General features: G+C 74.5%; 49 protein-coding genes, 3 tRNA genes, 3 rRNA genes, 1 other RNA gene and 1 riboswitch. Of the genes, 42 read left to right on the forward strand and 14 right to left on the reverse strand.

The features are described 5' to 3' along the window. Positions 1-316: 316 nt before the first annotated feature. The 5 genes from ACYQBY_RS19830 to ACYQBY_RS19850 all read left to right on the forward strand — a co-directional run bounded on the left by ACYQBY_RS19830 (position 317) and on the right by ACYQBY_RS19850 (position 7,821). Positions 317-1,835, forward strand: a 16S ribosomal RNA gene (locus ACYQBY_RS19830). Positions 1,836-2,242: 407 nt separating this feature from the next. Beyond that, positions 2,243-5,378: ribosomal RNA gene (locus tag ACYQBY_RS19835) — 23S ribosomal RNA — on the forward strand. Positions 5,379-5,507: 129 nt separating this feature from the next. Next, positions 5,508-5,624: ribosomal RNA gene (gene rrf, locus ACYQBY_RS19840) — 5S ribosomal RNA — on the forward strand. Together the 16S, 23S and 5S rRNA genes form the textbook arrangement of a ribosomal RNA operon. A gap of 830 nt (positions 5,625-6,454) precedes the next feature. After that, complete coding sequence (locus ACYQBY_RS19845) at positions 6,455-7,255, forward strand: hypothetical protein (protein WP_459645626.1); 801 nt, start codon at positions 6,455-6,457, stop codon at positions 7,253-7,255. A gap of 8 nt (positions 7,256-7,263) precedes the next feature. Continuing rightward, on the forward strand, positions 7,264-7,821 hold the full coding sequence (locus ACYQBY_RS19850) for a DUF6912 family protein (protein WP_459645627.1): 558 nt from the start codon (positions 7,264-7,266) through the stop codon (positions 7,819-7,821). A 34-nt stretch (positions 7,822-7,855) separates the two neighbouring features. On the opposite strand, the gene ACYQBY_RS19855 is transcribed toward ACYQBY_RS19850, so the two are convergent. Continuing rightward, positions 7,856-8,359, reverse strand: coding sequence for a DUF2505 domain-containing protein (locus ACYQBY_RS19855; protein WP_459645628.1), 504 nt, complete (start codon positions 8,357-8,359; stop codon positions 7,856-7,858). A 178-nt stretch (positions 8,360-8,537) separates the two neighbouring features. Here ACYQBY_RS19855 and ACYQBY_RS19860 point away from each other — a divergent pair, with 178 nt between their 5' ends. Together ACYQBY_RS19860 and ACYQBY_RS19865 are read left to right on the forward strand one after the other, a co-directional pair. Continuing rightward, positions 8,538-13,451 carry an NAD-glutamate dehydrogenase gene (locus ACYQBY_RS19860; protein ID WP_459645629.1) on the forward strand — a complete coding sequence of 1,638 codons (4,914 nt, stop codon included), beginning with the start codon at positions 8,538-8,540 and terminating at the stop codon, positions 13,449-13,451. An 83-nt stretch (positions 13,452-13,534) separates the two neighbouring features. After that, the gene (locus ACYQBY_RS19865; protein ID WP_459645630.1) at positions 13,535-15,055 is read left to right on the forward strand and encodes a sensor histidine kinase; all 1,521 of its coding nucleotides are present in this window, start codon (positions 13,535-13,537) and stop codon (positions 15,053-15,055) included. Between the two features lie 33 nt (positions 15,056-15,088). Here the strand turns inward: ACYQBY_RS19865 and ACYQBY_RS19870 are convergent, their stop codons facing one another. Next, complete coding sequence (locus ACYQBY_RS19870) at positions 15,089-15,337, reverse strand: WhiB family transcriptional regulator (protein ID WP_459645631.1); 249 nt, start codon at positions 15,335-15,337, stop codon at positions 15,089-15,091. A gap of 345 nt (positions 15,338-15,682) precedes the next feature. On the opposite strand from ACYQBY_RS19870, the gene ACYQBY_RS19875 reads away from it, so the two are divergent. Further along, on the forward strand, positions 15,683-16,096 hold the full coding sequence (locus tag ACYQBY_RS19875; protein ID WP_459645632.1) for a hypothetical protein: 414 nt from the start codon (positions 15,683-15,685) through the stop codon (positions 16,094-16,096). Between the two features lie 30 nt (positions 16,097-16,126). Here the strand turns inward: ACYQBY_RS19875 and ACYQBY_RS19880 are convergent, their stop codons facing one another. The 3 genes from ACYQBY_RS19880 to ACYQBY_RS19890 form a co-directional block, all read right to left on the reverse strand. After that, on the reverse strand, positions 16,127-17,101 hold the full coding sequence (locus ACYQBY_RS19880; protein WP_459645633.1) for an RNA polymerase sigma factor SigF: 975 nt from the start codon (positions 17,099-17,101) through the stop codon (positions 16,127-16,129). Between the two features lie 40 nt (positions 17,102-17,141). Beyond that, positions 17,142-17,543, reverse strand: coding sequence for an ATP-binding protein (locus ACYQBY_RS19885; protein ID WP_459645634.1), 402 nt, complete (start codon positions 17,541-17,543; stop codon positions 17,142-17,144). Between the two features lie 152 nt (positions 17,544-17,695). Next, positions 17,696-22,186: an FtsK/SpoIIIE domain-containing protein gene (locus ACYQBY_RS19890; RefSeq protein WP_459645635.1), complete on the reverse strand. Its 4,491-nt coding sequence runs from the start codon at positions 22,184-22,186 to the stop codon at positions 17,696-17,698. 170 nt (positions 22,187-22,356) lie between these two features. On the opposite strand from ACYQBY_RS19890, the gene ACYQBY_RS19895 reads away from it, so the two are divergent. From ACYQBY_RS19895 to ACYQBY_RS19985, 19 genes are all read left to right on the forward strand, one after another. After that, positions 22,357-23,646 (forward strand): CpaF family protein, encoded by a 1,290-nt coding sequence (locus ACYQBY_RS19895; protein ID WP_459645636.1) that lies wholly within the window; start codon positions 22,357-22,359, stop codon positions 23,644-23,646. Further along, entirely contained in the window at positions 23,643-24,506 is an 864-nt protein-coding gene (locus ACYQBY_RS19900) for a type II secretion system F family protein (RefSeq protein WP_459645637.1), read from the forward strand. Before ACYQBY_RS19895 ends, ACYQBY_RS19900 begins: the two co-directional genes overlap by 4 nt. Beyond that, positions 24,503-25,429 carry a type II secretion system F family protein gene (locus ACYQBY_RS19905; protein WP_459645638.1) on the forward strand — a complete coding sequence of 309 codons (927 nt, stop codon included), beginning with the start codon at positions 24,503-24,505 and terminating at the stop codon, positions 25,427-25,429. The genes ACYQBY_RS19900 and ACYQBY_RS19905 overlap by 4 nt, the downstream gene beginning before the upstream one ends. Positions 25,430-25,503: 74 nt before the next feature. After that, positions 25,504-25,824 carry a hypothetical protein gene (locus ACYQBY_RS19910; protein ID WP_459645639.1) on the forward strand — a complete coding sequence of 107 codons (321 nt, stop codon included), beginning with the start codon at positions 25,504-25,506 and terminating at the stop codon, positions 25,822-25,824. Further along, positions 25,821-26,213, forward strand: a complete 393-nt coding sequence (locus tag ACYQBY_RS19915; protein WP_459645640.1) for a TadE/TadG family type IV pilus assembly protein — start codon at positions 25,821-25,823, stop codon at positions 26,211-26,213. The genes ACYQBY_RS19910 and ACYQBY_RS19915 overlap by 4 nt, the downstream gene beginning before the upstream one ends. Next, positions 26,210-26,668 carry a pilus assembly protein gene (locus tag ACYQBY_RS19920; protein ID WP_459645641.1) on the forward strand — a complete coding sequence of 153 codons (459 nt, stop codon included), beginning with the start codon at positions 26,210-26,212 and terminating at the stop codon, positions 26,666-26,668. Before ACYQBY_RS19915 ends, ACYQBY_RS19920 begins: the two co-directional genes overlap by 4 nt. Before the next feature lie 11 nt (positions 26,669-26,679). After that, positions 26,680-27,156, forward strand: a complete 477-nt coding sequence (locus tag ACYQBY_RS19925; RefSeq protein ID WP_459645642.1) for a pilus assembly protein TadG-related protein — start codon at positions 26,680-26,682, stop codon at positions 27,154-27,156. Positions 27,157-27,206: 50 nt separating this feature from the next. Beyond that, positions 27,207-28,037 (forward strand): alpha/beta hydrolase, encoded by an 831-nt coding sequence (locus tag ACYQBY_RS19930; protein ID WP_459645643.1) that lies wholly within the window; start codon positions 27,207-27,209, stop codon positions 28,035-28,037. A gap of 125 nt (positions 28,038-28,162) precedes the next feature. After that, positions 28,163-29,287 carry a peptide chain release factor 2 gene (gene prfB, locus ACYQBY_RS19935; RefSeq protein ID WP_459645644.1) on the forward strand — a complete coding sequence of 375 codons (1,125 nt, stop codon included), beginning with the start codon at positions 28,163-28,165 and terminating at the stop codon, positions 29,285-29,287. A gap of 136 nt (positions 29,288-29,423) precedes the next feature. Next, positions 29,424-30,113: a cell division ATP-binding protein FtsE gene (gene ftsE, locus ACYQBY_RS19940; protein WP_459645645.1), complete on the forward strand. Its 690-nt coding sequence runs from the start codon at positions 29,424-29,426 to the stop codon at positions 30,111-30,113. Positions 30,114-30,153: 40 nt separating this feature from the next. Continuing rightward, entirely contained in the window at positions 30,154-31,068 is a 915-nt protein-coding gene (ftsX, locus tag ACYQBY_RS19945) for a permease-like cell division protein FtsX (protein WP_459645646.1), read from the forward strand. 163 nt (positions 31,069-31,231) lie between these two features. Next, complete coding sequence (smpB, locus tag ACYQBY_RS19950; protein WP_459645647.1) at positions 31,232-31,705, forward strand: SsrA-binding protein SmpB; 474 nt, start codon at positions 31,232-31,234, stop codon at positions 31,703-31,705. A 71-nt stretch (positions 31,706-31,776) separates the two neighbouring features. After that, positions 31,777-32,141, forward strand: a transfer-messenger RNA (tmRNA) gene (gene ssrA / locus ACYQBY_RS19955). Positions 32,142-32,256: 115 nt separating this feature from the next. Continuing rightward, the gene (locus ACYQBY_RS19960) at positions 32,257-33,363 is read left to right on the forward strand and encodes an NADH:flavin oxidoreductase/NADH oxidase (protein ID WP_459645648.1); all 1,107 of its coding nucleotides are present in this window, start codon (positions 32,257-32,259) and stop codon (positions 33,361-33,363) included. A 52-nt stretch (positions 33,364-33,415) separates the two neighbouring features. After that, positions 33,416-33,988 (forward strand): YqgE/AlgH family protein, encoded by a 573-nt coding sequence (locus tag ACYQBY_RS19965; RefSeq protein ID WP_459645649.1) that lies wholly within the window; start codon positions 33,416-33,418, stop codon positions 33,986-33,988. Between the two features lie 68 nt (positions 33,989-34,056). Then, positions 34,057-34,359 carry a DUF3039 domain-containing protein gene (locus ACYQBY_RS19970; RefSeq protein ID WP_459645650.1) on the forward strand — a complete coding sequence of 101 codons (303 nt, stop codon included), beginning with the start codon at positions 34,057-34,059 and terminating at the stop codon, positions 34,357-34,359. An 89-nt stretch (positions 34,360-34,448) separates the two neighbouring features. Continuing rightward, positions 34,449-36,230 (forward strand): DEAD/DEAH box helicase, encoded by a 1,782-nt coding sequence (locus ACYQBY_RS19975; protein WP_459645651.1) that lies wholly within the window; start codon positions 34,449-34,451, stop codon positions 36,228-36,230. An 8-nt stretch (positions 36,231-36,238) separates the two neighbouring features. After that, on the forward strand, positions 36,239-36,700 hold the full coding sequence (locus tag ACYQBY_RS19980) for an SRPBCC family protein (RefSeq protein WP_459645652.1): 462 nt from the start codon (positions 36,239-36,241) through the stop codon (positions 36,698-36,700). A 67-nt stretch (positions 36,701-36,767) separates the two neighbouring features. After that, the gene (locus ACYQBY_RS19985) at positions 36,768-37,520 is read left to right on the forward strand and encodes an RDD family protein (RefSeq protein ID WP_459645653.1); all 753 of its coding nucleotides are present in this window, start codon (positions 36,768-36,770) and stop codon (positions 37,518-37,520) included. On the opposite strand, the gene ACYQBY_RS19990 is transcribed toward ACYQBY_RS19985, so the two are convergent. Together ACYQBY_RS19990 and ACYQBY_RS19995 are read right to left on the reverse strand one after the other, a co-directional pair. Beyond that, on the reverse strand, positions 37,517-38,107 hold the full coding sequence (locus tag ACYQBY_RS19990; protein WP_459645654.1) for an isochorismatase family protein: 591 nt from the start codon (positions 38,105-38,107) through the stop codon (positions 37,517-37,519). The two genes, ACYQBY_RS19985 and ACYQBY_RS19990, sit on opposite strands and share 4 nt — an antisense overlap. Next, positions 38,104-39,372 carry a nicotinate phosphoribosyltransferase gene (locus tag ACYQBY_RS19995; RefSeq protein WP_459645685.1) on the reverse strand — a complete coding sequence of 423 codons (1,269 nt, stop codon included), beginning with the start codon at positions 39,370-39,372 and terminating at the stop codon, positions 38,104-38,106. The genes ACYQBY_RS19990 and ACYQBY_RS19995 overlap by 4 nt, the downstream gene beginning before the upstream one ends. 181 nt (positions 39,373-39,553) lie before the next feature. Here ACYQBY_RS19995 and clpS point away from each other — a divergent pair, with 181 nt between their 5' ends. The 8 genes from clpS (at position 39,554) to ACYQBY_RS20035 (ending at position 46,233) form a co-directional block, all read left to right on the forward strand. Next, positions 39,554-39,853, forward strand: coding sequence for an ATP-dependent Clp protease adapter ClpS (clpS, locus tag ACYQBY_RS20000; protein ID WP_459645655.1), 300 nt, complete (start codon positions 39,554-39,556; stop codon positions 39,851-39,853). 2 nt (positions 39,854-39,855) lie between these two features. Beyond that, positions 39,856-40,467 (forward strand): DUF2017 domain-containing protein, encoded by a 612-nt coding sequence (locus ACYQBY_RS20005; protein ID WP_459645656.1) that lies wholly within the window; start codon positions 39,856-39,858, stop codon positions 40,465-40,467. Between the two features lie 60 nt (positions 40,468-40,527). Continuing rightward, positions 40,528-41,352 (forward strand): glutamate racemase, encoded by an 825-nt coding sequence (murI, locus tag ACYQBY_RS20010; RefSeq protein WP_459645686.1) that lies wholly within the window; start codon positions 40,528-40,530, stop codon positions 41,350-41,352. Between the two features lie 4 nt (positions 41,353-41,356). Further along, positions 41,357-42,124: an MBL fold metallo-hydrolase gene (locus ACYQBY_RS20015; RefSeq protein ID WP_459645657.1), complete on the forward strand. Its 768-nt coding sequence runs from the start codon at positions 41,357-41,359 to the stop codon at positions 42,122-42,124. Between the two features lie 57 nt (positions 42,125-42,181). After that, positions 42,182-42,937 (forward strand): ribonuclease PH, encoded by a 756-nt coding sequence (gene rph / locus ACYQBY_RS20020; protein ID WP_459645658.1) that lies wholly within the window; start codon positions 42,182-42,184, stop codon positions 42,935-42,937. Beyond that, positions 42,934-43,572 carry a non-canonical purine NTP pyrophosphatase gene (locus tag ACYQBY_RS20025; RefSeq protein ID WP_459645659.1) on the forward strand — a complete coding sequence of 213 codons (639 nt, stop codon included), beginning with the start codon at positions 42,934-42,936 and terminating at the stop codon, positions 43,570-43,572. Before rph ends, ACYQBY_RS20025 begins: the two co-directional genes overlap by 4 nt. A gap of 124 nt (positions 43,573-43,696) precedes the next feature. Further along, the gene (locus ACYQBY_RS20030) at positions 43,697-45,292 is read left to right on the forward strand and encodes a molybdopterin-dependent oxidoreductase (RefSeq protein ID WP_459645687.1); all 1,596 of its coding nucleotides are present in this window, start codon (positions 43,697-43,699) and stop codon (positions 45,290-45,292) included. A gap of 260 nt (positions 45,293-45,552) precedes the next feature. Then, positions 45,553-46,233: a fasciclin domain-containing protein gene (locus ACYQBY_RS20035; protein ID WP_459645660.1), complete on the forward strand. Its 681-nt coding sequence runs from the start codon at positions 45,553-45,555 to the stop codon at positions 46,231-46,233. 59 nt (positions 46,234-46,292) lie between these two features. Here ACYQBY_RS20035 and ACYQBY_RS20040 read toward each other — a convergent pair. Together ACYQBY_RS20040 and bcp are read right to left on the reverse strand one after the other, a co-directional pair. After that, positions 46,293-46,374, reverse strand: a tRNA-Leu gene (locus ACYQBY_RS20040). A 42-nt stretch (positions 46,375-46,416) separates the two neighbouring features. Next, positions 46,417-46,887 (reverse strand): thioredoxin-dependent thiol peroxidase, encoded by a 471-nt coding sequence (gene bcp, locus ACYQBY_RS20045; RefSeq protein WP_459645661.1) that lies wholly within the window; start codon positions 46,885-46,887, stop codon positions 46,417-46,419. A gap of 165 nt (positions 46,888-47,052) precedes the next feature. On the opposite strand from bcp, the gene ACYQBY_RS20050 reads away from it, so the two are divergent. From ACYQBY_RS20050 to ACYQBY_RS20060, 3 genes are all read left to right on the forward strand, one after another. Continuing rightward, complete coding sequence (locus ACYQBY_RS20050; protein ID WP_459645662.1) at positions 47,053-47,361, forward strand: DUF3618 domain-containing protein; 309 nt, start codon at positions 47,053-47,055, stop codon at positions 47,359-47,361. 82 nt (positions 47,362-47,443) lie between these two features. After that, positions 47,444-47,737, forward strand: a complete 294-nt coding sequence (locus tag ACYQBY_RS20055; protein ID WP_459645688.1) for a GroES family chaperonin — start codon at positions 47,444-47,446, stop codon at positions 47,735-47,737. Between the two features lie 13 nt (positions 47,738-47,750). Next, positions 47,751-49,154 carry a cytochrome P450 gene (locus ACYQBY_RS20060; protein WP_459645663.1) on the forward strand — a complete coding sequence of 468 codons (1,404 nt, stop codon included), beginning with the start codon at positions 47,751-47,753 and terminating at the stop codon, positions 49,152-49,154. Positions 49,155-49,226: 72 nt separating this feature from the next. On the opposite strand, the gene ACYQBY_RS20065 is transcribed toward ACYQBY_RS20060, so the two are convergent. Further along, positions 49,227-49,994 carry a M15 family metallopeptidase gene (locus ACYQBY_RS20065; protein ID WP_459645664.1) on the reverse strand — a complete coding sequence of 256 codons (768 nt, stop codon included), beginning with the start codon at positions 49,992-49,994 and terminating at the stop codon, positions 49,227-49,229. 5 nt (positions 49,995-49,999) lie between these two features. Next, a riboswitch (cyclic di-AMP (ydaO/yuaA leader) is annotated at positions 50,000-50,128 on the reverse strand. A 485-nt stretch (positions 50,129-50,613) separates the two neighbouring features. On the opposite strand from ACYQBY_RS20065, the gene ACYQBY_RS20070 reads away from it, so the two are divergent. Further along, entirely contained in the window at positions 50,614-52,536 is a 1,923-nt protein-coding gene (locus ACYQBY_RS20070; RefSeq protein ID WP_459645665.1) for a hypothetical protein, read from the forward strand. Positions 52,537-52,698: 162 nt separating this feature from the next. Here the strand turns inward: ACYQBY_RS20070 and ACYQBY_RS20075 are convergent. Next, positions 52,699-52,771 (reverse strand) — tRNA-Lys (locus tag ACYQBY_RS20075). Positions 52,772-52,819: 48 nt separating this feature from the next. Next, complete coding sequence (locus ACYQBY_RS20080) at positions 52,820-52,987, reverse strand: hypothetical protein (RefSeq protein WP_459645666.1); 168 nt, start codon at positions 52,985-52,987, stop codon at positions 52,820-52,822. Between the two features lie 438 nt (positions 52,988-53,425). On the opposite strand from ACYQBY_RS20080, the gene ACYQBY_RS20085 reads away from it, so the two are divergent. Further along, positions 53,426-54,049, forward strand: a complete 624-nt coding sequence (locus ACYQBY_RS20085) for a hypothetical protein (protein WP_459645667.1) — start codon at positions 53,426-53,428, stop codon at positions 54,047-54,049. A gap of 98 nt (positions 54,050-54,147) precedes the next feature. Here ACYQBY_RS20085 and ACYQBY_RS20090 read toward each other — a convergent pair. Together ACYQBY_RS20090 and orn are read right to left on the reverse strand one after the other, a co-directional pair. Continuing rightward, a tRNA-His gene (locus tag ACYQBY_RS20090) sits at positions 54,148-54,220 on the reverse strand. Between the two features lie 108 nt (positions 54,221-54,328). Then, the gene (gene orn / locus ACYQBY_RS20095; RefSeq protein ID WP_459645689.1) at positions 54,329-54,976 is read right to left on the reverse strand and encodes an oligoribonuclease; all 648 of its coding nucleotides are present in this window, start codon (positions 54,974-54,976) and stop codon (positions 54,329-54,331) included. Between the two features lie 112 nt (positions 54,977-55,088). Here orn and ACYQBY_RS20100 point away from each other — a divergent pair, with 112 nt between their 5' ends. Both ACYQBY_RS20100 and ACYQBY_RS20105 read left to right on the forward strand, forming a co-directional pair. Next, positions 55,089-56,252, forward strand: a complete 1,164-nt coding sequence (locus tag ACYQBY_RS20100) for a PrsW family intramembrane metalloprotease (RefSeq protein ID WP_459645668.1) — start codon at positions 55,089-55,091, stop codon at positions 56,250-56,252. 17 nt (positions 56,253-56,269) lie between these two features. Beyond that, a complete protein-coding gene (locus tag ACYQBY_RS20105) occupies positions 56,270-57,328 on the forward strand; it encodes an NAD(P)-dependent alcohol dehydrogenase (protein WP_459645669.1) in 1,059 nt (352 codons plus the stop codon). Positions 57,329-57,343 lie beyond the last annotated feature (15 nt).

The following is a 57,343-nucleotide window of genomic DNA, read 5'->3' on the forward strand; positions in this document are numbered from 1 at the left end:
GAAGGTTGCCTCCTTGGCTGCTGCTCTTCGGGGTGGTGGGTGGGTGTGCGTCCGATGTTTGAGAACTCAACAGTGTGCCGAATGTCGATGCCAATAGTTTGACCCCGACTGCCGGTTGCCGTGGCTTTGCCTGTTGTGGGTGGGGTTGTGGTGGTTGGTGGTGGGATTCCTTTGGTGTTGAAAGGGCCTGGTCCTCGTCAGCGTGGGCTGGGTCTGTGTAGATGCCAGATCAAGCGCCCGGGTTTTGCTTGGGTGTTCTGATCGAGTGAAGTTTGCTCCTGGTTGCTCCTTCGGGGGTGGTGGGGGTGGATGTTCTTCGACGGAGAGTTTGATCCTGGCTCAGGACGAACGCTGGCGGCGTGCTTAACACATGCAAGTCGAACGGTGAACCCCTTCGGGGGGGATCAGTGGCGAACGGGTGAGTAACACGTGAGCAACCTGCCCCTGGCTCTGGGATAACTCCGGGAAACCGGAGCTAATACCGGATATGACAGCCCGCCGCATGGTGGGGTGTGGAAAGTTTTTCGGCTGGGGATGGGCTCGCGGCCTATCAGCTTGTTGGTGGGGTAATGGCCTACCAAGGCGACGACGGGTAGCCGGCCTGAGAGGGCGACCGGCCACACTGGGACTGAGACACGGCCCAGACTCCTACGGGAGGCAGCAGTGGGGAATATTGCGCAATGGGCGAAAGCCTGACGCAGCGACGCCGCGTGAGGGATGACGGCCTTCGGGTTGTAAACCTCTTTCAGCAGGGAAGAAGCGCAAGTGACGGTACCTGCAGAAGAAGCACCGGCTAACTACGTGCCAGCAGCCGCGGTAATACGTAGGGTGCAAGCGTTGTCCGGAATTATTGGGCGTAAAGAGCTCGTAGGCGGTTTGTCGCGTCTGCTGTGAAAACTCAGGGCTTAACCCTGAGCTTGCAGTGGGTACGGGCAGACTAGAGTGCGGCAGGGGAGACTGGAATTCCTGGTGTAGCGGTGAAATGCGCAGATATCAGGAGGAACACCGGTGGCGAAGGCGGGTCTCTGGGCCGTAACTGACGCTGAGGAGCGAAAGCATGGGGAGCGAACAGGATTAGATACCCTGGTAGTCCATGCCGTAAACGTTGGGCGCTAGGTGTGGGACCCATTCCACGGGTTCTGTGCCGCAGCTAACGCATTAAGCGCCCCGCCTGGGGAGTACGGCCGCAAGGCTAAAACTCAAAGGAATTGACGGGGGCCCGCACAAGCGGCGGAGCATGCGGATTAATTCGATGCAACGCGAAGAACCTTACCAAGGCTTGACATGCGCAGTTTACCGGCAGAGATGTCGGGTCATTTAGGTGGCTGCGTGCAGGTGGTGCATGGTTGTCGTCAGCTCGTGTCGTGAGATGTTGGGTTAAGTCCCGCAACGAGCGCAACCCTCGTTCTATGTTGCCAGCGCGTTATGGCGGGGACTCATAGGAGACTGCCGGGGTCAACTCGGAGGAAGGTGGGGATGACGTCAAATCATCATGCCCCTTATGTCTTGGGCTTCACGCATGCTACAATGGACGGTACAAAGGGCTGCGAGACCGTGAGGTGGAGCGAATCCCAAAAAGCCGTCCTCAGTTCGGATCGGGGTCTGCAACTCGACCCCGTGAAGTCGGAGTCGCTAGTAATCGCAGATCAGCAACGCTGCGGTGAATACGTTCCCGGGCCTTGTACACACCGCCCGTCACGTCACGAAAGTCGGTAACACCCGAAGCCGGTGGCCCAACCCCTTGTGGGAGGGAGCCGTCGAAGGTGGGACTGGCGATTGGGACGAAGTCGTAACAAGGTAGCCGTACCGGAAGGTGCGGCTGGATCACCTCCTTTCTAAGGAGCATCTGACATCCACATCACGCCTTCGGGTGGTGGGTGTCCAGAGGCCGTTGCCCGTGCGGATGTCACGGGGCGGTAGCTCACGGGTGGAACATCGACATGCGGCTTCTTCGTCTGCTCGTGTCTCTCCAGTACGCCGGCTCTTTCCTTCCTTCGGGAAGGGTGGGGTGGTTGGACCGGGAGAAGAGTGGGGGAAGAGGCCGCTGGCACGCTGTTGGGTCCTGAAAGATCGGCCGTGAGGTTGTCTTTCTGGTCGGGTTTGCCGGTGTCCGGCATACCGCTTCCCGGTCCCCTCTCTTGTGGTGGGGGTTGGTGGGGGTGGGTGTTGGGTGGTTGCCGGTGGCTGCGGCTCGTATGTTGAGAACTGCACAGTGGACGCGAGCATCTTTGTAGTCTTTTGTGGCCAAGTTTTTAAGGGCACATGGTGGATGCCTTGGCATCAGGAGCCGATGAAGGACGTAGGAGCCTGCGATAAGCCTCGGGGAGTTGGCAACCGAACGTTGATCCGAGGATTTCCGAATGGGGAAACCCGGCTGGAATCATGTCCAGTCACCCGCACCTGAACACATAGGGTGTGTGGAGGGAACGTGGGGAAGTGAAACATCTCAGTACCCACAGGAAGAGAAAGCAACCGCGATTCCGTGAGTAGTGGCGAGCGAAAGCGGATGAGGCTAAACCGAGTCGTGTGTTAAAGCTGACAGGCGTTGCACGTCCGGGGTTGTGGGACCCTTCAGGAAGGGCTGTCATCCTTCCAGGGAGTCAGAAAGTCGTGTCATAGCCGAAGGATCTGGGAAGGTCCGGCATAGTGGGTGAGACCCCCGTAGGCGAAATGGCGTGGCCTCCCGAGGGGTATCCCGAGTAGCACGGGGCCCGTGAAATCTCGTGTGAATCTGCCAGGACCACCTGGTAAGCCTAAATACTTCCTGATGACCGATAGCGGACAAGTACCGTGAGGGAAAGGTGAAAAGCACCCCGGGAGGGGAGTGAAATAGTACCTGAAACCGTGTGCCTACAAGCCGTCGGAGCTGTCCCTGCGGGGGAGTGACGGCGTGCCTTTTGAAGAATGAGCCTGCGAGTTAGTGGTACGTGGCGAGGTTAACCCGTGTGGGGTAGCCGTAGCGAAAGCGAGTCCGAATAGGGCGTTTGAGTCGCGTGCTCTAGACCCGAAGCGGAGTGATCTACCCATGGCCAGGTTGAAGCGCGGGTAAGACCGCGTGAAGGACCGAACCCACCAGGGTTGAAAACCTGGGGGATGAGCTGTGGGTAGGGGTGAAAGGCCAATCAAACTCCGTGATAGCTGGTTCTCCCCGAAATGCATTTAGGTGCAGCGTCACGTGTTTCTTGCCGGAGGTAGAGCTACTGGATGGCCGATGGGCCCCACCGGGTTACTGACGTCAGCCAAACTCCGAATGCCGGTAAGTGAGAGCGTGGCAGTGAGACTGCGGGGGATAAGCTTCGTAGTCGAGAGGGAAACAGCCCAGATCACCGGCTAAGGCCCCAAAGCGTGTGCTAAGTGGGAAAGGATGTGGAGTTGCGCAGACAACCAGGAGGTTGGCTTAGAAGCAGCCACCCTTTAAAGAGTGCGTAATAGCTCACTGGTCAAGTGATTCCGCGCCGACAATGTAGCGGGGCTCAAGCACACCGCCGAAGCCGTGGCATTCACGCGTATGCTCGGCCTGCTCCCTCGTGGGGTGGGTCCAGGTGCGTGGATGGGTAGGGGAGCGTCGTGTGTGGGGTGAAGCGGCCGAGGAATCGAGTCGTGGACTGCACACGAGTGAGAATGCAGGCATGAGTAGCGAATGACGGGTGAGAAACCCGTCCGCCGAATGACCAAGGGTTCCAGGGCCAGGCTAATCCGCCCTGGGTAAGTCGGGACCTAAGGCGAGGCCGACAGGCGTAGTCGATGGACAACGGGTTGATATTCCCGTACCGGCGTAGAACCGCCCATGCTGAACCTGGTGATGCTGAGCACCCAAAGCCCAGGATCCCTTCGGGGGTGTTGTGGTGGAGCGTGCGACCCGAACCGGTAGTAGGCAAGCGTAGTAACAGGGGTGACGCAGGAGGGTAGCTTCCGCGTGGCGATGGTTGTCCACGTCCAAGGGTGTAGGGCGAGGTGTAGGCAAATCCGCACCTCACACAGCCTGAGACCTGATGGTGACCCCGTATGGGGGAAGTAGGGTGATCCCATGCTGCCTAGAAAAGCCTCGGCGCGAGGTTCGAGCCGCCCGTACCCTAAACCGACTCAGGTGGTCAGGTAGAGAATACCAAGGCGATCGAGTGAATCGTGGTTAAGGAACTCGGCAAAATGCCCCCGTAACTTCGGGAGAAGGGGGGCCTGAGGGGTGAAGCCACTTGCTGGCTAGCCTTTGAGGGCCGCAGAGACCAGGGAGAAGCGACTGTTTACTAAAAACACAGGTCCGTGCTAAGTCGCAAGACGATGTATACGGACTGACGCCTGCCCGGTGCTGGAACGTTAAGGGGACGGGTTAGTGCACTTCGGTGCGCGAAGCTCAGAACTTAAGCGCCAGTAAACGGCGGTGGTAACTATAACCATCCTAAGGTAGCGAAATTCCTTGTCGGGTAAGTTCCGACCTGCACGAATGGCGTAACGACTTCTCCGCTGTCTCAACCGCGAACTCGGCGAAATTGCACTACGAGTAAAGATGCTCGTTACGCGCAGCAGGACGGAAAGACCCCGGGACCTTCACTATAGCTTGGTATTGGTGTTCGGAACGGCTTGTGTAGGATAGGTGGGAGACTGTGAAGCCGGCACGCCAGTGTCGGTGGAGTCACCGTTGAAATACCACTCTGGTCGTTCTGGATGTCTAACTTCGGTCCGTGATCCGGATCAGGGACAGTGCCTGGTGGGTAGTTTAACTGGGGCGGTTGCCTCCTAAAGAGTAACGGAGGCGCCCAAAGGTTCCCTCAGCCTGGTTGGCAATCAGGTGGCGAGTGTAAGTGCACAAGGGAGCTTGACTGTGAGACAGACATGTCGAGCAGGGACGAAAGTCGGGACTAGTGATCCGGCCGTGGTTTGTGGAAACGCGGTCGCTCAACGGATAAAAGGTACCCCGGGGATAACAGGCTGATCTTGCCCAAGAGTCCATATCGACGGCATGGTTTGGCACCTCGATGTCGGCTCGTCGCATCCTGGGGCTGGAGTAGGTCCCAAGGGTTGGGCTGTTCGCCCATTAAAGCGGTACGCGAGCTGGGTTTAGAACGTCGTGAGACAGTTCGGTCCCTATCCGCTGCGCGCGTCGGAAACTTGAGAAGGGCTGTCCCTAGTACGAGAGGACCGGGACGGACGAACCTCTGGTGTGCCAGTTGTTCCGCCAGGAGCACGGCTGGTTGGCTACGTTCGGAAGGGATAACCGCTGAAAGCATCTAAGCGGGAAGCCTGCTTCGAGATGAGGTTTCCATCCACCTTCGGGGTGGGAGAGGCTCCCAGCAGACTACTGGGTTGATAGGCCGGATGTGGAAGCACCCACTAGCGAGGTGTGCAGCTGACCGGTACTAATAAGCCGACAACTTGACAACAAACAGGCTATGAAACTGTGTGTTCGCGTCCACTGTGTGGTTCCCGGGATACGAGCCCACCCCCACCCACCCCCCGCATGACGTTGGGGGTGTGGGGGGTGTGTGGTGAGTAGCAGACCCGAGAAGTGTTTCGGTGGTCATAGCGGTGGGGAAACGCCCGGTCACATTCCGAACCCGGAAGCTAAGCCCACCAGCGCCGATGGTACTGCCTCCGAGAGGGGGTGGGAGAGTAGGACACCGCCGGACTACCCGTGACAGGCCCCACCCCCTCGCCACACCACGTGGCAGGGGGGTGGGGCCTCCACCATTTCCCCCACCAACCACACCAGCCAACACCCACAGCGACCACCCCCTCCTCGTCCTCGACGGTCATGACCGTCCTCTTCGGTGTGGGATCGTAGGGAGGCCGCGCGCCCTCGGCGGGTGTGTCGCGGTGACGCGACCAGCGGACCAACGACTGCCGTCTGTATCAAGGGGTGCCTGTGAGCTTCGGAGCGTCTGGTCGGTCCGGCGGGCCCACAGGAGGGCGTGGCGGCGCACCCCGGCGCGCCGGCAGCGGGGCGGCGGGTTCCGGCGGCGGACGCGGCCGTGCAGGCTCTCAGGCGGGCGGCGACGCCTCGAACGCGGCCCGGTCCGGGCGCGGTGGGGCGCCCGGTGCCCCTCGCGGTGGCCAGTCGCGCGCCGGTGCCGAGCGCCAGGGGCAGAGCCGGTCCTGGGACCGGCCCGCGAGGGAGTCCGGCCCGTCCTCGCAGGACGGGCCCCGGGACGGGCGCGACCGGTCGGGCACCACAGCCGGGCCCCGGAGCGGCGGGCGTCCCGCGGACAGCCGGGACGGTGGGCGCCGTGACGTCCGGCGGGACCGCGACGACGCGCCGCGGCAGCAAGCCGAGCGGCGCGCGGGCGAGAACGGTGACGCCCAGAGACAGGGACGCCCCGAGCGGCGTCCCGATGCGGCTCGAACCGGTGCACCTCGGCGGGCAGCGGCACCCGGCGCGACCGGTGGCCGCGGAGGTGCAGGCCCGCAGCGTGCCGGGTCGGGGGGCCAGCGGCCCGGTCGTCCCGCAGGACGCGACTCGGTGACGACGGGCAGGAGTTCGCGTCCCCCCGAGCGTGTGCGGGCCGAGCGGGAGCCGGAGCCGCCGCTGCCCGAGGACGTCACGGGCCGTGAACTGGACCCGGCGGCGCGCGAGGCGCTGCGCGGGCTCGCCGCCCCGAACGCCCTGGCGGTCGCACGGCACCTCGTGCTCGCAGGGCGCCTCGTCGACGAGGACCCCGAACAGGCGTGGCAGCACGCGCGCGCAGCGCAACGCCGGGCCGGCCGAATCGGTATGGTGCGCGAAGCAGCGGGCATCGCCGCCTACCGCGCCGGGCACTTCGACGCCGCCCTGGCCGAGTTCCGGGCGGCCCGCCGGCTGACGGGCGATCCGGCCTACCTGCCGATCATGGCCGACTGCGAGCGCGGGTTGGGGCGTCCCGAGCGTGCGCTCGAACTTGCGGGATCCGCCGAAGCACGTGAGCTGGACGAAGGGGGACGTGTCGAGATGCTGATCGTCGCCGCTGGAGCGCGTCGCGACCTCGGGCAGGCCGAGGCGGCCGTCGTGGCACTCCAGGGCCCCGAGCTGCAGGCACGGGATCGTGCCCGTCCGTGGCAGCCGCGTCTCTGGTACGCCTACGCGGACGCGCTGGAGGAGTCGGGCCGGGCGGCCGAGGCGCGGTTGTGGTTCGAGCGCGCAGCCAACGCCGACCACCTCGGTGAGACCGACGCCGACGAGCGGCTCGCCGACCTCGACGGCATCCGCTTCTCCGAGGAGGACGCCGCTGTCGGCGGCGATGCCGGAGCTTCGGCAGCCGTCGGGAACCACGGGGAGCGGGGCTGAGCCCTCCCATGCCTGGTACCGGACCGAGGACCGTCCGCGTCTACCTGCCCAGCACCCTGTCGTCGCTGCGGTCCGTCGTGGCCGGCGACGGCGAGGTGGTCCTCGCGCAGGCCCCCGTGCAGGTTCACGGGGTCACCCACGCCCTGCGCGAGTGGTACGTCGACGCCGATCCGCGGGAGCTGGAGGAGGAGCTGGAGTACGCGGCGTCCAGCGACGCGGCCGAGCGGTCCCTGCACCTGCTGGCCGCGGACCCCACCGCGCCGCGCCGGCGCGTCGTCCTCGCGCTGGACGTCCCGCAGGACGCCCTCACCGCCTCACCGCCGCTGAGCATGTCCGGCACCGGCCGCTCCGCGGTCCTCCTCACCCGCGACATCCCGCGGGCCTGCCTCGTCAGCGTGCACGTCGACGACGAGGAGGCCGTCGACGACGTCACCGCGGCCGTGGACAACCTCGACGCCGCAGCGGCCGGTGACGAGGACGCCCGGTTCAGCGTCGAGGCCGCCGAGGGGCACGAGCTGCTCTGGTACGACGCCACCGAGGTGGACGACCTGCTGCGCGCACCCTGACCCGGGCGCGCCTGCAGCGCTCCCGCGGCAGGGTTCAGGAGCCGCGCTCGGCCAGCCAGCGGGCGGCGAGCGCTCCCTCCGCCAGCACGCCGGCCCGCAGGGCCGGCGCGGCGGCCTGCTCCACCTTGCCCCCGAAGAGCGGCACCTTGGCCACGAGGTCACCGCTCACGACCTGGACGCTGCCCGCGACCCCCTCGGGGCGCAGCACGGTCTCCCCCGTGAGCGTGACCGGTGCGCCCTCGATCCGCAGGGTGGTGGTACCGCGGCGTTCCCCCTGCCCGCCGGGTGCGCCCCAGGCGGTGCTCTCCGTCAGGGTCATGGTCGCGCCCAGCATGCGGGCCGCGAAGTCCGGCAGACCCCGGGTGCTCAGCACCCGGCGCACCGTCACCGTCGTTCCCGCTCCCGAGGGCCGCACCTCGCGGGAGTGCTCCAGGGCGCCCGCCGCGGCGCACCTGGCGTCCAGGAACGCCGGGTCCGTGAGGACGGCGAAGACCGCTTCCACGGCCGCGTCGTAGCGGATCTCCTCGTGCAGCCGCACGCTGCCTCCTCCACCGCTCGCCCAGCAGGGCCCGGGCGGCCCGCAGCCGAAGCCTAGGTGACCGCCGGGACGCCTCCGGCCTGCGGTCCCGCAGGACCACGCGTGGACGCGCCGCCCGCGACCGGGCAGGGCTAGGGTCGAGCGCAGTGCCGACCCGACCGCCACCACGGAGCGCGCCATGCCCGGCAACGTCGCCGAACAGTCCGGTTCCGCCCTGCTCGCCGCCTGCGCCGCCCTGCCCTCCCCGGCGGGCGACCTGCCCGGTGGCCTGTCCTCACGCGAGGCGCTGGAAGCGCTCCTCGCCAGGTACTACGCCCACACGCCCGACGAGGACCTCAGCGCCCGCCCGCCCGCCGAGCACGGTGCCGCCCTGCTGTCCCACCTGCAGACCGGGACGCGGCGTCCCCCCGGCACCACGACGGTGCGGGTGCACGGGCCCGAGGCCGCCGGCAGGTCCCGGCGCAGCGCCGTGGAGGTCGTCACCGACGACATGCCCTTCCTCGTCGACTCCGTCACGGCCGAGATCACCCGGCAGGGCCTCGCCATCCACCAGCTCGTGCACCCCCAGCTGTGCGTCGTGCGCGACGCCGGTGGCACCCTGCAGCGCGTCGTCACCGGCCCGGACACCGAGACCGGGTGCCAGGGCGAGTCGTGGATCCGCGTCGAGATCGACCGCATCGACGATCCCGGGCGCCTCGCGGCCCTGGAGGCGTCCCTGCGCGGTGTGCTCGCCGACGTCCACGCCGCCGTCCGCGACTGGAAACCCATGCGGGCCCGCGCGCTGGAGCTGGCGGACGAGCTGCGCGACGCCCCACCGCCCGGGCCGGACGCCGCGGAGCTGCACGGCGCCGAGCGCTTCCTGCGCTGGCTCGCCGACGACCGCTTCACGTTCCTCGGCTACCGCGAGTACGACCTGGACACCGAGGACGGCCACGACGTGCTGCGTGCCCGGCCGGGCACGGGCCTGGGGGTCCTGGGGGAGTCGGAGGAGCGGCCCAAGCGCCCGGCCCGGCGGCTCAGCGGCCCGGTCCGCGACCACGCGCGCGAACCGCACCCCCTCGTCATCACCAAGGCCAACGCCCGCGCCACCGTGCACCGGCCCGCCTACCTGGACTACATCGGCGTCAAGAGGTTCGACGCCCAGGGCCGCGTCGTGGGCGAGCGCCGCTTCCTGGGCCTGCTGACGTCCTCGGCCTACACCGAGAGCGTGCGGCGCGTGCCCGTCGTGGCCGAGAAGGTCGCCGCCGTCCTGCAGCGCGCCGGGTTCGCGGCCAGCGGGCACTCCGCCAAGGACCTGCTCACCGTCCTGGAGACGTTCCCCCGCGACGAGCTGCTGCAGGCCCCCGTCGAGGACGTCTTCCGCACGGCCATCGCGGTGCTGCGCCTGCAGGAGCGCCGCCGCACCCGCCTGTTCCTGCGGCAGGACGACTACCGGCGCTTCATGTCGTGCCTGGTCTTCCTGCCCCGCGACCGCTACACCACCCAGGTCGGCGCGGAGATCGAGCGGGTCCTGCAGGGCGCGTTCGACGCCGGCAGCGTGGAGCACACCCTCGCCGTGTCGGAGTCCGTGCTGGCACGCGTCCACGTGGTGGTGCGGGCGCGTCCGGGGGAGGAACTGCGCCAGGTCGACGCCACCGAGCTGGAGGCGGCGCTGGTGCGGGCCACCCGCAGCTGGGAGGACGAGTTCGCCGACGCCGCCCGCGACGTGCTCGGGGAGGACGAGGGCGCGGAGCTCACCCGCCACTGGGTCAGGGGCATCCCGGAGGCGTACCGGGCGGACGTGATGCCCTTCACCGCGGTCGTGGAGATCCACCGGCTCGAGGAGCTGCTGCGCGCGGTGGCCGAGGGCGACGAGACGCCCCAGCTGGCGCTGCACGAGCCCGAGGACGCGGAGAACGGCATCTGGCGGCTCATCTTCTACCGCACCGAGCCGGTGACCCTCAGCACCGTGCTCCCCCTGCTGGGCGACCTCGGGGTCGAGGTCACCGACGAGCACCCGCACACCCTGCACCGCTCCGACGGGGCGACGGCGTGGGTGTACGACTTCGGCTTCCGGCTGCCCGCGGAGCTGCAGCGCGCGGGTGTCGACCCCGACGTCCTGCACCGGCTGTTCACGTCGGCGTTCGCGGCGGCCTGGTCCGGGCGCGCCGAGAGCGACTCCCTCAGCCGCCTGGTGCTGCAGGCCCAGCTGCACTGGCGCGAGGTCGCGGTGGTGCGCGCCCTGGTGCGCTACCTGCGGCAGACGGGTCTGCCCTACAGCCTGGACTACATCGCCTCGACGCTGCTGGCGAACGGCGCCGCGACGAGGCTCCTGGTCCGCCTGTTCGAGGCCAGGTTCGCCCCGGCCCGCTCCCTGGACGCCGACGAGCGCCGGGAGACGGTCGCGGCGGTCCTCGAAGAGGCGAACGGTGCCCTCGACGACGTCGCCGGGCTCGACGCCGACCGGATCCTGCGCGCGCTGATGTCGGTGGTGCGGGCCGTGCTGCGCACCAACGCCTTCCAGCGCGGCCCCGACGGGCGCCGCCACGTGCACCTGTCGTTCAAGCTGGACCCGCGGGGGATCGTCGGGCTGCCCGAACCGCGGCCCGCGTACGAGATCTGGGTGTACAGCCCCCGCGTGGAGGGCGTGCACCTGCGCTTCGGGGACGTCGCGCGCGGCGGGCTGCGCTGGTCCGACCGGCGCGAGGACTTCCGCACCGAGGTGCTGGGCCTCGTCAAGGCGCAGGTCGTCAAGAACGCGGTCATCGTGCCGACGGGCGCCAAGGGGGGCTTCGTCGCCAGGCAGCTGCCCGACCCGGCCGCCGACCGCGACGCCTGGTGGGCGGAGGGCGTCGCCAGCTACCGCACCTTCATCGGTGCCCTGCTCGACGTCACCGACAACCTGCACACCGAGGGCGGGCAGCAGGTCGTCGTCCCGCCCGCGGAAGTGGTGCGCTACGACGGCGACGACCCGTACCTCGTCGTCGCCGCGGACAAGGGCACCGCGACGTTCTCGGACACCGCCAACGAGATCGCCCGGGAGAAGGGGTTCTGGCTCGGGGACGCCTTCGCCTCCGGCGGCTCCAACGGCTACGACCACAAGGCCATGGGCATCACCGCCCGCGGGGCGTGGGAGAGCGTGCGCCGGCACTTCCGGGAGCTCGGCGTCGACCCGCAGAGCACGGACGTCACCGTGGTCGGCGTGGGCGACATGAGCGGCGACGTGTTCGGCAACGGGATGCTGCTGTCGGGGCACATCCGGCTGGTCGCGGCGTTCGACCACCGGCACGTGTTCCTCGACCCCGACCCCGACCCCGCGGCCTCCTTCGCGGAGCGGCAGCGGCTGTTCGGGCTGGGCCGCTCCTCGTGGGCCGACTACGACCCCGCGCTCATCAGCCCCGGGGGAGGGGTGCACTCCCGCACCGCGAAGTCCGTCCCCGTGACGCCGCAGGTGGCGGCCCGGCTCGGGCTGCCGGAGGGCACGGGCGCCATGAGCCCGACGGACCTGGTGCGGGCGGTGCTGCGGGCACCGGTGGACCTGCTGTGGAACGGCGGGATCGGGACCTACGTCAAGGCGTCCACGGAGACCGCCGCGGACGTCGGCGACAAGGCCAACGACCCGGTCCGCATCGACGGGCAGGACCTGCGGGTGCGTGTCGTCGGCGAGGGCGGCAACCTCGGCCTCACCCAGCGCGGGCGGGTCGAGGCGGCGCTGCGCGGGGTGAAGCTGAACACCGACGCGATCGACAACTCCGCCGGTGTCGACTGCAGCGACCACGAGGTCAACATCAAGATCCTCCTCGACCACCTCGTCGCCGACGGGCAGCTCGACGGGGAGGAGCGCAACCGCACCCTCGGCCGGATGACGGACGACGTGGCGCGCCTGGTGCTGCGCAACAACTACGAGCAGAACACGATGCTCTCGGTGGAGGGCCACAGCGCGGCCCGGCTGCTGCCGGCGCACCGGCGGTTCGTCGACTCCCTCGAGGCGGCCGGGGCGCTGGACCGGGAGCTGGAGTTCCTGCCGTCCGCCGCGGAGGTGGACCGGCGCGCCCGCGAAGGGCTGGGCCTGACGGTGCCGGAGCTGTCGGTGCTGTCCGCCTACGCCAAGATCGGGCTCGCCGGGGCCGTCCTCGCCGGCGACCTGCCGGACGAGGCGTGGGTGTCGCGGGAGCTCCTGGGCTACTTCCCCCGGGAGCTGGTGGAGCGCTTCGGGGACGGGGTGACGGAGCACCCGCTGCGCCGGGAGATCAGCACCACCGTCCTGGTCAACGACCTCGTGAATTCCGGCGGCATCACCTTCGCCTTCCGCGCGCGGGAGGAGACGGGGGCCGACGCGGCACAGGTGGTGCGCGCCTACGCCGTGGTCCGCGAGACGTTCTCGCTGCCGGAGCTGACCGGGCAGGTGGAGGCCCTCGACGGCGTCGTGCCGGCGGAGGTGCAGACCAGGTTGCGCGTGCAGGTGCAGCGGCTGCTGGACCGCTCGGTGCGCTGGTTCCTCCACGTGCGGCCCGAGGGGCTCGACGTGGCCACGGAGGTCCGCAGGTTCGGGGACGTGGTGTCGGGCCTGGCCGGGGAGGTGCCGGGCCTGCTGCGCGGCGCGGAGGCCGGGGCGATGCGGGCGGAGGCGGCGGAGCTGCTGGGCCTGGGGGTGCCGGAGGCGACGGCGGAGCGCTTCGCGACGCTGCTGTACACGTTCTCCCTGCTGGACGTGGCCGAGCTGGCCGAGGAGATCGGCCGGTCGCCGCGGGACGTCGCGGCCACCTGGTACGCCGTCTCGGAGCGCTACGGCGTGGACGACCTGCTCACCCGGATCAGCGAGCTGGGCCGCGCCGACCGCTGGCAGTCCCTGGCCCGGGCGGCGCTGCGCGACGACCTGTACTCGGCGCTGCGCGAGCTGACCCGCGCCGTCCTGGCGGTCGGCGGCGCGGACACCGGGGCGCAGGGTGTGCGCGAGCCCGAGCGCGCGGTGTCCCTGTGGGAGGAGGCCAACGCCGCCGCGGTCCGGCGGGCCAGGGCGACGATGCAGGAGATCCGGGCGCTGGAGCACAGCGACCTGGCGTCGCTGTCCGTGGCGCTGCGCGTCCTGCGCACCGTCCTGCGGGCCGGCTGAGGGCCCACCGCCGCACCCCCGTGCGGGAGTGCGGCGGTGGACCGTCGTGACGGCGGGGCGCCCTGCGCCCCTACGCTGCAGTGGTGCCTTCGACGACCGACCTGCTGCGCACCAAGACGGACCTCGAGCCGGCCGACGCGGAGTGGATCCGCCTGCTGGTGGGGGACTGGCAGCTGCTGTCCGACCTGTCCTTCGCCGACCTGGTGCTGTGGGCGCCCGCGGCGGGTGGCGACGGGTTCGTCGCCGTGGCGCACTGCCGGCCCACGACCGGTCCCACCGTCCACTACGACGACGTGGTGGGCTCGGTGCTGCAGCGCGGGCGGCGCCCGCAGGTGGACGCCAGCTTCGACGAGGGCCGCACCATCCGGGGCAGGGACCCGGAGTGGGACGAGGACGCCGCCGTCCGCGAGGAGACCATCCCCGTGGTCCGCGACGGCAGGGTTCTCGCGGTGCTGGCGCGGCACACGAACCTGGCGGCGTCGCGCACCCCCAGCCGCCTGGAGCTCAGCTACATCAAGTGCGCGGACGACCTGGCGCGCATGGTCGCCACCGGGGACTTCCCGCAGGCGGGTGCGCCGACCGGGTCGCGCCGGGGCGCTCCGCGTGTCGGCGACGGGATGCTGCGCCTGGACGCGGAGGGAACCGTCACGTACGCCAGCCCGAACGCGCTGTCCGCCTTCCACCGGGCCGGGCTCATCGGGGACCTGGTGGGCGCCAGCCTCGCGGAGGTCGCCTCCAACCTGGTGGCGAGCCACCTGCCTGTCGACGAGTCGCTGCCGCTCGTGGTGATGGGCCGCGCCCCGTGGCGCACGGACCTGGAGACCGACGCGGCGACCCTGTCGATGCGGGCGATCCCGCTGGTGCGCCGCGACGACACCAGGGTGCCGCCGGTGCGGGTCGGCGCGCTGCTGCTCGTGCGCGACGTCTCGGAGCTGCGCCGCCGGGAGCGCGAGCTGCTGACCAAGGACGCCACCATCCGGGAGGTGCACCACCGGGTGAAGAACAACCTGCAGACGGTGGCGGCGCTGCTGCGGCTGCAGGCGCGGCGCATCGGGTCCGACGAGGGGCGCGCGGCGCTGCAGGAGGCGATGCGGCGCGTGGCGACGATCGCGCTGGTCCACGAGACGCTCGCGCAGGGCGTGGACGAGACGGTGGACTTCGACCAGGTGCTCGACCGGTGCCTGATGCTGGCGGCGGAGGTGGCGACGTCGACGTCGGCGCGGGTGCGCATCGCGCGGGACGGGCGTTTCGGGGCGCTGCGGCAGGAGGACGCCACCCCGCTGGCGCTCGTGCTGACCGAGCTCGTCACCAATGCCGTGGAGCACGGCTACCGGCCGGGGGAGGAGGGCACGGTGCACCTGCGGGTGCAGCGGGAGGACGACGAGCGGCTCATCGTGGTGGTCTCCGACGACGGCATGGGGCTGCCGGAGGACTTCGCCGTGGGCCGCTCCGGTCTCGGCACCCAGATCGTGCACTCGCTGGTGGCGGGGGAGCTGCGCGGCCGGATGGACTTCGGGGCGAGCCCCGCCGGTGGGACGGAGGTGCGCCTGGAGGCCCGCATCCGCTCGGCGCGCCGGGCCGACGCGGCTGCGCCCCGGCCCTGAGGGGCCGGGGCGCAGGTGGTGTCGCGGGTTCGGTCAGCCAGCGCGGCGAGCGCGGGCCGCGCGACGCTTGAGGGCGCGGCGCTCGTCCTCCGAGAGCCCACCCCACACGCCTGCGTCCTGCCCCGTCTCGATCGCCCACTTCAGGCACGACTCGACGACGTCGCAGCGACGGCAGACGGCCTTGGCCTCCTCGATCTGCAGGATGGCCGGGCCGGTGTTGCCGATCGGGAAGAAGAGCTCCGGGTCCTCGTCGAGGCAGGCGGCACGGTGACGCCAGTCCATCGTTGTGTTCACTCCTCTGCGTAGCGGTGTCGGGTACGCACCATGAAGCCGCCGGGAGCGGATTCGGGTGCGGTGACCCCTGAGCACCGGCGACGACGGCGGTGCCGGGACGGGTGCGCGGTCGCGTGCGACAACTACCCGTCGGGGATCTCGTTGACTACAGGTTCACATCCCGCGGCCGGTCCCACAAGAGGAACGGGCAACGTCTTGGACGTGGCTGCCTGAGGCATTCGTCACACGGACGTAACATCGTATCCATCCGGAATTAGTCCCGCACGCTGGGTCACGTTTCGAGCCGTCCGGGCGGTAACTCACCCATCCGGCACGAACGGTTACGGTTCCGGCGTGCGAGACGTTCCCCCACCCGCGCCGGATCCCGCGACCACCGCCGGCCGGCCGCCCGCCCTGACGGTCCTGGTGGCCCTGGTGGTGGCGGAGGTCGTCCTCCTCCTCGCCGGCGCCGGCTACCTGGTGTGGGGCCTGCTGACACGTGACGCGACCGAGGTGGGGGCCGCCGTCGCCCTCGTCGTCCTGACGCTGGCCCTGGCGGCCGGGCTGTCCGCCTGCGCGCGCGGCCTGTGGCGCCGGCGCCGCTGGTCCAGGACGCCGGTCCTGGTCTGGCAGGTGCTCCAGCTGTCCGTCGGCCTCCCGCAGTTCTCCGGCGGTGCCCTGTGGGCCGCGCTGCTGCTCACCCTCCCCGCCGCCGCCGTGATCGCCGCCGTGTTCCGGCGGGACGTCGTGGCCGCGGTCGACCTCTGAGCGGGCCGGTCCGGGACCGGGCCGCTCGCCTCAGTCCTCGTCGCCGCCGAGTCCCTCGCGCAGCTGCGCGAGGGTCCGGCTGAGCAGTCGCGAGACGTGCATCTGGGAGATGCCGACCTCCGAGGCGATCTGCGACTGCGACATCCCGCGCACGAAGCGCAGCGCCAGGATGCGCCGCTCCCGCGGGGGCAGCTGGGCCAGCAGCGGCCGCAGCGCCTCCCGGTTGTCCACCCGCTCCAGCTGCTCGTCCACCGAGCCGAGGGTGGAGGCGCCGGAGTCGGGCGAGGCGTCCAGCGGAACCGTGGAGTAGGCGTTCGCCGACTCCAGGATCTCCACGACCTCGTCGGTGTCCCGGCCGGTGCGCGCGGCGAGCTCGGCGATCGTCGGGGCCCGGCCCAGCTCGTGCGTGAGGGCCTCGCGGGCGTCCGCCAGGGCCCGGCCGGTCTCCTGCAGCCGTCGCGGCACCCGCAGGGCCCAGCCCCGGTCGCGGAAGTGCCGCTTGACCTCGCCGAGCATCGTCGGGATCGCGTAGGCGGGGAACGGCACCCCCCGCGCGGGGTCGAAGCGGTCCAGGGCCTTGATGAGCCCGATGGTGGCGACCTGCACGAGGTCGTCGTGCGGCTCACCGCGGCCCGCGAAGCGCCGCGCGAGGTGGTCGGAGAGCTGCAGGTGCCGCCGCAGCAGGTCCTCGCGCAGGGCCGAGCGCTCCGCGGAGCCCTCGGGCAGGTCGGCGAAGCGCACGAAGTCCGCGTGCCCCGCCACCGGGTGCCCGTCGCCGTCCTCCACGACCACGTCGGTCAGGTCCACCGTCGCATCCGTGGTGACCTCGTCCGTGGTGACCCCGTCCGTGGTGACCCCGTCCGTGGTGACCTCGTCCACGGGGTCGTCACCCGGCGCGGGTGCCGGCACGACCGGCACCCCTCGCGAGCCCTCCCCGCGGCGCGCCGGAGGAGGACCCGCCAGCAGCTCCCTGCCGGTGTCGCCGCCGCCCTCCACCGCGGCCATCACCGGTCCCCTCCCCGCGCCGTCCACCGCTCCGCCGCCCTCATGTCGCTCCCCGTGCCCGCGTGTGCCGCAGCACGATCCAGGCACCCTCCGTGGACTGGCCCGTCGCGACCTCGCCGACGAGCGCCTCCAGCACCGCCCACGCGAAGCTCGAGCGCTCCGGCAGCACCGTGGCGGGGCCGCGCACCTCGACCTCCAGCACCCCGGAGCCCAGGCGGAACAGCGCGGTGATCTCGCCGTGCTCGGCCTGCGGGTCCAGCAGCAGGGTGCACGCCTCGTCGACGGCGATGCGCAGGTCCTCGATCTCGTCGAGGGTGAGGTCGAGCCGGGCGGCCAGCCCGGCGCTCGCGGTCCGCACGACGGTCAGGTAGGCCGGATCAGCGGGAACGCGCAGCTCCACGAGGTCGCTGCCGGTTCCGCTGCCGGCCAGGGTGGTTCCCACGGTCCGTCCTCCCAGGTACGGGCGCCGCGCCGGGCGCCCCTGTCCGCACCAGCGTCGCAGATGCGGAGCGTCGATAAGTACTCACCGTGCGTCGGTGGAGGAGTGCCTCCGGTGGTTCTCCCCCGCAGTGCCCGCGCAGCGCCGCCCGACACCTACCGGGGAGTCCGCACCGTGCGGCCGGCTCCCGGGACCACCGTAGGGCCCCACCACCCCCCGGCCCCCGCGGGCGCCAGGCGCGCCAGCCGCACCGGCACCGCCTCCTCGCCGCCGGGGCCCGCGGGCAGCACGAACCCCGCACCCGGTCCCCGGCCCGGGGCCGTCAGCGGGCGCAACCCGAAAACCTCCCCCTCCACCCGCCGCCCCGTCCCGAGCAGCAGCCCCCGCCGCTCCCTGCGCAGCGGCACCGCCAGGCCCCGGTAGGCCACCGCCAGGTCGGCGGACACCCCGGCGCCCACGAGGCGCTCGCCCGTGCCGGCCGCGAGCCGGCGCAGCAGGACGTCCTCCACGTCCGCGTCCACGAGCGCCTCCACGTCGTCCGCCAGGACCAGCGCCGGCGTGCCCGCGTCCACCGCCGCGTCCAGGGCGGCGGCCAGCTCCGCACCCCGGCCCGGTGGGAACACCGGACCCCCCGGCTCCTCCCGCCCCGCCTCCCGTCCCACCACGAGCGCCACCGGCCAGCCGGCCGCCACAGCCTGGGCCGCCAGCACCCGCAGCACCGAGCTGCGTCCCGAGCCGGCGGGGCCCACCACGAGCGCACCGGCGCCGCGGGCGGTCAGGTCCAGGTGGACGGGGCCGCCGTCGTCGCCACCGGTCCCCACCAGCAGCCGCGGGAACACCGGCGACCCCGCCCGGCCCCGCTGCGCCGGCACGACCACCCCGGGCAGCACGGGGCCCTCCTCCGGCAGCGCCCGCACCCGCCACGGCCCCGCGGCACCCGCCGGGGTCGCCGGTGCTGCCGCCGCCCCCGCGGTGCCCGGCGTGGCGGGCTCCGCGACCTGCACCTCCTCCGCCTGCCCGTCCCGCACCCGCAGGCCGCGCCCCGGGGGAGCCGCCACCGGCACCCGGCGCGGGTCCACCCCCGCCAGTGCCGCGTCCGCCCGGTCCGCCAGGCGCAGCAGCACCACCGTCCCGGTGGCCGCCGCGACCGCCGAGGTCAGCAGGCCCCGGTCACCGCTGAGGACCACCCGCACCCCCAGCGCGGACGCCTCCCGCAGCAGGCGCTGCACCGCCTCCACCGCCGCGCCCTGGTCGGCGTCGGCCAGGGCCCGCGCCCACGAGTCCCAGCCGTCGACCACCAGCACCAGGTACGGGAGGCGCTCGGCGGGCGGACGGCGCAGGTGCTGCTCCTCCAGGCTCCGCACGCCCTGGGCGGCCAGGAGCTCCCGGCGCTCCTGCACCTCCTCCAGCAGCCGGGACAGGACCCGCCCCGCCCGCCACAGCTCCTCCGGGCCCACGAGCGAGCCCACGTGCCGGTGGGCCGCGAGGTCCGCCAGCGTGCCGCCCGCGTCGAGGACCTGGCAGTGCACCGCGGCGGAGCAGTTCCCGGCGGCCGTCACGAGGGTGCGCAGCAGGGTGCTGCGCCCGCTGCGCGCCGCGCCCACGACGAGCAGGTGCTGACCGTCGGTCAGGTCCCACCGCGCCACGGGCTGGGACTGCTCCCCGGGCAGGTCGAGCAGCCCCCACGCGGGCGCGGCGGCCGGCTCCGCCGCGCCCGCCGTGGGCAGGTCGGCCGTGCTCAGGGATCCCGGCAGCGGCGGGAGCCACGGGCTGGCGGCGGCCGCCGCGTGCAGCTCCGCCGCAGCGCCGCGCACCGCGTCCACGAGCAGCTCCAGGTCGTCCCCGCCGTGCAGGGCCGGTGCGGCTCCCGCCGCGCCGGCCAGGACCTGCCCGAAGCGCACCGCCCGCACCGACGGTGCCCCCGTCCCCGGCGCCGGCGCGCGGCCACCCGCGCGCGCCACCTGCACGGTGCGGGCGGGCCCGCCGCCGCAGCGCAGCACCGCGCGACCGGGGCTGCGCTCGTCCAGCAGCGCCGGCTCCGGGGAGCCCACGACGTCCACGCCGTCAGCGCGGTCCTGCACCCGCAGGGCGATGCGCAGGTTCGTGTTGGCCCGGATGTCGGCGCTCACCACGCCCGCGGGGCGCTGGGTCGCCAGCACCAGGTGCACGCCCAGGGAGCGCCCCACCGCCGCGATGCGCACCAGCCCGGCCACGAAGTCCGGCAGCTCCTCCGCGAGCACCCGGAACTCGTCGACGACCAGCACCAGCCGCGGGAACGGCACCGGCCCGCCGCCCTCGCGCAGCGCCCGCAGGTCCGGTGCGCCCGCGGCCCGCAGCAGGCGCTCGCGGCGGCGGACCTCGGCGGTCAGGCTCCGCAGCGCACGGCGGGTCAGGTGCTCGTCGAGGTCGGTCACCAGCCCGGCGCAGTGCGGCAGGCCGGCGCACCGGCCGAACGCCGAGCCGCCCTTGTAGTCGACCAGCACGAACTGCAGCTCCTCGGGGCGGTTGGCCGCGGCCAGGCCGGCCACGAGCGTCTGGAGCAGCTCCGACTTGCCCGAGCCGGTCGTGCCCGCCACGAGGGCGTGCGGCCCGTCGGCCGCGAGGTCGAGCCAGACCGTGCCCGCCTCGTCGCAGCCGACCGGGAAGCGCGTGGTGGCCGGTTGCCGCCTCCACCGCCGGGCCAGCACCCCCGGGGCCAGGGGGTCCTCGCCCCGCGGGTCGCTCCGGCGCAGCAGCTCCAGCAGCCGCACACCCTCCGGCAGGGCCGCCCCCGCGGCGGGCGGTGTCGCGTCCCGCAGCGGTGCCAGCGCGCGTGCCAGGTCCTGCGCCCAGCGCGGGCTCACACCGTCGGCGTGCACGGCCAGCGGCCGGTGCCCCTCGCGGCGCAGCACCGCCTCCCCACCCACCTGCTCGTCCGCCTCCCCGCCCGCGCCGGCGTGCGGGCCGCCGGCCGCGCGGGTCGTCTCCTCGGGCAGGAGGAGGGCCGCACCGCACTCGGCGGGCAGGTCGGCCGGCCCGGCGTCGAGGCACACGAGGAACACCCCGGCGGCGGGACCCGAGCGCAGCAGCCCGGCGATCCCGGGGACGGCGCGCAGCCGCCGGGAGCCGTCGAGGAGGACCACGACGCGCCGGCCCGGAACCGGTGCGGGCACGCCCGGGCCGCGCGCCACCAGGGCGTTCAGCTCGGCCACCACCGCCGCCAGCCGCTGCGCCCCGGCCGGGCCGCTGCCGGACGTGCGGCTGTCCCCCGGGGTGCCGCCGGGGGACAGCCGCACCCGCGCGTGGGGCAGCCATGCGGCCCAGCCCCAGTCGGCCGCCGCGTCCTCGTCCCCGGCGGCCGACAGCACCGCGACCGCGACCTCGTCGGGGCCGTGCCACGTCGCGACCTGCCCCAGCAGGGAGCGCGCGCAGCCCAGCACGGCGCCGCGGGGGCCGCTGACCCCCAGGACACCGACCTCCGGCAGCCGGACCGTCACCGGCACCGCGTGCAGCACCGACGCGGCGGCGTCGCCGTCCAGCGAGCAGGTGCTCGCGGGCACGTCGCCGGTACCCAGCCGCAGCTCCAGGGCGTCCCCGGCGTCCGCCCCGCGCTCCCACAGCCGGCTCCCCGGGCCGCGCGCCACCCGCAGCACGGTGACCGCGTCGGGGGCGTCGCGGTGGCGGGCCGCGTGCTCGGCGGCCAGTTCCCGCGCCAGCTCCTCCAGGACCGCGTCGCTGTCCTCGGCGTGCCGGGTGGTGGCCTCCTCCTCCCGCCGCGCGCCGCGACGCCTGTCGCCCCACCACTGCCCGAGGACCAGCACGGGGGAGGCCAGGCCGAGCAGCAGCGACAGCGGGCTCCACACCACCGCCATCACCACGGCCAGGGCGACCGGGACGGCCGCGGCCAGCCACGGGAACGGCTGCGGCGGTACGGGCTCCGGCCGGCCGGGCAGGCGCAGCACCCGGCTGCCGGGTGCGGGGCGCAGCCGGGGCGCGCGGTTCACCAGGACGTGGCCGCCGCCGTCCTCGCCCGCGGCGGCGGGGGGCTCCGGGGGCGGGTCGAGCGCGAACGCCGACGTGCCCGCGTGCAGCCGCACCGGGTGACCGGGCAGCGGCTCGGCGGCGCCGACCTCCCGGCGGGTGCCGTCCTCCTCCAGCCACGTGCCGTTGGTCGAGCCCAGGTCCGCGACCGTCACGGCGCCGCCGCCCGCGGGTACGCCCAGGGCGAGGTGGCGGCGGGAGAGGGCGGTGTCGGCCACGGGCACGCCGGCGCCGCGGCGGCCCACCACGTGCGTGCCCGGCTCCAGGGGCAGCTCGCGGCCGGCGTCGGGTCCTGCCGTCACCGCCAGCACGGCCCGGGCCGGGCCCGCGGCGTGCCGCGCGGGTGCACCCGCCGCGCAGGCTCCGACGTCGACGACGGCGCCGTCCAGCAGGGGACGCCGCCCCAGCAGCGAGCCGGGCGGCACCCGCACCCCGCCCACCCTCGGTGGCCCGGACCACGGCCCGCTCAGCGCGCGCAGCCGTTCCTCGACGTGCTCCCAGCGCGTCCCCGCACCGCCGGGCCCGTCGCCGGTCCCGCCGGCCGCGGGATCGACCTCGACGTCCACCTCCCACCGGCCCGCCGGGTCCTGCGGGTCGGGGCCGGTGAGCGTCAGGCGGATCGGCACGGCGCCGGATGCTGTCAGCGCCCGGGCGCTCCCGGCCCAGGCCGTCCACAGGCCGCGCGCGCCACGGCGTTGTCCACATCACCCGGGTGCCGCGACCCGCACCCCGCCTACCGTTCCCACCGGAGCGGGCCGGCGGGCCCCGGACGCGGCACGGGGACGGAGGTGGGTGGGTGGACGCCCTGCGCATCGTCGAGGACGAGGTGCGCGAGACCCTGCGCCGCGGCACCGACCCCGACGTGCCCGTCCAGGACCTCGTGCGCGCCGCCGTGCGGAACTACGACCGGCGCTCCCTCGACGGGTCCCTGCCCCGGCTGCAGGACCCCGCCGGGGCGGTGAAGCGCCTCGTCGACGCGGTCTCCGGCTGGGGCCCGCTGCAGCAGTACTTCGACGACCCCCTGGTGGAGGAGATCTGGATCAACGAGCCGGGCAAGGTGTTCGTCGCCCGCGGCGGCGTGCCCGAGCTGACGACCACGATCCTGCGCGGCGAGCAGGTCGCCGACCTGGTGGAGCGGATGCTGGCGACCTCCGGCCGGCGTCTCGACGTCAGCTCCCCGTTCGTGGACGCCTCCCTGCCGGACGGCTCCCGCCTGCACGTCGTCATCCCCGACATCACGCGGGAGCACTGGGCGGTGAACATCCGCCGCTTCGTCGCCCGCGCGCGGCGCCTGGACGACCTCGTGGCCCTCGGCGCGATGCCCGCCCCCGTCGCCCGGTTCCTCGCCGCGGCCGTCGCCGCGGGGCTCAACGTCCTGGTGTCCGGGCAGACCCAGGCGGGCAAGACGACGCTGCTGAACTGTCTCGCCGCGGCGGTGCCCGCGCAGCAGCGGGTGATCACCTGCGAGGAGGTGTTCGAGCTGCAGGTGCCCCTGCGCGACGTGGTGGCGCTGCAGTGCCGGCAGCCCAACCTCGAGGGCGTGGGGGAGGTCCCGCTGCGCCGGCTCGTGAAGGAGGCGCTGCGCATGCGCCCGGACCGCATCCTCGTCGGCGAGGTGCGCCAGGCGGAGAGCCTGGACCTGCTGATCGCGCTGAACTCCGGCGTGCCGGGCATGTGCACCGTCCACGCCAACGGCGCGCGGGAGGCCGTGGCGAAGATGTGCACCCTGCCGCTGCTGGCGGGGGAGAACGTCTCCAGCCGGTTCGTGGTGCCGACCGTGGCCTCGGCGATCGACCTCGTCGTGCACGCGGAGCTGGCCCGGGACGGGCGCCGCCGGGTGCGCGAGGTGCTCGCCGTGACCGGCCGCGTCGAGGGCGACGTGGTGGAGACGAGCGAGATCTACGTGCGCGGGCGCGGTGCGGCGGGCGGGGAGCTCGTGCGCGGCCCGGGGTGGCCGCCGCACGCGGAGCGGTTCGCGGCGGCGGGCCTCGACCTGCGCGCGCTGCTCGCGGAGCCCGGGCCGCAGGTGTGGCCGGGAGCGGGTGCGGGGCCGGACGTGCCCTCCGGCGCGTGGGGCGCGGGGTGAGCGGCGTCCTGGTCGGGGCGCTGCTCGGCGCGGGGCTGTTCTGCGTGTGGTGGTCCTGCTGGCCCGCGCCGGTGCGGGCGGAGCGCCGCCCGCGGGAGCGGCGCGGCCGGCTGCGGGAGCTGCTGGCGGAGGCGGACCTGCACCCGGTGGCGCCGGCGGCGCTGCTCGGGGCGTGCGCCGTGTGCGGCACCGCGGGCCTGCTGGTGTCCGCGGTGGCCGGCGGGGTGTGGGCGGTCGCGGTGTGCTTCGGGGCGATGGCGGGCTGGGCACCCCTGGCGGCCGTGCGCTGGCGTGCGCGCTCGCGGCGGGTGCAGGTGCGGCAGCTGTGGCCCGACGTGGTCGACAACCTGGCGTCGGCGGTGCGGGCGGGGATGTCCCTGCCGGAGGCCGTGGCGGCGCTGGGGGAGCGGGGGCCGCGGGAGCTGCGCCCGGCGTTCACCCGGTTCGGGGTGCGCTACCGGGCCTCGGGGAGCTTCGAGGCGGAGCTGGACGTCCTCAAGGAGGAGCTGGCGGACCCGGTGGCGGACCGGCTGCTGGAGGCGCTGCGGCTGACGCGGCAGGTGGGCGGCGGTGACCTGGGCCGGCTGCTGCGGACGCTGGCGGCGTTCCTGCGCGACGACGCGCGGGTCCGCGGTGAGCTCCTGGCGCGGCAGAGCTGGACGGTGAACGGGGCGCGGCTGGCGGTGGCGGCCCCGTGGGTGGTGCTGGCGCTGCTGGCCACGCGGCCGGAGGCGCTGCGGGCGTACGACTCGGCGGCGGGCGCGGCGGTGCTGGGGGGTGGGGCGGCGGCGTCGCTGGTGGCGTACCGGCTGATGCTGCTGCTGGGCAGGCTGCCGCAGGAGCGGCGGGTGCTGCGGTGAGCGGGGCGCTGCTCGGGGCCGGGCTGGGCCTGGCCGCCGGGGTGGGCCTGTGGCTGGTGCTGGAGCGCTGCCCGTGGCGCCGCCGCCCGGGGCTGCAGGAGCGGATCGCCCCCTACGTGCCGGCCGTGCGGGGCGCTCACGTCCCGGCCGGCTCCCCGGCGGCGCTGCGTGCCCTGGGGCGGCTGCTGGCGCCGGTGCTGGCGGACGCGGCCGCGGCGGTGGAGCGGGCGCTGGGGGGCTCGGCGTCCGTGGCGCGCGCCCTCGACGCCCTGAGCCGCGGCACGACGACGGCGCAGTTCCGCGCCGAGCAGGTGCTGTGGGGGGTGGCGGGCGCGCTGGCGGGCGGCGCGGGGTGCGTCCTGGTGGGCGTGCAGCGCGGGTGGGCCCCGGTGCCGATGGCGCTGCTGCTGGTGCTGGCGGCGGCGGGCGGGGTGCTGGGCCGGGACTGGCTGCTGGGCTGGCGGGTGCGCAGGCGGCGGCAGCGGCTGCTGGCGGAGTTCCCGGCGGCGGCGGAGCTGCTCGCGCTGGCGGTGGCGGCGGGCGAGGGCCCGGCGGCGGCGCTGGAGCGGGTGGCCCGCACGTCCTCGGGCGTCGTGGCGCAGGAGCTGGGCCGGGTGCTGGGGGAGGTGCGCGCCGGTTCCTCGCTCGGCGTGGCGCTGGAGGCGTTCGCGGGGCGCAGCGAGCTGCCGGTGGTGGGGCGCTTCGTCGACGGGGTGGTGGTGTCGGTGGAGCGGGGGACGCCGCTGGCGGACGTGCTGCGGGCGCAGGCGCGGGACGTGCGCGAGGCGGGGCAGCGGGAGCTGGTGGAGGCGGGCGGGCGCCGGGAGGTCCTGATGCTCGTCCCGGTCGTGCTGCTGGTCCTGCCGGTGACGGTGGTGTTCGCGGTGTTCCCCGGGATGGCCGTGCTGCGGGTGGGCCCGTGAGCGGCGGTGCGGGGTGGAGGGTGCGTGCCGGGTGGTCCGGCCGCGGGGAGGAGCGCTCGGTGGGAGGGACTTCGGTGCACACGACTGCGATGGCGGAGGACTCGGTGGCAGGGGTCGTCGTGGCGGGGGCGGGGAGGTCCGCACGACGCCGGGGCGGCGGGATCGGCGCGCGGCCGGTGGCGTGGCTGTCGGTCACCGCGCTCGCCCTGGTGGCGTTCTGCTGCGCGGGGTCGCGGGAGCGGGCCGCGCGCGGCGGCGACCGGGGCGACGTGCCGGGCTGGGTGCTCGTCACGCTCATGACCGCCGGTCTGGTGGTGGGGCTGTGGGCCGTGGCCGGTCCGCGGCTGGAGGCGATGTTCACGGAGTCCATGGACCGGGTCCTCGCAGGGTCGTGAACGGCCGCGGGGCGGGTGAGGACGGCTCGGCGGTGGCGGAGTTCGCGGCCGTCGCGGCGCTGCTGACCCTGCTGTTCCTCCTCGTGGTGCAGGTCGCGCTCGTCCAGCACGTGCGGGCGACGGCCGTGGACTGCGCGTCGGAGGGGGCCCGGTTCGGCGCGCTGGCCGGTGGTTCGGCGGCGGCCGGTGCGGAGCGGGCGCGGCGGCTGCTGCGGCTGTCCCTGGCACCGCGGTACGCGCAGGACGTCAGCGCCCGTGTCGTGGAGGTGGGCGGGGTGCAGACCGTGCAGGTGCGGGTGCGCGCCCCGCTGCCGGTCCTCGGGCTCGTGGACGCGGGGCGCTCGCTGGACGTCCGGGGGCACGCGGTGCGCGAGGACGCGCTGCCGTGAGGCGGTCCGTTCCGGGCGAGGAGGAGGGCAGCGCGCCGGTGGAGTTCCTCGCCGTGGGGGTCCTGCTGCTCGTGCCGCTCCTGTACCTGGTGCTGTGCCTGGGACGGGTGCAGGCCGCGACGTTCGCGGCGGAGGGCGGTGCGCGGGAGGCGGCGCGGATCGTGGCGGCGACGGTGGACGGCGGGGCGGCCGAGGCGCGGGCCGCGGCCGCCGTGGCCCTGGCCGCGCGCGACCAGGGCTTCGACGTGGACGGTGCGCGGGTGCTGCGCCTGGAGTGCGCGGCCGAGCCGTGCGGGGCGCCGGGTGCGCTGGTGGCCGCCCGGGTGCGGCTGGACGTGGACCTGCCGCTGGTGCCGGCGTGGCTGGGCGCGAGGGTCCCGGCCCGGGTGCCGGTGGAGGTGGTGCGGGTGGCGGCGGTGGACCGGTTCGCGGCACCTGACGGGGACGAGCGGTGAGAGGACGAGCGGTGAGGGGGTGCGCGGTGGGGGACGGGCAGCGCGACGAGGGCCGGATCCTGCTCCTGTCGCTGGCGTACGCCCTCGTCGCGGCGTGCCTGGTGCTGACGGCCACGGCGGCCTCGGCGGTGCACCTGCAGCGCAAGCGCCTGCTGGCCGTGGCGGACGCCGCCGCCGCGGACGCCGCGGACGCGGTGGACCGGGCCGCCTACTACTCCCCGGACCGCTCCTCGGACGGCACGGGAGCGGCGCTGCCGCTGAGCGACGCCTCCGTGCGGGCTGCCGTGGCGGCGTACCTGGAGCGCTCGGGGGCGCGCTCGGAGGTGGTGGGCCTCGCGGTGGGCGCGGGAACGGGCACGCCGGACGGCCGCACGGCGGAGGTGGTGCTCCTGGCGCGGCTGGAGCCGCCGTGGTCGCACGCCGGGCCGGTGCGCCTGGGCGGGGTGGACGTGGAGGTGAGCAGCCGGGCGGTGGTGCGGCTGCGGTAGGCGGGCGGCGCCGGTGGGTACCGCGGGGCGCCGGTGGGTACCCCGGGAGCGTGCCGACCCGACGCCACGTCCTCACCGCCGCGGCCGCCGCCCTCGTGCCCGGTTGCGCCGGGCAGGAGGACCCGACCGGACCGCGCCCCGCACCGCAGACCGCTCCGGGGGCCGCTCCGGGGGCCGCTCCGGGGACCGCTCCGCAGGCCACGCCGCACCCGGCGGCGCTGCGAGCCCGCCCGCCCGGCACCCCGCCCGCCGGTGCGGCGCCGCAGCCGGGGGAGCGGCCGCTGGGCGTGGCTCCCCGACGGGACGCCGTCCTGCTCGTGCCGCCCGGCCTGCCCGCGGGACCCCTGCCGCTCGTCATCGCCCTGCACGGCTCCGGCGGGGACGCCGCGGGTGGCCTGGCGCCGCTGCGCCCGCTGGCCGAGGAGTTCGGCCTGCTGCTGCTGGCGCCCGCCTCCCGCGGCCCGACGTGGGACGCCGTCACCGGCGGGTACGGCCCCGACGTGGCACTGCTGGACCGTGCGCTGGAGCGGGTGTTCGCGACGGTGCCGGTCGACGCGGACCGGGTGGCGGTGGCGGGCTTCTCCGACGGCGGCTCGTACGCCCTGGGGCTCGGGCTGGCCAACGGTGCGCTGCTGCGGCGGGTGGTGGCGTTCTCCCCGGGTTTCGTGCCGCCCGCACCGGCCTCGGGGCGCCCGGCGGTGTTCGTGGCCCACGGCGACGACGACGACGTCCTGCCGGTGGAGGAGACGAGCCGGCGGATCGTGCCGCGGCTGCGGGAGGCCGGCTACGACGTGACGTACCGGGAGTTCGACGGCCCGCACGTCGTGCCGCTGGACGTCGCACGCGAGGCGCTGGAGTGGCTGCGGACGCCCAGGGGCTGAGCGGGCGGGTGGACGGTGCCCCGCGGAGCGCGACCGCAGACCCCGTCCCACGTCCGCGGCCGCAGACCACGCCTGACGTCCGCGGCCGCAGACCACGCCCCGCCGCTCGCGTAGGCTCGACGATCGTGGCAACAGACTTCCCCGCCGAGATCCACGCCCTGCGCCAGACGTACGCCTCCATCCGCGAGGTCTCCGACCTGGACCGGCTGCGCACGGAGATCGCCGACCTCAGCGACCAGGCCGCCGCCCCGGACCTGTGGGACGACGTCGAGCGCGCCCAGGGGGTCACGAGCCGGCTGTCCGGTCTGCAGGCGGAGCTGGACCGCATCGAGCGGATGGGCTCGCGCATCGACGACCTGGAGGTGCTCGTCGAGCTGGCGGAGTCCGAGGACGACGCCGACTCCCGCGAGGAGGCCGAGCGCGAGCTCGTGGCGGTGCGCAAGCAGCTCGGGGAGCTGGAGGTGCGCACCCTGCTCTCCGGGGAGTACGACCAGCGCGAGGCGCTGGTGACGATCCGCTCCGAGGCCGGCGGGGTGGACGCGGCGGACTTCGCCGAGATGCTGATGCGCATGTACCTGCGCTGGGCGGAGCGGCACGGCCACAAGGTCGAGGTGTACGACACCTCCTACGCGGAGGAGGCGGGCATCAAGTCCGCCACCTTCAAGATCGCCGCCCCGTACGCGTACGGCACCCTGTCGGTGGAGCAGGGCACCCACCGCCTGGTGCGCATCTCCCCGTTCGACAACCAGGGCCGGCGCCAGACGTCCTTCGCGGGCGTGGAGGTCCTGCCGGTGGTGGCCGAGACCGACCACATCGACGTCCCGGAGAACGAGGTCCGCGTCGACGTGTACCGCTCCTCGGGGCCGGGTGGGCAGTCGGTCAACACCACCGACTCCGCGGTGCGCCTGACCCACGTCCCCACCGGCATCGTGGTGACCTGCCAGAACGAGAAGTCGCAGCTGCAGAACAAGGCGGCGGCGATGCGCGTGCTGCAGGCGAAGCTGCTGGAGAGGGCCCGCCAGGACCGGCAGGCGGAGCTGGACGCCCTCAAGGGCGACGACTCCGGCAGCTGGGGCAACCAGATGCGCTCCTACGTCCTGCACCCGTACCAGATGGTCAAGGACCTGCGGACCAGCCACGAGGTCGGCAACACCTCGGGCGTCTTCGACGGGGAGATCGACGCCTTCCTGGAGTCGGGGATCCGCTGGCGCCGCTCCGGTGAGCGCGCCGGTGAGCGCGCCGGCGCGTGAGCGGGCGGCTCCTGCCCGGCCGGGACGGCGCTGCCACGGTCGGCTGTCCTGCGGGCACGGAACGTATGCTCGACGCACGGCCGGGAGTTCCGCAGCACCGACGTCCCGCACCCGAGACCGGCCGGACCCGACCTCAGTGATCACTTTCGAGCACGTCACCAAGCAGTACGGCGAGGGCCAGCGGCCCGCGCTGGCCGAGGTGACCCTGGAGGTCGCCAAGGGGGAGTTCGTCTTCCTCGTCGGACCGTCCGGCTCCGGGAAGTCGACCTTCCTGCGCCTGGTGCTCAAGGAGGAGAAGCCGTCCTCGGGCACGGTGCAGGTCGCCGGCCGCGACGTGGGGCGCCTGCGCAGCTGGAAGGTGCCGGCGCTGCGCCGCCAGATCGGGGTGGTGTTCCAGGACTTCCGGCTGCTCAACGACAAGACCGTCTACGAGAACGTGGCCTTCGCGCTGCAGGTGCTGGGCAAGCCGCGGCACACCATCGCCCAGACGGTGCCGGAGGTGCTGCAGCTCGTGGGCCTGGAGGGCAAGGGCCGGCGCCGCCCGAACGAGCTGTCCGGCGGTGAGCAGCAGCGCGTGGCGATCGCCCGGGCGTTCGTGAACCGGCCGGCGCTGCTGCTGGCGGACGAGCCCACGGGCAACCTGGACCCGGCCACCAGCATCGGGATCATGAAGCTGCTGGACCGCATCAACCGCACGGGCACCACCATCGTGATGGCGTCCCACGACGTGGACATCGTCGACCAGATGCGCAAGCGCGTCGTCGAGCTGGACGACGGCCGCGTGGTGCGCGACGAGGACCGGGGCGTCTACGGGTCCTCGCGCTGAGCACGCGGACGGGTCGTTCACACCAGGAGGGGAGAAGCGCGTGCGCCTCGGCTTCGTGCTGAGCGAGATGGGCATCGGGTTCCGGCGGAACCTCACCATGGCGATCTCGGTGGTCCTGGTGACCATGGTGTCGTTGTTCTTCTTCGGTGCCGGCCTGCTCGTGCAGAAGCAGGTCCAGATCCTCAAGGGCTTCTGGTACGACAAGGTGCAGGTGTCGGTCTTCCTGTGCGGTGAGGTCAGCACCGCCCCCACCTGCGCCGACGGCAGGGTGACCCTGCAGCAGCGGGAGGCGGTCCTCGCGGACCTGGAGTCCGGCGCGCTCGCCCCCCACGTCGACCGGGTCTGGTACGAGTCCTCGCAGGACGCCTACGACCGGCTGCTGGAGCAGTTCGAGGACTCCGAGTTCATCCGCAACGTGGAGCCGGACCAGCTGCCGGAGTCCTTCCGCGTGAAGCTGACCGACCCCACGAAGTACCAGGTCATCGCGGAGCACTTCCGGGGCACCGCGGGCGTGGACTCCGTGCAGGACCTGCACGCCGTCTTCGCCCCGCTGTTCCGGGCGCTGGACGCGGCGACCTACGTGGCGCTGGTCCTGGCGGGGCTGATGCTGCTGTGCGCGGTGCTGCTGGTGTCCACGACGATCCGGCTGACGGCGTTCAGCCGCCGCCGCGAGATCGGGATCATGAGGCTGGTGGGCGCCTCGCGCCTCTTCATCCAGCTCCCGTTCGTGCTGGAGGGGGTGGTCGCCACCGCCCTGGGGGCCGCGCTGGCCTCGGGGGCGCTGTGGGCGATCGCGGAGCAGGGCCTGGGGCAGCTGGGCAGCGACGGCCAGCCGCAGACGCGGCTGGTGGGGACCGCCGAGGTCCTGGAGACGCTGCCGTACCTGTTCGGCCTCGGGATGGCGGTGGCGGTGCTGGCCTCGCTGGTCAGCCTGCACCGCTGGCTGCGCATCTGAGGTCCGCCTCCCGGGTGCGCCCGGGGGGCCGCGCGGGAATCGGCGGGACGCGGCGTGCGCTGCCTCGTACAGTGACACGCTCGGGCACAGGCCCGGGGACACGCTTTCGAGAACACGCCGGCCCGCCCACCGCGGCCGTGCTCCGACCCGGGAGGGGTGCGCCGTGCCGCGCGAGACCGGCCGCAAGGTGATCGCCAGCAACCGCAAGGCGCGGCACGACTACCACATCGAGGACGTCTACGAGGCGGGCCTCGCCCTCATGGGCACCGAGGTGAAGGCGCTGCGCATGGGCCGCGCGTCCCTGGTCGACGGCTTCGCCAGCCTGCAGGGCGGGGAGATGTGGCTGGAGGGCGTGCACATCCCCGAGTACGTCCAGGGCACCTGGACGAACCACACGCCGCGCCGCAAGCGCAAGCTCCTGCTGCACAAGGAGGAGATCGAGCGCTGGGCGGGCAAGCTGCGCGAGTCGGGCCTGACGGTGGTGCCGCTGTCGCTGTACTTCTCCGACGGCAGGGTGAAGGTCGAGCTGGCGCTGGCCCGGGGCAAGAAGCTCTACGACAAGCGCCACGCGCTGCGGGAGCGGCAGGACAACCGCGAGGCCCAGCGGGCGATGTCCCTGCGCCGGCACCGGGAATGACGAGCGGGCCGGGCGCGTTGTGACGTATGCTCGATCCCCCGCACCCATGGGCGCGGGTTGACAACACCACAGGGGATGACAGGTTTCGACGTCGGTCGTCGAAGCAGGGGAAGCGGGTCGAGGACGCACGGTTATCTCGTCAACGCTCCGTGCAAACCAATAGGTGCCGATTCCAAGCGCACCGACTTCGCCCTCGCCGCCTGAGCGAGTGTGAGTCCGTCAGCCCGGGTTCGCCTCCGCCCCGGGTCCTGGCGTCGACTAGGAGGCTCACCTCCCACCGAGGTCGCGTAGGTGGGCGGGACATCTCGCGTGACTGGGCCTGGCCACGACTCGCCTGTGTGATCGTGGGGGCCGAGTAGACCAGTAGCAGGCTGCACCCGGAGAAGCCCTGTATCCACGCCGACGGACGCGGGTTCGATTCCCGCCATCTCCACACCCCGACGAGGGCCCGGCCACCACTGGTGGCCGGGCCCTCCGTCGTGTCCGGGCACCGGTCCTCCGCCCGCGGTTGTCGATGCGCGTGCATCAGTTGACCGTCGTAGCATCTCCGCGTGAGCCACCTCTTCAGCCCCCTGACGCTGCGCGGCACCACCTTCTCCTCCCGCGTCTGGGTCTCCCCGATGTGCCAGTACTCCTGCGACCCCGTCGCCGCACCGGGGGTGCCGCACGACTGGCACCTGGCGCACCTGGCCTCCTTCGCGGTGGGGGGCGCGTCCCTCGTCCTGACCGAGGCCGCCGCCGTCCTCCCCGAGGGGCGCATCAGCCCCGAGGACGCGGGCATCTGGAACGACGAGCAGGCGCAGGCGTGGGCGCGCATCGTGCGCCTCCTGCACGCCCAGGGCGCCGCGGCCGGGGTGCAGCTCGCCCACGCCGGGCGCAAGGCGAGCACCCACCGGCCCTGGTCGCCGGTGCAGGGCAGCGTGCCGGCCGGGGAGGGCGGCTGGGAGACCGTCGCCCCCAGCGCCGTGCCCTTCGGCGACCACGCCACCCCCCGCGAGCTCGACGCCGCCGGCATCGCCGCCGTCGTGGACGCCTTCGCCGCCGCCGCCCGCCGCGCCGACGCCGCCGGCTTCGACGTCGTCGAGGTGCACGCCGCCCACGGCTACCTGCTGCACCAGTTCCTCTCCCCGCTGTCCAACCGCCGCACCGACGCCTGGGGCGGGGACTTCGCCGGGCGCACCCGCCTGCTGCTCGAGGTCGTCGACGCGGTCCGGGCCTCCTGGCCGCAGGACAAGCCGGTGTTCGTGCGGCTGTCCACCACCGAGTGGACCGACGGCGGCTGGGACGTGGACGACAGCGTGCGGCTGGCGCGCCTCCTGGCCGGGCACGGCGTGGACCTCGTGGACTGCTCCACCGGCGGCAACGTGCCCGCCGCGCGCATCCCCACCGGCCCCGGCTACCAGGTGCCGATGGCGGCGCGCCTGCGCTCCGAGGCCGGCCTCCCCGTCGGCGCCGTGGGCATGATCGTCGAGCCGGCGCAGGCGGAGCACCTGCTGCTCACCGGGCAGGCCGACGCGGTGCTGCTGGGCCGGAGCCTGCTGGCCGACCCCCGCTGGCCGCAGCGCGCCGCCGCCGCGCTGGGCGAGCAGCTGCCCTGGCCGGCGCAGTACCTGCGCGCCGCACCCGGCGCGCGCACGGCCCAGCGACCGCGCGCCTGACGGGCCCGGATCCAGAGGTGCTGGGGGGCCGACCGCGGGGCATCATGGCTCCATGACCAGCGGCCTGACCGGCAAGCTCCTGCTGGCGACGCCTGCGCTGAAGGACCCGAACTTCCACCGGGCCGTCGTCCTCGTGCTCAACCACGACGAGGACGGGGCGCTCGGCGTGGTGGTCAACCGTCCGCTCAACGTCGACGTCGCCGCGGTGCTGCCCGGCTGGCAGCCGTTCACGACGGCCCCGGGGAAGCTCTACCAGGGCGGCCCCGTCGCGCTGGACTCCGCGCTGGGGCTGGTGGCCGTGCCGGGGGACCGCCCGGAGCCGCTGGGGGTGCGCAAGGTCTTCGGGTCCGTGGGGCTCGGCTCGGTCGGGCTCGTGGACCTCGACGCGCCGCCGGAGGTCGTGGCCGCGGAGCTGGCCGGCCTGCGCATCTTCGCCGGGTACGCCGGCTGGTCCGCCTCCCAGCTCGAGGAGGAGATCGCCGAGGGCTCGTGGTTCGTCCTGCCCGCCGAGTCCCGCGACCCCTTCACGGACGAGCCCGGCAGGCTGTGGTCGGACGTCCTGCGGCGCCAGGGTGGGGACCTCGCCCTCGTCGCGAGCTTCCCCGAGGACCCCTCCCTCAACTGACCCGCGCTCCCCGCCCCGGCGCACCGCCACGACGTCCGGCACCGCGCCGGCGCGTACGATCGGGCGCCATGAGCACGCCCTTACCCGACGAGCCGTCGCCGCTGTCGTCGCCGTCCGCCGCGCCGTCGACCACCTCGGTGCTGGACCGCGAGACCCTGCCCGACGAGCGCGTCGAGCCGGGCGACCACGAGCGCTTCGCGCACTACGTGCGCAAGGAGAAGATCCTGGAGTCCGCCCTGACCGGCGAGCCAGTGATCGCGCTGTGCGGGAAGGTGTGGGTGCCCGGCCGGGACCCGAACCGCTTCCCGGTGTGCCCGACGTGCAAGGAGATCTACCAGGGGCTGCGCCCGCCGGAGGACGGCGGGGAGTAGGGCGCCTGCGCCGTCGTGGCTCCCGGCGTCCGCCTGCGCCGTCGTGGCTCCCGGCGTCCGCCTTCGGCTTCGGCTACGGTGGCCGGACCGTGAGCACCGCCCTTCCCGAACCCCGCCCTGCCCCGGGTGACGCGCGCCCGCTGCGGGCGTGGCAGCGCGCCGCCCTGGAGGCCTACTTCGACCCCGCGCGCGGGGACGGCTCGGACTTCCTCGTCACGGCCACGCCGGGGGCGGGCAAGACGACGTTCGCGCTGACCCTGGCGCGGCGCCTGCTGGAGCAGCGTCGCGTCGACCGGGTCGTCGTGGTCGCCCCCACCGACCACCTGCGCACCCAGTGGGCCGACGCCGCGCACCGCGCCGGCATCCAGCTGGACCCGACGATGAGCAACGCCGTCGGCCCGGTCCGCCCCGACGTGCAGGGCTACGTCACCACGTACGCCCAGGTCGCGGGGCACCCGATGCTGCACCGGGCCCGCTCCACCGCCAAGCGCTCGCTGGTGGTCCTCGACGAGATCCACCACGCCGGGGACGGGCTGTCGTGGGGTGAGGCGGTGCGCGAGGCGTTCGCCGACACCCGCCGGCGCCTGTCGCTGACCGGGACGCCGTTCCGCACCAAGGCCGACGAGCGCATCCCGTTCGTCTCCTACGTCGAGGACGACTCCCCGGAGTCCGAGGGGGCCCTGTGCTCCCGCGCGGACTACACCTACGGCTACCGCGAGGCCCTCGCCGACGGTGTCGTGCGCCCCGTCGTGTTCGCCGCGTACACGGGCACCTCCCGCTGGCGCAACAGCGCCGGGGAGGTCATCGCCGCATCCCTGACGGAGCCGTCGACGAAGTCCGTGGAGGCCCTGGCCTGGCGCACGGCGCTGGACCCGCGCGGGGACTGGGTGCCGCACGTCATCGCCGCGATGGACGAGCGCCTCACCCACCTGCGCGAGTACGGCATGCACGACGCGGGCGGGCTCGTGCTGGCCTCCGACCAGGACGACGCGCGGGCCTACGCGAAGATCGTGCAGCGGGTCACGGGGGAGAAGCCCGTGCTGATCCTGTCCGACGACCCCAAGGCCTCCGCGAAGATCAAGGAGTTCGCGGCGGGCGACCAGCGCTTCGCCGTCTGCGTGCGCATGGTCTCCGAGGGCGTGGACGTCCCCCGCGCCGCGTGCCTGGCGTGGATGACGTCGTACCGCACGCCGCTGTTCTTCGCCCAGGCCGTCGGCCGCGTCGTGCGCGCCCGCGCCCGCGGGGAGTCCGCGACGGTGTTCCTGCCCGCCGTGCGCCCCCTGCTCGCCCTGGCCGCGGAGCTGGAGAGCGACCGCAACCACGTCATCGCCCCGCCGAGGTCCGGTGAGGCGCTGCCCGACCCCGGGGAGCTGGACGCCCTGCCGGTGGAGCGCCGCGAGGGCGGGCCGGGGGAGTTCGAGGCGCTGGACGCGCAGGCGGAGTTCGCGCACGTCCTGCACGGCGGCCGGGCCGTCACCGCGGTCGGCTCCTCCGTCGTCGAGCTGGACGAGTCGGCGGAGGACTACCTGGGGCTGCCGGGGCTGCTGTCGCCGGAGCAGACCGCCGCGCTGCTCTCCCAGCGCGACGAGGAGATCCGCCGGCGCACCAGCCGCGCGGAGCAGCCCGCCCTCGACCTCGCCGGGGCCGCCGAGGCGGAGCAGCAGCCGGTGGAGGAGGACGCCACCTGGCACACCGCCGCGCTGCTGCGCAAGGAGATCCACGGCCTCGTCGGGCAGGTCGCGGCCCGCCGGCAGATGCCGCACGCCTCCGTCTACGCCAAGCTCCGCGGCGCGGTGCCGGGCCCGCCGTCCGCCTCGGCGCCCGTGGAGCTGCTGCGCCGCCGCCGCGACCACCTGCTGACCCTGGTGTGAGGGCCGCCGTGCCCCTGCTGGTGGTGCGCACGTTCGTGCGCGCGGACGTGGAGGCCGTGTTCGACCTCGCCCTGGACCTCGACGTGGAGGTCGCCGCGGGACGGCGGCTGGGGATCCGGGCGGTGGCCGGGCGCACGAGCGGGCGGATCGGCCTGGGGGAGCGCGTGCGCTGGGAGGGGCGGCTCCTCGGGCTGCTGCCCGTCTCCCACACCTCCGAGATCGTGGTGCTGGAGCGCCCGGGGCTGTTCGTCGACGAGATGCGCGCAGGCCTCTTCGCCCGGTACCGCCACGAGCACCGCTTCGAGGTGGAGGGCCCGGGCGGCACGATCATGACGGACCGGGTGTCCTGGCGCAGCCCGCTGGGCCCCCTGGGCTTCCTCGCGGACGCCGCGTACGTGCGCCGCACCCTGCTGGCGCTGCTCGCCGCCCGCAACGAGGAGATCGTCCGGCGCGCGGAGCGGCGCCCGTGAGCCGCGCGCCCGCGGCCGGTGGGCCGGTCGCCGGGCCACGTGCCGGCGCGTGGCATCCTGCACAGCCATGAGCACCCCGGCAGGCTGGTACCCCGATCCCTCCGCGTCCGGGCGGCTGCGCTGGTGGGACGGGGCGGCGTGGACGGAGCACACCCACGAGGACCGGCCGCAGGCGGTGGGCGTGCGGGCCGGGGCGGCGCACGACCCCTACGCCCCGCCGACCGGCGGGAAGGTGCCGGCCGGGCGCCTGGAGCCGGTGGGCCGGGCGAGCGCGACCCCGGACGGGCAGGTGCTCGCGGCGCTGTGGCGCCGGCTGCTGGCCCGCCTCCTCGACGCGCTCGTCCTGACCGTGCTCAGCGGTCTGGCCGGGTACGGGTACGTGCAGCGGCTGTGGACGCTCACCGAGCAGTACATGCGCGAGTCGCTCGCGGCGGCGCAGGCGGGCCGGCCCGCCCCCTCCAGCTTCCGGCTGGTGACCGACCCCGCGTACCAGGAGATCGCGCTGGGCCTGCTGCCGATCATGCTGGTGGTCTCGGGTGCCTACGTCGTCCTGATGCTGCGCTACTTCGGCGCGACGCTGGGCAAGCTGGCCCTCGGCATCCGGGTGCGCGCCTGGGACCGCCCCGGCCTGCCCACGTGGCGGGAGGCGATCCAGCGCTGGATGATGTCGGACCTGATGGGCAACATGCCGACGTTCGGGCTGCTGTACCGGGTGGTGGACTACCTGTGGCCGCTGTGGGACAGGCGCCGGCAGGCCCTGCACGACAAGTGGCCCGGGACCGTCGTCGTGCGGGGGCGCCGGCCGGCACCCCCGGCCTAGTCCTCCACGAGCCGCACGCCCGCCGCGCGCAGCTGCGCCACCGCCGCCTCCGTCGTGGCGGGCGAGACCCCCGCGGTGAGCCCGAGCAGCACCGTCGTCGCGAAACCCTCCCGCGCCGCGTCCAGGGCCGTGGCGCGCACGCAGTGGTCGGTGGCGATGCCCACGACGTGGACCTGCTCCACCTCCCGCTCCCGCAGCCAGTCCGCCAGCCCCGTCGCGAGCTCCCCGCCCTCGGGGTCCAGGCGCGTCGTGGTGCCCTCGAAGCCGGAGTACGCCGCGGCGTACTGCCCCTTGCGGAACACCGCCTCCACGCGCCGGGTGTCCAGCGCCGGGTGCAGCAGCGCGCCGTAGCTGCCCGCGCGGCAGTGCACCGGCCAGGTGTCCACGAAGTCGGGGGTGTCGGAGAAGTGCCCGCCCGGGTCGATGTGGAAGTCCTGCGTGGCCACGACGTGGTCGTAGTGCAGCTCGCCGCGCGCCAGGAGCTGGCTGACGGAGGCCGCGACCTCCGCGCCCCCGGCGACGGCCAGCGAGCCGCCCTCGCAGAAGTCGTTCTGCACGTCCACGACGACCAGGGCGCGCCTGCTCACGACGGGGTCCTCTCCTGCTGGGGAGCTGCCGGCGGCAGCACGGTGGTGGGGACGGCGGGCTCCCCCTTCGACAGCGCCAGGCCGTCCCACGGCAGGGTGACCAGCGCCCGGCGCAGGTGCTCGCGGGAGCCGGCCAGGTCGGGCAGGCCCGCCACCCGCCGCCCGCCGCGCACCAGCGGCACCTGCAGCGCGACGTCACCGGGCTCGGGGTCGGGCGCGCGGCCCACCGCCAGGACCTCCTCGGTGGCCGTCCCGGTGGGCCGGTGCCGCCGCACCGCGTGCTTGCGCCCGCCCTGGGTGGTCTTCGACGTCGAGCGCTTCGCCACGGGGCGGCCCTCCACCTCGACCAGCTTGTAGACGAGCCCGGCCGTGGGGGCGCCGGAGCCCACGACGAGGGCGGTGCCGAGCCCGTAGCCGTCGACGGGGACGGCGGCCAGCGCCGCGAGGGCGAACTCGTCGAGGTCGCCGGAGACGACGATGCGGGTGCCGGTGGCCCCGAGGGAGTCCAGCTGCCGCCGGGCCTGCACGGCGAGCACCCCGAGGTCCCCGGAGTCGATGCGCACGGCACCCAGCCCCGGCCCGGCCACCTCGACGGCCGTGGCGATGCCCCGGGTGATGTCGTAGGTGTCGACGAGCAGGGTGGTGCCCGCGCCCAGGGCCGCGACCTGGGAGGCGAAGGCGTCGCGCTCGGAGTCGTGCAGCAGGGTGAAGGCGTGCGCGGCGGTGCCCGCGGTGGGGATGCCCCAGCGGCGGCCCGCCTCCAGGTTGGAGGTGGAGGTGAACCCGGCCAGCCACGCGGCCCGCGAGCAGGCCAGCGCCGCGTCCTCGTGGGTGCGCCGCGAGCCCATCTCGATGAGGGGCCGGCCCCCGGCGGCGGTCACCATGCGCGCCGCCGCGGCGGCCACCGCGCAGTCGTGGTTGAGGACGGAGAGCACGAGCGTCTCCAGGACGACGGCCTCGGCGAAGGTGCCGGTGACGGTCAGCAGCGGCGAGTGCGGGAAGTACACCTCCCCCTCGGGGTAGCCGTCGACGTCGCCCGTGAAGCGGTATCCCGCGAGCCACTCCAGGGTCGCGGCGTCCACCACGCCGCGCTCCCGCAGGCAGCCCAGCACCTCCTCGTCGAAGCGGAACGCCTCGAGGGCGTCGAGCAGGCGGCCGGTGCCGGCCACGACGCCGTAGCGGCGGCCCTCGGGCAGGCGGCGGGCGAACACCTCGAACGTGCAGGCCCGCCCGCCGGTGCCGTCGCGCAGCGCCGCCTGGAGCATCGTCAGCTCGTAGTGGTCGGTGAACAGGGCGGTGCTGTGCGCGGGGCGGGTGGGCCCGCAGGCGAGCAGCCCCGGTGCGGGCGGGGGCTCGGAGGGGGGGAGGACCGTCACGGCCGCCAGCCTAGGTCCCGCGTCCCGGCCGCCGCCGGATCGCGCTCCGGCGCGCGCCTACGATGGGGCCGTGCCCACCGTCCTCACCGCTCCCGTGGAGCTCGAGCGCCCGGACAGCGACGAGCTGACCGACGTCCAGCGCCCGTGGGTGACCCTGGTGTGGAACGACCCGATCAACCTCATGTCGTACGTGACGTACGTGCTCCGGACGCACTTCGGCTACTCCCAGCAGAAGGCGGAGGCGCTCATGCTCGACGTGCACCACAAGGGCAGGGCGGTGGTGTCCTCCGGCTCGCGCGAGGAGATGGAGCGCGACGTGGAGGCCATGCACGGCTACGGGTTGTGGGCCACGCTGCAGAAGGACGAGTGAGGATGGCCCGCTTCCGCCGCAGCCGGGGGGGCCTGGTCTCCATCGACCTGGACCCGGTCGAGGTCGACGTCCTCGGCACCCTCGTGCGGGAGGTCGTCGAGCTGCTCGACGTGCCGCCCCGGAACCCGGCCTCGGCGCTGGACCCGCTGCAGGTGCAGCTGGGCCTGCAGGACCTCGGCGCGGGTCTGGGCGACGACCTCGGTGACGGCTCCGGCGTGCTCGAGGGGCCGGAGGCGCCCCCGGAGGACGACGTGCTGCGCCGCCTGCTGCCGGACGCCTACAGCGGGGAGGACCCGCACGCGTCGGCGGAGTTCCGGCGCTTCACCGAGCGCGGCCTGCGCGAGCGCAAGGCGGAGGCCGGCCGGCGGATGCTGGCGTCGCTGGAGCCGGTGCAGGGGCAGGGCGGGCGGGTGCAGCTGGACGCCGAGGGCGCCCGGGCGTGGCTGGCCGCGCTCAACGACATCCGCCTCGCGCTGGGCACGCGCCTGGGCGTGGAGGACGACGTGGAGGAGGTGCTGGCGGAGCTGGAGGACGACGACCCCCGCCGGTACGCGTTCGCGGTGTACGACTTCGCCACCTACCTGCAGGAGACCCTCATCCGGTCCATGCCCTGAGCCGGGCTGCGCGGCGGGGCCGCGGTGGTCGCCTAGCATCCAGCGGTGGCATCCAGCGCTGTGACGGACGACCCCATCGGCATCTTCGACTCCGGCGTCGGCGGCCTGACGGTCGCCCGGGCGGTCCTGGACCAGCTCCCGCACGAGGAGGTCCTCTACATCGGGGACACGGCGCACAGCCCGTACGGGCCCAAGCCGATCGCGGAGGTCCGCCGCCACGCCCTGGACGTCCTGGACCGCCTCGTCGGCTCGGGCGTGAAGATGCTCGTCATCGCCTGCAACTCGGCCAGCGCGGCGGTGCTGCGGGACGCGCGGGAGCGCTACGACGTGCCGGTGGTGGAGGTGATCCTGCCCGCGATGCGGCGGGCGGTGCGCGCCACCCGCAACGGCCGGGTCGGGGTGATCGGCACGCGGGCCACCATCGCCTCCCGCGCCTACGACGACGCCTTCGCCGCCGCGCTGGACGTGCGCCTGACTTCCGTGGCGTGCCCGCGGTTCGTGGAGTTCGTCGAGCGGGGCATCACCAGCGGTGAGGAGCTGCTCGACGCGGCGCGCGGCTACCTCGCGCCCGTGCAGGAGGCCGGCGTGGACACCCTGGTGCTGGGCTGCACGCACTACCCGCTCCTGTCGGCGGTGCTGCGCAGCGTGATGGGCGACGGCGTGACGCTGGTCTCCAGCGCCGAGGAGACCGCCAACGACGTGTACGGGGAGCTGTCGCGGCGGGGGCTGCTGCGCTCCGACGACGCCCCGCCGCCGCGGCACCGCTTCCTCTCCACGGGGGACGCGGCGCCGTTCCAGGCGCTGGCGCAGCGCTTCCTCGGCCCGCGGGTCTCGCTGGTGGAGGACCGCTCGATGGCCGAGGACACCGCGGCGCTGGCGCGCTGAGCCCGTGCGCCTGACGGTGGTGGGCTGCTCCGGCTCGGTGCCCGGCCCGGGCTCGCCGGCCTCCTGCTACCTGCTGGAGGCGCCCGGGGTGGACGGCCGCACGTGGCGCCTGCTGCTGGACCTGGGCAGCGGCGCCCTGGGCGTGCTGCAGCGCCACGCCGACCCGGCCTCCCTGGACGCGGTGCTGCTGAGCCACCTGCACCCGGACCACTGCCTGGACCTGTGCGCGCTGCACGTGTGGCGGCGCCACGGCCCGCCGGCCGGTGCGCTGCCGCTGCTTCCGGTGTTCGCGCCGGCCGGGGCGGCGGAGCGGCTGGACGCTGCGTACCGGCCGGCGCCGGGGCACGGCGGCCTCGGTGCCTCGTACGTGTTCGGGGACCTGTCCGACGGCCTGCGGCTGAGCGTCGGCCCGTTCGGGGTCACGGCGGCGGCGGTGGAGCACCCCGTGGAGGCCTACGGCTTCCGGGTGGAGGCGGCGGGCCGGGTGCTGGCGTACTCGGGGGACACCGACGCCTGCGACGGCCTGCACCGGCTGGCGGCGGGTGCGGACCTGCTGCTGGCCGAGGCGGGCTCCGGCGAGGACGAGCAGGCGCGGGGCGTGCACCTGACGGGCCGGCGCGCGGGGGAGGCGGCCCGCGCGGCGGGGGCACGACGGCTGCTCCTGACGCACGTGCCGCCCTGGGGTGACGGGGCCGCCGCCCTGGCCGCGGCCCGGGAGGAGTTCACCGGCCCGGTGGAGCTGGTCGTGCCCGGCGGTGGGTACGACGTCTGAGGAGCCGCCCCGCCGGGTGGTGCGCGGGGCCGACGGGCGCGGTGGGAGGCTGGGCGCGTGAGCACCTCCAGCACCCCCGGCGCGCGCGTCGACGGCCGCGCCCCCGACGAGCTGCGCCCCGTGACCATCACCCGCAACTGGCTCGAGCACGCCGAGGGCAGCGTGCTCGTGGAGTTCGGCGGCACCCGCGTGCTGTGCGCGGCGTCCTTCACCGAGGGCGTCCCGCGCTGGCGCAAGGGCTCGGGCCGGGGCTGGGTGACGGCGGAGTACGCGATGCTGCCGCGCTCGACGAACACCCGCGGGGAGCGGGAGTCCGTCAAGGGCCGCATCGGCGGGCGCACCCACGAGATCTCCCGGCTGATCGGCCGGAGCCTGCGGGCGGTGGTGGACACCGCGGCGCTGGGGGAGAACACCGTCGTGCTGGACTGCGACGTGCTGCAGGCCGACGGGGGCACGCGCACCGCCGCGGTCACCGGTGCGTACGTAGCGCTGGCCGACGCGGTGGCGTGGGCGCGGGGCAAGGGGCTGGTGAAGGCGTCGAGGCAGCCGCTGACCGGCTCGGTGAGCGCGGTGAGCGTCGGCATCGTGGGCGCGGTGCCGATCCTGGACCTGCGCTACGTGGAGGACGTCTCGGCGCACACGGACATGAACGTCGTCATGACGGGCGACGGGCGGTTCGTGGAGGTGCAGGGCACCGCGGAGGCCGTGCCCTTCGACCGGGCCGAGCTCGACGCCCTGCTGGACCTGGCGGCGGGCGGCTGCGCGCAGCTGACGCGGATCCAGGAGGCGGCGCTGGCGGAGGCGTCGGCGTGAGCGCCCGCCTGGTCCTGGCGACGCGCAACGCGCACAAGGTGGCGGAGCTGCGGGCGATCCTCGGCTCCTCCCTGCCGGGGGTGGAGGTGCTGGGCGTGGACGCCTTCGACGGCGACCCGCAGCGGGCCGTGGGGGAGGTCGTGGAGTCGGGCGTCACCTTCTCCGAGAACGCGCTGCTGAAGGCGCGCGCGGTCGCCTCCGCCACGGGCCTGCCGGCCGTGGCGGACGACTCCGGGCTGTGCGTCGACGTGATGGGCGGTGCGCCGGGCATCTTCTCGGCCCGCTGGTGCGGGCGGCACGGGGACGACGCGGCCAACCTGCGGCTGCTGCTGGACCAGCTCGCGGACGTGCCGGCGGGGCACCGGGGGGCGCACTTCGCCTGCGCCGCCGCGCTGGTCGTGCCGGGGCGCGCGGAGGTCGTGGAGGTGGGCCGCCTGTCGGGGACGCTGCTGGGCGCGCCGCGGGGGGAGGGCGGCTTCGGGTACGACCCGGTCCTGGTGCCGGACTCCGAGTCCGCTCCGGGCGGGCGGGGCCGGACGTGCGCGGAGCTGTCGCCACAGGAGAAGAACGCGATCAGCCACCGCGGGGCGGCCTTCCGGGCGCTGGCCCCGGTCGTGGCCCGCGCCCTGGCCTGACACCGGCCCGCCCCGGCATGACACCGGCCCGCCCCGGCCGGCGGATCGTCACGGTCCGTCACCCGTCCGGCGCACGGTGCACCCCGCGGACCATCCGGGGGTGCCCGGGTTCCGAACCACCTCCGTGAACACCGAACTGCACGAGCCGCCGGGCGGTCCCGGGGGGAGCACCACGGGCGCCGGGGACGGCGCGCACGGGCCACGAGCCGGCGGGAGGGGCCTGCGACGGGTCCTCGCCGCCCTGGCAGGCCTGGTCAGCGCCGCCCTCACCCTGGGGGTGGGGCAGCTCGTCGCGGCCCTGCTCGCCCCCTCCACCGCGCCGCTGGCGGTGGTGGGTGCGGCGTTCATCGACCGCACCCCGGCGTGGCTGAAGGACTTCGCGATCCGCACGTTCGGGCTGAACGACAAGCTGGCCCTCGCCGTGGGCATGGTGCTCGCCATCGCGGTGCTCGCGGCCGTCGCCGGGCTCCTGGCCCGGCGGCACCTGGCCGCGGGCGCGGCCCTGGTGGGGGCGCTCGGCGTGCTCGGCACGGCGGCGGCGCTCAGCCGGCCCGACGCGACCGCCCTGTCGCCGGTGCCGACCCTGCTCGGCACGGCGGTCGGGATCGGCGCGCTCGTCGTCCTCACCCGCCGCGCGGTGCGACCGGTGCACGAGGCGGGGCCCGGGCGCCGCGCGGTGCTGCTCGGCGGTGTCGCCGCCGCGGCGGCCGGCACCACCGTGTCGGGTCAGGTGCTCGCCGGCACCCGCAGCGCGGAGAACTCCCGCGCGGCCCTGGTGCTGCCGGCGCCGGCCGACGCCGCCCCGCCCGCCCCGGCGAACCCGCGCATCGAGGGCCTCACGCCGTACGTCACGCCCACCGAGGACTTCTACCGCATCGACACGGCGTTCCTGCAGGTCCCCGACGTGCGCGCGGAGGACTGGAGCCTGCGCATCCACGGCATGGTGGACCGGGAGGTGGTGCTGCGGATGGAGGACGTCCTCGCCACCCCGCTGGTGGAGCGCTGGATCACCCTGACCTGCGTGTCGAACGAGGTGGGCGGCAGCCTCGTCGGCAACGCCCGCTGGCTGGGGATCCCGCTCGCGGACGTGATCCGGCGCGCGGTCCCCGAGGCCGGGGCCGACATGCTCCTGGCGCGCAGCGTCGACGGTTTCACCACCTCCACCACCCTGGCCGACGTCCTCGACGGCCGGGACGCGCTGCTGGCGGTCGGCATGAACGGTGAGCCGCTGACCCGCGAGCACGGTTTCCCGGTGCGCATGGTGGTTCCCGGGCTGTACGGGTTCGTCTCCGCCTGCAAGTGGATCACCGAGATCGAGGTCACCCGTTTCGACCGGGCCGAGGCGTACTGGACGCAGCGGGGCTGGTCGCCGCGCGGGCCCATCAAGACCGCCTCCCGCATCGACACCCCCCGCTCGTTCGCGAAGGTCCCCGCCGGCACGATCCCGGTGGCCGGGGTGGCGTGGGCGCAGGACCGGGGGATCGCCTCGGTCGAGGTCCGGGTCGACCGCGGCGAGTGGCAGCGCGCGGAACTGCTGCCCTCCGTCTCGGACGACACCTGGTGCCAGTGGGTGTGGCGCTGGGAGGGCGCCGCGCCGGGCAGCCACACGCTGGAGGTCCGCGCCACCGACTCCACGGGTGCCGTGCAGGTCGAGGAGGTCGCGACCCCCATCCCCGACGGGTCGACGGGGTACGACTCCCTCGTGTGCAGGGTCGTCTGACCCGCTCCACGGCTTCCCGGGTCCACCGGGTCCCCGAGTTCCACCTTCTGACGCCCACCGGACCGGTTCCGGTGGGCGTCGTGTTTTTCCCGCTGTGCCGCAACGGTTCTGCTCCGATCGGGTGTGTCGGGCGTCACACGCAGAAATGCCCGATCCACCCCGTCCGGCCAATCCGCCCGGGGAGGCGTCCCGAATACCGGGTGTAGCTCGGCACCGAGCGACCAGAACTCGAACAACCGAAACTCCCGAGGAGAAACCCCATGAAGCGCTCCGCCACCCTGATGGCCCTCGTCGCCACCGCCACCCTCGGCCTCTCCGCCTGTGGTGGCGGCGGCGACTCGGCCGGCTCCGCGGCCTCGCCCTCGTCGAGCAGCTCTTCCTCCTCCTCGAGCTCCACCACGGAGTCCAGCTCGCCCTCGATGACCCCCACCGAGACCGCCGTGGCCGCGGGCCCGGCCGGCCCCGGCTGCGCCGGCTACGCCGAGGCGAACGCCTCCGGTCCCGGGTCCGTCCAGGGCATGGCGATGGACCCGGTCGCCACCGCGGCGTCCAACAACCCGCTGCTGACCACCCTGGTCGCCGCCGCCTCCGGCAAGCTCAACCCGGACGTGAACCTCGTCCCGACCCTGAACGGTGACCAGTTCACGGTGTTCGCCCCCGTCGACGACGCCTTCAAGAAGATCGACCCGGCGACCATCGAGACGCTGAAGACGGACAAGGCGCTGCTCGAGACGATCCTCACGTACCACGTCGTGCCCGGCCAGATCGGCCTCGACAAGATCGTCGGCACGCACGTCACGGTCCAGGGCAAGGACGTCGACGTCGCCGGCACCCCGGAGATGCTCACCGTCAACGGGAACTCCGCGGTCATCTGCGGCGGCGTCAAGACCGCCAACGCGACCGTCTACCTGATCGACACGGTGCTCATGCCCCCGGCCTGACGCCGGACCGTGGACGCCCCGCCGCGCGCACGCGCCGCGGGGCGTCCACGCGTGCGGGGTGCGGGAGGAGGGACTCGAACCCTCACGCCGTGAGGCACAGGAACCTAAATCCTGCGTGGCTGCCAGTTACACCACTCCCGCGCGGGCACAGCCTAGCCCGCGGGGCGCCGCCCGCGGTGGCCCTCAGCCCAGGCCGAGGTCGCGGCGCAGCTTCGCCACGTGGCCCGTGGCACGCACGTTGTACTGCGCCAGCACGACCCGCTGGTCGGGTCCCACGACCACGGTGGAGCGGATCACGCCCGTCACCGTGCGGCCGTAGTTCGTCTTCTCCCCCCACGCACCCCAGGCGGCCAGCACGCCGTGCTCCGGGTCGGACAGCAGGGGGAACGTCAGCGACTGCTCGGCGGTGAAGCGCGCCAGCTTCTCCACCGGGTCCGGGGAGATCCCCAGCACCTCGTAGCCGGCCGACCGCAGGGACCCGAGGTCGTCGCGGAAGTCGCAGGCCTGCGTCGTGCAGCCCGGTGTCATGGCGGCCGGGTAGAAGTACACGACGACGTGCCGCCCGCGGTAGGCGTCCAGGGACACCGGGGTCCCGGAGGCGTCGGGCAGGGTGAAGCCGGGGGCCGGGTCGCCGGGGGAGAGTCGCTCCATCATGGCGGCACGGTAACCGGGGCGCCGGACGGGGCCGGCCGGGCCCGGGCCGGGCGGGGCCCGGCCGCGAGCGCGTGGCGGGCGGGTGCGCCCCCCGGCCCTCCGGTACGGTCACCCCGACCCCCGGGACGTCCGCCGGGGGCAGTGGACGAGGAGCCGGGAGGCACCGTGGCGGTCAGCGCGAACGGCGACGTGACGATCCTGAAGGCGCCGTTGCCCAGCGACCCCCGCGCCCTGGAGGCGGAGATCGAGGTCCGCAGGGCGCGGCTGGCATCGACGATCGACGAGCTGGCCGGCCGGGTGCAGCCCGCCGCGCTGAAGCAGCGCGCCGTGCAGTCCGTGCAGCACAAGGTCTCGGCCTTCGCGACCGACTCCGACGGTGCGCTGCGCGTCGAGCGCGTGGGCGCCGTCGCCGTCGCGCTGGTGGGCGTCCTCGCCCTCGCGGTGCTGCGCCGGCGCAGCCGCCGCCACCGCTGAGCCGCCGGGCGGCGGACGTCCCGGCCGGGGCGATGTACGGTCGTCGGTCGTGAGCACTCCCGCCTCCCGCCTGCCCGTGCGGATGCTGCACGACCGCGTCCTCGTCAGCCAGGAGGACGCGGGGGAGCGGACCTCCAGCGCGGGCATCCTCATCCCCGCCACCGCCGCCGTCGGCAGGCGCCTCGCCTGGGCGGAGGTCGTCGCCCGGGGCCAGCACGTCCGCTCGGTGGAGGTCGGCGACCGGGTGCTGTTCGACCCCGAGGACCGTGCGGAGGTCGAGCTGCACGGCAAGGGGTACGTCCTGCTGCGCGAGCGGGACCTGCACGCGGTGGCGGCCCCCCGCGTGCAGGACGGCCAGACGGGGCTGTACCTCTGACCTGCCGGCGCCCGTGACGCTCCCGTCCGGCGGGGACGCCGCCCCGGCGCGCCCCCGCCGCAACGCCCGGTACACGTCCCTGCAGGCGGACGGCCCCACGCCGTGGGAGATGGTCCGCGCCGTCCCGGCGATCCGGCGCAGCGCCGTGGACTTCCTCACCGGCCTCGTCCGCCGCCACGGCGACGTGGTGGCCTTCCCCCTGCCCCGCACGCACGTCCTGCTGCTCAACGACCCCGCGGGGGTGCGCCGGGTCCTGGTGGACAACGCGCGCTCCTACGGCCGCGACACGATCCAGTACGGCGCCCTGTCCGCCGTCACCGGCCAGGGCCTGCTCACGAGCGACGGGGAGACCTGGCGGCGGCACCGGCGCGTGGTGCAGCCCGCGTTCCACCACGGCCGCCTCGACGCCGTCGCCCGGCAGGCGGGCGTCGCGGCCCGGCGGGTGCGCGCGCGGTGGGCGCAGGCCGGCCCGCAGGAGCCCGTGGACGTCGCGGAGGGCCTCTTCGCCGCCGCGCTGGAGGTCGTGGGCCACCTGCTGGCCGACACCGACCTGGCGGGCGAGGCGCTGGCCCCGGCCGCGCACCGGCTCGTGGCGGCGGTGGAGGAGGCGCTGGCGGCGGTCGTGGCGGGTGCGAGCAGCCCGGTCCCGGCGTCCTGGCCCACCCCGAGGAGGCGGCGGCTGCGCCGGGCGGTGGCGCGCGTGGACGAGGTGTGCGAGCTGCTGGTGCGGCTGCGCCGGGAGGCGGGCGTGGGCCCGGACGACACCGACGTCCTGGCGCTGCTGCTGCGCGCCGGGCTGCCCCCCGGGCAGGTGCGCGACGAGCTGGTGACGTTCGTGGTGGCCGGCCACGAGACGGTGGCCTCGGCGCTGACGTGGACGCTGCACCTGCTCGCGCGCCACCCGGGGGAGCAGGCGCGGCTGCACGCCGAGCTGGACGCCGTCCTCGGGGGGCCGGGCGGCCGCGAGCCCGGCTGGGACGACCTGCAGGCGCTGCCGTTCACCCGCGCCGTCCTGGAGGAGTCCCTCCGCCTGTACCCGCCGGCGTGGGTGGTGACGCGCCGCGCCCTGGCCGACGACGTGGTGGCGGGGGTGCCGGTCCCCGCGGGCACGCTCGTCATCGTCTGCACGTGGGCGCTGCACCGGCACCCGGCGCTGTGGGAGGACCCCGAGGCGTTCCGCCCGGGGCGGTTCCTGGAGCGGGTGCGCCGGGAGGGCTACGTGCCGTTCGGGGCCGGGCCGCGGCTGTGCATCGGGCGGGACGTGGCGCTGGTGGAGGGTGTGCTGGTGCTCGCGTCCCTGCTGCGGGACCACGCCCTGCGCCCCGCGCCCGGCCCGGAGCCCCGCGTGGAGTCGCTCGTCACCCTGCGCCCCGCGGGGGGGATGCCGCTGCTGGTCTCCGCGCGCCGGCGCGCCTGACGCGGCGACGGCCCCACCGCACGGCCGGGAGGCCGCGCGGCGGGGCCGCGGGGAGACGTGCGGTGGTGCGGGTCAGGCGGTGTACGTCCAGTGCCAGGGCTCGCCGGGCACGTCCTCGTCGTAGCCGAACTCCGCCGCGTGGGCGCGCAGCCACTCCAGCGTCCCGTTCGCGGTGTCCACGTCGATGCTGAGCCCCCAGCCGTGGTTGCTCGTACCCGGCCGGGCGGCGAGGCCCCCGTGGCCGTAGAGACCCTTGCGCACCGCGAGGGCGACCTGCTCGGCGTAGGAGCGGTAGGAGTCGGTGACGCGCAGGGTGATCCCGTCGCGGCCCGCGGCCTCGGACATGCGCTGGAAGGCTTCCGCCGCCGGGGCCCACATGGCGTGCGCGCCCTGGCCGATCGGGTGCAGCGCCTCCGGCGGCAGGCTGCCGTTGCCGAAGCGCACGAGGTCGGCGGGGACGCCGTCGGCGTCCCGCTGCGGCGGCGGCGGGGGCGCCTCCGGCAGGGCGGCGAAGCTCGTCTCCACCGCGACCACGACGGGCGCGGCCACGGGGGCGGCGACGGCCGCGGTCTGCACGGCGCCGAACGCGGCGCCGGCGAGGCCCGCCGCGGCGCCGCCCACGACGGCCGTGGCGCCGCCCGCGACGGCCGTGGCGGTGCCACCGCGGACGGCGGCGTCCGCGGCGCCGGTGAGGGAGACGACCAGGCCGGTCGAGGCGGCCACGACGGCGGTGCCGCGCCCCGCGGCGTACACGGTCCGGCGCAGGCTGGTGGTGGCGGTCGTCAGCGGGGTGAGCGGGCGCGCGGCGGCGCGGTGGCGCGCCGGAGGGCGGGTCGACAAGGTGGTGAACCTCTCCGACGCCTGCGAGGTGAGCTGTCGGGTTCGGACGGGAGTATCGCCCGGCCGGTTCGCACCGGCTTCACCCCGAGGACCACCCGCACCCGACCGGAGTCAGGACCGAGCGGCCCGAGAAAGTGGTTCCCCCACCCCTGCCATGCGTTCTCGCGGGACCTGGGGCGGTGGCAGGGCTCGGCGTCCGCACCAGGACTTCCCACCGCACGGCGGGAAGCGGCGCGACCCTAACCCGAGCGGGGCGGGGATGTCACGTCGGGGTCACGGTTGTCCAGGGAGCGAGATGTCAAGTGACACAACATGTTTCGCTGCGTCAGCGACTCGTTGCTCATTGTGGGGACCTTCGTGGCGCAGGGTGGTGGTGCGGCGACGGTGAACACGTGGCGCACAGTTCTGAAGCCGGTGCGAAACGTGATTCCCGGGTGGGTGGCGGTATCGCGTGAGCCCGTCCGGGTGAACACGCAGGGCCGGATCGCACCGAACGGATGAGGCCGCGAGCCGAATTCCCGACGCATCCGTCGCGCAACGCTCCCTAGCGTTACCGTCGGTCGACCACCAGCCCACCGGAGTGCACCGCGCCCGGGTGCGGCCGACACCTGGAGCCCTCATGACCGCCCCTGATGAGCTGCGGCAGTACCTCGCCGAGGAGTTCCGCCGCCTCGACGACGGCGTGCGCGCCCTGCACGCCCGCCTCGACTCCCTCGAGGACGCCGTACGTCCCGCGGCCCCCCGCGCGGACCCGCCCGCACCGGCCGCCGTGCCGTCGCCCGCACCGACCGCCGTGCTGCACCCGCCGGTACCGGCGCCCCAGGCCCCGCCCCAGGCCCAGCCCTACGCGCCCCCGCCGCGCGGGCGGCGGGAGCCGCGGCCGTCCACGGGCGCCGACCGCGAGAGGCTGCTCTCGCGCCTCTTCGCCGCCGTGGGCACCGTCATCACCCTCGTCGGCGTCACCTACCTCGTCGTCCTCGGTGTGCGGCACGGCGTCTTCGGCCCCGTGCCGCGCACGGTGTCCCTGGCGGTGCTGTCCCTGGGCCTGCTCGCCGCCGGCGCGCGGGTCCGCACCCGCGCCGGGACCGGCGCCGGCGCGGTGTCCCTCGCCGCCGTCGGTCTCACCGGCCTCTACCTCACCCTCGTGGCGACGACCGCCGTCTACGGGTGGCTGCACCCCGTGCCGGGGCTGCTGGCCGCGGTGGCGCTCGCCCTGGCGGGTCTGGAGGTGGCCCGCCGGTGGTCCAGCGAGGCGCTCGGCGTCGTCGCGGTCACCGCGGTCTGCGCCCTCGTGCCGTTCGTCGCGGGCCTGGAGGGCCTGCACCTCGTGGGTGCGCACGTCCTCGTGCTGGCGCTGGGCTGTGCCCGGGTCCTGCGGGCGCGCCCGCGCTGGCGCACCCTGCACGTCGCCGTCCTCGCGCTGCTGTGGCTGCACACCACCTCGGCGGCGCCGCTCGCCGGGCTGGAGCCCCGGGGTGCCGTGCTGGCGGTGACCCTCGCCGCCCCCGTGCTCGTCTGGGCGTGGGCCCTGCTCGGCTCGCGCGACCCCCGGCAGGACCGCTACCTGGCGGTGGCCGCCGCCGTGTACGCCGTGCCGGTCTTCACGCTCGTGCAGATCCAGGGCGGTGACCGGTTCGTCGTCGCGGTCCTCGCGCCGCTGTCCGTCCTGCTCGCCGCCGCCGCGCTGCTGACCGGCCGCGGCCGCAGGCCTGCCGGGGTGGCCGTGCGCACCACGCTGTGGGCGGTCGCCGCCTCGTTCGTCCTGGCGATGACGCTGCACCTGGTGGCCGCCCCGTACGCGGTGGCCTTCCTGCTGGGGCAGGCGCTCGCGCTGGACGCGCTGAGCCACGTCTCCCGCACCAGGACCGCGTTCGTCACCTCCCTGGCCTTCGGCCTCGTGGCCCTCACCCAGCTGCTGGCGCGGGTCCTGCCGACGGACCTCGTCGACCCCTCCGCGCTCGCCGGCACGGCCTCGTGGCCGGACGTCCTCTCCGCCGTGCTGCTCGTGGTGTGGGTCCTCTCCACCGCCGGGGCGCTGGGGCGGCTGTGGCCGGCCGCCCTGCCGGTGCCGTCGGTGTGGTGCCCGGCGCTCGTCCTGCTCTGGTACGGCACCGCCGCCGCCGCGGTCCCCGCCGGTGTCCTGCTCGTCCCGGGGACCGACGGCTTCCTCCTCGGGCACCTCGTCACGACCCTCGGCTTCGCCGCCGTCGGTTTCGCGCTCCTCGGCGCCTTCCTGTCCCGGGCCCGCGTGGCGGCCCTGCGCGACGCGGGCCTGGTGGCGATGGGCGCGGCCGTCCTCAAGGTCCTCGTCGACGCCAGCGTGCTGGAGGGCATCCAGCGGGTGGGGGCCTACCTCGGCGTGGGTCTGGCGCTGCTGGTGCTCGGGGTCCGGTACGGCCGGCGGCTGAGCACCTCCCAGGTCGTCGAGCCGGACAGCGTTCCGGACGGGGGGCCGGGCGGCGATCCGGACGCTGCGGCGGGCCCGGCGCCGGCTGCCGTGCCCGGACGTGCCACCACGGCGGCGGGCGGCGGCACCGCCTGAGCCGGGGCGGACCCCGGGCGGCGGGGACCCCGCCGCCCGGGGACCCGGGGTCCGGGGGCTGCGGGGGCGGGCCGGCGCCGGGTCCTCGATCCGTCCGGCGGGACGCCCCGGAACGCGGGACAGGCCCCCTGAGCATGCTCAGGGGGCCTGTCTTCTCGCGAGTGCGCCGTCAGGGACTCGAACCCCGAACCCGCTGATTAAGAGTCAGCTGCTCTGCCAATTGAGCTAACGGCGCAACGGGTCGAAACCCTAGCAGGCGTGCTCGGCAGGAGCGAAATCGGCTTCAGCCGCGGGTCCACCACTCCTGCTCCGGCAGTCCCTCGGTCTCCAGCAGCTCGCGCGAGTGCGGGCCGTCCGGAGCCACCATGTCCATGATCAGCGACAGCGGGATGTGGTCCTGCAGCATCGACAGCGCCGGCTCGGGGTTGCTCCCGTGGTCCTGGTGCGACATGTGCGTCCTCCGGGTGGTGGTGCCGAGGTGGTTCCTCGGGGGGGTCGAGAACTAGTTCGTCGTGAGGATGCCGGTGCTTGAGGAGCCCGGCTCGGGACAACGCTTTCGGAGCAGGGCCCCGCTCTCCGGCTGGACGGCGCGCCCGGCCCGTGACACCGCCGAGGGCAGGTGCCCGGCGCGGAGGGCCGCGGCGAGACGGCGTCGCTGCCTGCGGCGGAGGGTGGCGCGCTCGAGCGGGGAGATCATGACCACGACGCTAGGGAGCGGCACCGGCCCGGCGCATCGGACGGCGGCGTGACACCGGGTCAGCCCCAGAGCGGACCGCGCCGCGCACCGCGTCCACCCCCGGGACCCGCCGGCCGCCCGCGGGACGGCCGGATCCCGGTGGACGGGGCGCGCCGCGCGCCGGAGACTGCGGAGGGTGGGCCGTGCGGCGGCATGGGGGTGGTCACGGTGTGGGGGTGGTCGATCCGCACCAGCATGCCGCAGGAGCTGCTCCTGGGCCTGTACCTGCGCGACGCCGCCTGCCTGCGGCCCCCCGTGCCGCACGTCCCCGCGGCGGACCCGCCCGTCCCCGCGCACGAGGGCCTGCCCGGCGTGGGACCCGCCGCCGCGCAGTGGTCGCGGTGGTGGGCCGGCGCCCTCGCCGACGGCCCCGGCGCGCTCACCGGCGTCCTGCCGCCCACCTTCCCGGGGCTGCGCGGGATGCCGGAGCTGCGCGGTCTGGCCGAGCTGCTGCTGGAGGACGCCGTGCAGTGGTGCGCGGCCCAGCGGGAGCGGGAGCGCCGGCTGGTTCGACGCGTGCCCACGGCCCTGTTCGAGGTCGGCCTCGTGCACGACCTCGAGGTGAGCACCGGGCGCCGCATGCCACCGGTCGACCTGGTGCTCGTCCACCTGCCGGTGCGGGGGCGGCAGTGCCTGCGCCTGCCCGGTGGGCGCCACCTCGTCCCCCTGGAGCTGCGCGCGGACCGCGACGCGTACCTGGCGTGGCTGCGGGGCCGGCTGGAGGAAGCGGTGCTGGCGGCGCGGCCCGGGCCGCTGGGGGAGACCCCGGGACGCTGACCGGGACCCGCATCCGGGAGGCGTGGTCCAGCCCGCCGGTGCGGGAGCAGCCGGGAACGCGGAGAGCCCGGCCGCTGGGCGACCGGGCTCTCCCGAGGGGTGAGTGACGGGACTTGAACCCGCGACTTCCTGGACCACAACCAGGTGCTCTACCAGCTGAGCTACACCCACCACGCGCGGCGTCGGAGCGACGCGCGACGGAAGAAGCATAGCCGCTGCCGAGGGTGTGCTCGCCACCGGTCACCCGGCCGGGCCCCGCGGGCCGGGACGGGGCGGACCTCAGTCCGCCTCGGCCACCTGCGGGCGCAGCTCCAGCCGGCTCCCCGCGGCGCGCGCCGTCACCGAGTCCGGCCCGGGGTCCTGCACGAAGAGGACCTCCCGGTAGTACTTCAGCTCCTGGATGCTCTCGCGGATGTCGGCCAGCGCCCGGTGCCCGCCGTGCTTCTTCGGCGTGTTGAAGTACACGCGCGGGAACCAGCGGCGCGCCAGCTCCTTCAGGGAGGACACGTCGACGATCCGGTAGTGCAGGTGCCCCACGAGACCCGGCATGTCCCGGGTGAGGAACGCGCGGTCGGTGTGCACGGAACTGCCCGCCAGGGGCGCCTTGCGCGCCTCGGGCACCCAGGTCCGCACGTACTCCAGGACCGCCGCCTCGGCCTCCGCCAGCGTGCGGCCGGCGGGCAGCTCGGCCAGCAGCCCCGAGGAGGTGTGCATGGACACGACCACCGGGTCCATGGCCTCCAGGGCGGCGTCCGGGGGCTTGACGACCACGTCGACACCGGTGCCGAGCACGTTGAGGTCGGCGTCGGTGACGAGGGCCGCGACCTCGACGAGGGCGTCACGCTCCAGGTCCAGGCCCGTCATCTCGCAGTCGATCCAGACGATCCGGTCCTGGACCCGGTCCTGCGGCTTGTCCTGCGCCCCGATCGGGGACCCCTGGGCGGCGTTGCTGCTCACCGCGCCAGCCTAGGCCAGCGACCGCGGCGTGGCCCGCGGCTTCCGGGAGCCGACCTCCCGGCGCGGGGCTAACCTCGCGTCCATGTCGGACCAGGCGCCGCTGATGCCCTCCCCAGGTGCCGCCCCGCCGGCGGCCGGCGTCCGCGGCGGATCGCTGCGGCGGCTGCCGCTGACGGTGTTCACCGTCCTCATCCTGCTCGGCTGCGGGCTGCTGAGCCTGGGTGCGGTGACCACCGAGGTCGGCCCCGACGGGCTCCTGTACGGGGTGCTGCTCGCGGCGATCCCCGTCGGCCCCGTCCTGGCCTGCGTGCTGTGGCTGGACCGGCACGAGGCCGAGCCGCCGCACCTGCTGGCGTTCGCGTTCGGGTGGGGGGCGTGCGTGGCGACCCTCGGGGCGCTCGTGCTCAACACCGCCGGCTCGTTCCTGCTGCTGCGTTCCGGTGCCAGCTTCACCGACCCCTCCGTGGTGCTGGCGCCCGTGGTGGAGGAGACGCTCAAGGGTGCCGCGATCCTGCTGATCGTCCTGGTGCAGCGCAGGCACTTCGACGGTGTCGTGGACGGCATCGTGTACGCGGTCTTCGTCGGCGTCGGTTTCGCGTTCCTGGAGAACGTCCTCTACCTCGGGCGTGCGCTGCAGACCGACGGCCCCGCGTCACTGGCGGTGGTGTTCGTGCTGCGCTGCATCGCCTCCCCGTTCGCGCACCCCCTGTTCACCATGGCCACCGGCGTGGGCCTGGGCATCGCCGCGCGCAGCCGCAACCCCCTGGTGCGGCTGATCGCCCCGCTCGCGGGTTTCGCCGTGGCGGTCCTGCTGCACGCCCTGTGGAACGGCAGCGCCAGCGTGGGGCTGTTCCTGCCCACGTACGTGCTGCTGCAGGTGCCGATCTTCGCCGCGGCGGTGGTCCTGGCCCTGGTCGCCCGCGCCCGGGAGGCCCGGCTCATCGCCCGGCACCTGCGCGTCTACGCCGCCACCGGCTGGCTGAGCGACGCCGAGGTCGACATGCTCGCCTCCTCCCGCCGGCGCCGGGAGGCCCGCGCCTGGGCGGAGCGCACCGGTGGCGCGCCGGCGCGCTCGGCCATGGGGGAGTTCCAGAACCTCGCCAGCGCCCTGGCGTTCCGCCGCGACCGCGCGCTGCGCGGCACCGAGGCGCGGACCGTGGCCGACGAGATGTCCCTGCTGCACCGCATCGCGGCGGCGCGGCAGGTCTTCCTCGCCCCGCTCGCGGTGGGGCGGCAGGCGTGGTGACGGAGAGGACGGGCGGGATGAGCGGACAGGGAGCCGACGGGGCGGACGGTGTGCCCCCGGCGATGCGGGTGAGCGTGCTGCGCCGGGCGCTGGAGCTGGCGGTGGAGGAGCGGCCGGTGCCGCGCCCGGGGCCGGGTGAGGTGCTCGTGCGGATCGGGTCCGTCGGCGTGTGCGGCTCCGACGTCCACTACCACCGGCACGGGCGCATCGGGGAGTTCGTCGTGGAGGCCCCGCTCGTGCTGGGCCACGAGGCGGGCGGGCGCGTCGTCGCGGTCGGCGCGGGCGTCGACGCCGCACGCGTGGGGGAGCGGGTCGCCCTGGAACCGGGGGTGCCGTGCCGGCGCTGCGCGCAGTGCCGCGCGGGCCGCTACAACCTCTGCCCCGACGTGCGGTTCTTCGCCACGCCGCCGGTGGACGGGGCGTTCTGCGAGTACGTCGTCCACGACGCGGACTTCACCTACGCCGTCCCCGACTCCCTGAGCGACGACGCTGCAGGCCTGATCGAGCCGCTGTCGGTGGGCGTGTGGGCCTGCCGCAAGGCCGGCGTCACCGCCGGCAGCAGGCTCTACGTCGCGGGTGCCGGGCCGATCGGGCTGGTCACCGCGCAGGTCGCCCGTGCCCTCGGCGCGGCGGAGGTCGTCGTCTCCGACATCGACGCGGGCCGGCGCGAGGCCGCCCTGCGGTTCGGCGCCACGTCGGTGCTGGACCCGGCCGCGGGTTCCCCGGAGGGTCTGGGGGCCGACGCCTTCGTCGACTGCTCCGGCGCCCAGCCCGCCGTCGCGGCCGGGATCCGCGCCGTGCGCCCCGCCGGCACGGTCGTGCTCGTCGGCATGGGCGCCGACGAGGCCACGCTGCCCGTGTCGTACCTGCAGAACCGCGAGATCACCCTCACGGGGACCTTCCGCTACGCGAACACCTACCCCGCGGCGATCGCCCTGGCGGCCTCGGGTGCCGTGGACCTCGACGGGCTGGTCACGGGCCGCTTCGGGCTGGACGAGGTGGAGGCGGCGCTGACGTCCGGCTCGACGCCGGGCTCGATCAAGTCGGTGGTCCTGCCCGGCGGGGTGCCCGCCTGACACCGGGCGCCCCGC

The organism is Kineococcus anabasis (assembly GCF_054590795.1).

Bases quoted from the DNA above. Each gene is read 5' to 3' on its own strand.
- ACYQBY_RS19850 (WP_459645627.1), top strand. From the start codon at position 7,264: ATGCCTGGTACCGGACCGAGGACCGTCCGCGTCTACCTGCCCAGCACC.
- ACYQBY_RS20100 (WP_459645668.1), top strand. From the start codon at position 55,089: ATGTCGGACCAGGCGCCGCTGATGCCCTCCCCAGGTGCCGCCCCGCCG.
- ACYQBY_RS19870 (WP_459645631.1), bottom strand. From the start codon at position 15,337: ATGGACTGGCGTCACCGTGCCGCCTGCCTCGACGAGGACCCGGAGCTC.
- ACYQBY_RS19995 (WP_459645685.1), bottom strand. From the start codon at position 39,372: ATGCTCCAGGCGGCGCTGCGCGACGGCACCGGCGGGCGGGCCTGCACG.
- ACYQBY_RS19860 (WP_459645629.1), top strand. From the start codon at position 8,538: ATGCCCGGCAACGTCGCCGAACAGTCCGGTTCCGCCCTGCTCGCCGCC.
- ACYQBY_RS19965 (WP_459645649.1), top strand. From the start codon at position 33,416: ATGACCAGCGGCCTGACCGGCAAGCTCCTGCTGGCGACGCCTGCGCTG.
- ACYQBY_RS19985 (WP_459645653.1), top strand. From the start codon at position 36,768: ATGAGCACCCCGGCAGGCTGGTACCCCGATCCCTCCGCGTCCGGGCGG.
- ACYQBY_RS20035 (WP_459645660.1), top strand. From the start codon at position 45,553: ATGAAGCGCTCCGCCACCCTGATGGCCCTCGTCGCCACCGCCACCCTC.
- ACYQBY_RS20080 (WP_459645666.1), bottom strand. From the start codon at position 52,987: ATGTCGCACCAGGACCACGGGAGCAACCCCGAGCCGGCGCTGTCGATG.
- ACYQBY_RS20085 (WP_459645667.1), top strand. From the start codon at position 53,426: ATGGGGGTGGTCACGGTGTGGGGGTGGTCGATCCGCACCAGCATGCCG.
- bcp (WP_459645661.1), bottom strand. From the start codon at position 46,887: ATGATGGAGCGACTCTCCCCCGGCGACCCGGCCCCCGGCTTCACCCTG.
- ACYQBY_RS19880 (WP_459645633.1), bottom strand. From the start codon at position 17,101: ATGGCCGCGGTGGAGGGCGGCGGCGACACCGGCAGGGAGCTGCTGGCG.
- ACYQBY_RS20105 (WP_459645669.1), top strand. From the start codon at position 56,270: ATGAGCGGACAGGGAGCCGACGGGGCGGACGGTGTGCCCCCGGCGATG.
- ACYQBY_RS20070 (WP_459645665.1), top strand. From the start codon at position 50,614: ATGACCGCCCCTGATGAGCTGCGGCAGTACCTCGCCGAGGAGTTCCGC.
- ACYQBY_RS20055 (WP_459645688.1), top strand. From the start codon at position 47,444: ATGCTGCACGACCGCGTCCTCGTCAGCCAGGAGGACGCGGGGGAGCGG.
- ACYQBY_RS19970 (WP_459645650.1), top strand. From the start codon at position 34,057: ATGAGCACGCCCTTACCCGACGAGCCGTCGCCGCTGTCGTCGCCGTCC.
- ACYQBY_RS20005 (WP_459645656.1), top strand. From the start codon at position 39,856: ATGGCCCGCTTCCGCCGCAGCCGGGGGGGCCTGGTCTCCATCGACCTG.